43 protein-coding genes (2 of these 43 cut by a window edge) are annotated in these 57671 nt (G+C 70.3%); 23 read left to right on the top strand and 20 right to left on the bottom strand.

Annotated features, from left to right (window positions below; genetic code table 11):
* The 6 genes from IF46_RS0126695 to IF46_RS0126665 form a co-directional block, all read right to left on the bottom strand.
* Positions 1-1154 carry the 5' portion of a hypothetical protein gene (locus tag IF46_RS0126695; protein ID WP_232234175.1) on the bottom strand. 670 nt of this gene lie to the left of the window's left edge, so the window shows 1154 of its 1824 coding nt (coding positions 1-1154); its start codon is at positions 1152-1154; the stop codon falls past the left edge of the window.
* A 54-nt stretch (positions 1155-1208) separates the two neighbouring features.
* Positions 1209-2171: a sulfotransferase domain-containing protein gene (locus IF46_RS0126690; RefSeq protein ID WP_030491137.1), complete on the bottom strand. Its 963-nt coding sequence runs from the start codon at positions 2169-2171 to the stop codon at positions 1209-1211.
* A 26-nt stretch (positions 2172-2197) separates the two neighbouring features.
* Positions 2198-3037, bottom strand: a complete 840-nt coding sequence (locus IF46_RS0126685) for an alpha/beta fold hydrolase (RefSeq protein ID WP_036393393.1) — start codon at positions 3035-3037, stop codon at positions 2198-2200.
* 2 nt (positions 3038-3039) lie between these two features.
* Positions 3040-3384 (bottom strand): acyl carrier protein, encoded by a 345-nt coding sequence (locus IF46_RS0126680; protein WP_051724199.1) that lies wholly within the window; start codon positions 3382-3384, stop codon positions 3040-3042.
* Between the two features lie 38 nt (positions 3385-3422).
* On the bottom strand, positions 3423-8135 hold the full coding sequence (locus IF46_RS0126670; protein ID WP_030491134.1) for a type I polyketide synthase: 4713 nt from the start codon (positions 8133-8135) through the stop codon (positions 3423-3425).
* Between the two features lie 73 nt (positions 8136-8208).
* Positions 8209-15246 carry a type I polyketide synthase gene (locus IF46_RS0126665; RefSeq protein WP_030491133.1) on the bottom strand — a complete coding sequence of 2346 codons (7038 nt, stop codon included), beginning with the start codon at positions 15244-15246 and terminating at the stop codon, positions 8209-8211.
* A 688-nt stretch (positions 15247-15934) separates the two neighbouring features.
* On the opposite strand from IF46_RS0126665, the gene IF46_RS0126660 reads away from it, so the two are divergent.
* Positions 15935-16828 (top strand): sulfite exporter TauE/SafE family protein, encoded by an 894-nt coding sequence (locus tag IF46_RS0126660; RefSeq protein WP_036393359.1) that lies wholly within the window; start codon positions 15935-15937, stop codon positions 16826-16828.
* A gap of 451 nt (positions 16829-17279) precedes the next feature.
* Here the strand turns inward: IF46_RS0126660 and IF46_RS0126655 are convergent, their stop codons facing one another.
* Together IF46_RS0126655 and IF46_RS0126650 are read right to left on the bottom strand one after the other, a co-directional pair.
* Positions 17280-18545: a DUF6357 family protein gene (locus tag IF46_RS0126655; protein WP_030491131.1), complete on the bottom strand. Its 1266-nt coding sequence runs from the start codon at positions 18543-18545 to the stop codon at positions 17280-17282.
* A 38-nt stretch (positions 18546-18583) separates the two neighbouring features.
* On the bottom strand, positions 18584-19237 hold the full coding sequence (locus IF46_RS0126650) for a hypothetical protein (protein WP_030491130.1): 654 nt from the start codon (positions 19235-19237) through the stop codon (positions 18584-18586).
* Positions 19238-19406: 169 nt separating this feature from the next.
* On the opposite strand from IF46_RS0126650, the gene IF46_RS0126645 reads away from it, so the two are divergent.
* On the top strand, positions 19407-19958 hold the full coding sequence (locus IF46_RS0126645; protein WP_198041544.1) for a hypothetical protein: 552 nt from the start codon (positions 19407-19409) through the stop codon (positions 19956-19958).
* 117 nt (positions 19959-20075) lie between these two features.
* Here IF46_RS0126645 and IF46_RS0126640 read toward each other — a convergent pair whose 3' ends face one another.
* Together IF46_RS0126640 and IF46_RS0126635 are read right to left on the bottom strand one after the other, a co-directional pair.
* Complete coding sequence (locus IF46_RS0126640) at positions 20076-20354, bottom strand: hypothetical protein (RefSeq protein WP_030491128.1); 279 nt, start codon at positions 20352-20354, stop codon at positions 20076-20078.
* 194 nt (positions 20355-20548) lie between these two features.
* On the bottom strand, positions 20549-21034 hold the full coding sequence (locus IF46_RS0126635) for a flavin reductase family protein (RefSeq protein WP_232234174.1): 486 nt from the start codon (positions 21032-21034) through the stop codon (positions 20549-20551).
* 595 nt (positions 21035-21629) lie between these two features.
* Between IF46_RS0126635 and IF46_RS0126630 the strand changes: the two genes are divergently transcribed.
* The 13 genes from IF46_RS0126630 to IF46_RS0126570 all read left to right on the top strand — a co-directional run bounded on the left by IF46_RS0126630 (position 21630) and on the right by IF46_RS0126570 (position 39522).
* Complete coding sequence (locus IF46_RS0126630) at positions 21630-23423, top strand: non-ribosomal peptide synthetase (protein ID WP_332261504.1); 1794 nt, start codon at positions 21630-21632, stop codon at positions 23421-23423.
* Between the two features lie 80 nt (positions 23424-23503).
* Positions 23504-26491, top strand: a complete 2988-nt coding sequence (locus IF46_RS0126625; protein WP_051724196.1) for a condensation domain-containing protein — start codon at positions 23504-23506, stop codon at positions 26489-26491.
* Positions 26488-26823 (top strand): acyl carrier protein, encoded by a 336-nt coding sequence (locus IF46_RS32860; RefSeq protein WP_051724195.1) that lies wholly within the window; start codon positions 26488-26490, stop codon positions 26821-26823. The genes IF46_RS0126625 and IF46_RS32860 overlap by 4 nt, the downstream gene beginning before the upstream one ends.
* The gene (locus tag IF46_RS0126615; protein ID WP_030491124.1) at positions 26820-30242 is read left to right on the top strand and encodes a thioester reductase domain-containing protein; all 3423 of its coding nucleotides are present in this window, start codon (positions 26820-26822) and stop codon (positions 30240-30242) included. The genes IF46_RS32860 and IF46_RS0126615 overlap by 4 nt, the downstream gene beginning before the upstream one ends.
* Positions 30239-31087 carry a 3-hydroxyacyl-CoA dehydrogenase family protein gene (locus IF46_RS0126610; RefSeq protein ID WP_030491123.1) on the top strand — a complete coding sequence of 283 codons (849 nt, stop codon included), beginning with the start codon at positions 30239-30241 and terminating at the stop codon, positions 31085-31087. Before IF46_RS0126615 ends, IF46_RS0126610 begins: the two co-directional genes overlap by 4 nt.
* The gene (locus tag IF46_RS0126605; RefSeq protein WP_036393355.1) at positions 31084-31365 is read left to right on the top strand and encodes an acyl carrier protein; all 282 of its coding nucleotides are present in this window, start codon (positions 31084-31086) and stop codon (positions 31363-31365) included. The genes IF46_RS0126610 and IF46_RS0126605 overlap by 4 nt, the downstream gene beginning before the upstream one ends.
* Positions 31358-32467 carry an acyl-CoA dehydrogenase family protein gene (locus IF46_RS0126600; protein ID WP_030491121.1) on the top strand — a complete coding sequence of 370 codons (1110 nt, stop codon included), beginning with the start codon at positions 31358-31360 and terminating at the stop codon, positions 32465-32467. The genes IF46_RS0126605 and IF46_RS0126600 overlap by 8 nt, the downstream gene beginning before the upstream one ends.
* A complete protein-coding gene (locus tag IF46_RS0126595; protein WP_030491120.1) occupies positions 32464-33426 on the top strand; it encodes a 3-oxoacyl-[acyl-carrier-protein] synthase III C-terminal domain-containing protein in 963 nt (320 codons plus the stop codon). The genes IF46_RS0126600 and IF46_RS0126595 overlap by 4 nt, the downstream gene beginning before the upstream one ends.
* A gap of 14 nt (positions 33427-33440) precedes the next feature.
* The gene (locus tag IF46_RS0126590; protein ID WP_232234173.1) at positions 33441-34556 is read left to right on the top strand and encodes an HAD-IIIC family phosphatase; all 1116 of its coding nucleotides are present in this window, start codon (positions 33441-33443) and stop codon (positions 34554-34556) included.
* Positions 34553-36112 (top strand): AMP-binding protein, encoded by a 1560-nt coding sequence (locus IF46_RS0126585; RefSeq protein WP_030491118.1) that lies wholly within the window; start codon positions 34553-34555, stop codon positions 36110-36112. Before IF46_RS0126590 ends, IF46_RS0126585 begins: the two co-directional genes overlap by 4 nt.
* On the top strand, positions 36109-37458 hold the full coding sequence (locus IF46_RS0126580) for an MFS transporter (RefSeq protein ID WP_051724194.1): 1350 nt from the start codon (positions 36109-36111) through the stop codon (positions 37456-37458). The genes IF46_RS0126585 and IF46_RS0126580 overlap by 4 nt, the downstream gene beginning before the upstream one ends.
* 4 nt (positions 37459-37462) lie before the next feature.
* A complete protein-coding gene (locus tag IF46_RS0126575; RefSeq protein WP_030491116.1) occupies positions 37463-38515 on the top strand; it encodes a MupA/Atu3671 family FMN-dependent luciferase-like monooxygenase in 1053 nt (350 codons plus the stop codon).
* 5 nt (positions 38516-38520) lie between these two features.
* Complete coding sequence (locus IF46_RS0126570; RefSeq protein ID WP_051724193.1) at positions 38521-39522, top strand: helix-turn-helix domain-containing protein; 1002 nt, start codon at positions 38521-38523, stop codon at positions 39520-39522.
* Between the two features lie 6 nt (positions 39523-39528).
* On the opposite strand, the gene IF46_RS0126565 is transcribed toward IF46_RS0126570, so the two are convergent.
* Positions 39529-40482 carry a 3-oxoacyl-ACP synthase III family protein gene (locus tag IF46_RS0126565; protein ID WP_030491114.1) on the bottom strand — a complete coding sequence of 318 codons (954 nt, stop codon included), beginning with the start codon at positions 40480-40482 and terminating at the stop codon, positions 39529-39531.
* 47 nt (positions 40483-40529) lie between these two features.
* A complete protein-coding gene (locus tag IF46_RS0126560; RefSeq protein ID WP_051724192.1) occupies positions 40530-41384 on the bottom strand; it encodes an NAD(P)-dependent oxidoreductase in 855 nt (284 codons plus the stop codon).
* Between the two features lie 173 nt (positions 41385-41557).
* Between IF46_RS0126560 and IF46_RS0126555 the strand changes: the two genes are divergently transcribed.
* The 5 genes from IF46_RS0126555 to IF46_RS0126535 all read left to right on the top strand — a co-directional run bounded on the left by IF46_RS0126555 (position 41558) and on the right by IF46_RS0126535 (position 46675).
* The gene (locus tag IF46_RS0126555; protein ID WP_030491112.1) at positions 41558-41965 is read left to right on the top strand and encodes a RidA family protein; all 408 of its coding nucleotides are present in this window, start codon (positions 41558-41560) and stop codon (positions 41963-41965) included.
* 15 nt (positions 41966-41980) lie between these two features.
* A complete protein-coding gene (locus IF46_RS0126550) occupies positions 41981-42799 on the top strand; it encodes a class I SAM-dependent methyltransferase (protein WP_051724191.1) in 819 nt (272 codons plus the stop codon).
* Between the two features lie 39 nt (positions 42800-42838).
* Entirely contained in the window at positions 42839-43597 is a 759-nt protein-coding gene (locus IF46_RS0126545; protein WP_232234172.1) for a HEAT repeat domain-containing protein, read from the top strand.
* Between the two features lie 59 nt (positions 43598-43656).
* Entirely contained in the window at positions 43657-45240 is a 1584-nt protein-coding gene (locus IF46_RS0126540) for a nucleotidyl transferase AbiEii/AbiGii toxin family protein (protein ID WP_030491109.1), read from the top strand.
* A 157-nt stretch (positions 45241-45397) separates the two neighbouring features.
* Positions 45398-46675, top strand: coding sequence for an MFS transporter (locus tag IF46_RS0126535; RefSeq protein ID WP_051724190.1), 1278 nt, complete (start codon positions 45398-45400; stop codon positions 46673-46675).
* Between the two features lie 59 nt (positions 46676-46734).
* Here the strand turns inward: IF46_RS0126535 and IF46_RS0126530 are convergent, their stop codons facing one another.
* Positions 46735-47655: an NAD-dependent epimerase/dehydratase family protein gene (locus tag IF46_RS0126530; RefSeq protein ID WP_030491107.1), complete on the bottom strand. Its 921-nt coding sequence runs from the start codon at positions 47653-47655 to the stop codon at positions 46735-46737.
* A gap of 67 nt (positions 47656-47722) precedes the next feature.
* Positions 47723-48745 (bottom strand): trypsin-like serine peptidase, encoded by a 1023-nt coding sequence (locus IF46_RS0126525; protein ID WP_030491106.1) that lies wholly within the window; start codon positions 48743-48745, stop codon positions 47723-47725.
* Between the two features lie 243 nt (positions 48746-48988).
* On the opposite strand from IF46_RS0126525, the gene IF46_RS0126520 reads away from it, so the two are divergent.
* Positions 48989-49933: an acyltransferase domain-containing protein gene (locus tag IF46_RS0126520; RefSeq protein WP_030491105.1), complete on the top strand. Its 945-nt coding sequence runs from the start codon at positions 48989-48991 to the stop codon at positions 49931-49933.
* Here IF46_RS0126520 and IF46_RS0126515 read toward each other — a convergent pair.
* Positions 49930-50316, bottom strand: a complete 387-nt coding sequence (locus IF46_RS0126515) for a nuclear transport factor 2 family protein (protein ID WP_030491104.1) — start codon at positions 50314-50316, stop codon at positions 49930-49932. The two genes, IF46_RS0126520 and IF46_RS0126515, sit on opposite strands and share 4 nt — an antisense overlap.
* 35 nt (positions 50317-50351) lie before the next feature.
* On the opposite strand from IF46_RS0126515, the gene IF46_RS0126510 reads away from it, so the two are divergent.
* Complete coding sequence (locus tag IF46_RS0126510; RefSeq protein WP_232234171.1) at positions 50352-51164, top strand: helix-turn-helix domain-containing protein; 813 nt, start codon at positions 50352-50354, stop codon at positions 51162-51164.
* Between the two features lie 47 nt (positions 51165-51211).
* Here the strand turns inward: IF46_RS0126510 and IF46_RS0126505 are convergent, their stop codons facing one another.
* A complete protein-coding gene (locus IF46_RS0126505) occupies positions 51212-54040 on the bottom strand; it encodes a PQQ-dependent sugar dehydrogenase (RefSeq protein ID WP_030491102.1) in 2829 nt (942 codons plus the stop codon).
* An 87-nt stretch (positions 54041-54127) separates the two neighbouring features.
* On the bottom strand, positions 54128-55267 hold the full coding sequence (locus IF46_RS32855; RefSeq protein WP_232234181.1) for a ThuA domain-containing protein: 1140 nt from the start codon (positions 55265-55267) through the stop codon (positions 54128-54130).
* A gap of 359 nt (positions 55268-55626) precedes the next feature.
* On the opposite strand from IF46_RS32855, the gene IF46_RS0126495 reads away from it, so the two are divergent.
* Entirely contained in the window at positions 55627-55800 is a 174-nt protein-coding gene (locus IF46_RS0126495; protein ID WP_157563497.1) for a hypothetical protein, read from the top strand.
* Here the strand turns inward: IF46_RS0126495 and IF46_RS0126490 are convergent.
* From IF46_RS0126490 to IF46_RS0126480, 3 genes are all read right to left on the bottom strand, one after another.
* A complete protein-coding gene (locus IF46_RS0126490; RefSeq protein WP_030491099.1) occupies positions 55772-56479 on the bottom strand; it encodes an alpha/beta fold hydrolase in 708 nt (235 codons plus the stop codon). The genes IF46_RS0126495 and IF46_RS0126490 overlap by 29 nt on opposite strands.
* Before the next feature lie 110 nt (positions 56480-56589).
* Positions 56590-57399: a CPBP family intramembrane glutamic endopeptidase gene (locus IF46_RS0126485; protein WP_030491098.1), complete on the bottom strand. Its 810-nt coding sequence runs from the start codon at positions 57397-57399 to the stop codon at positions 56590-56592.
* 37 nt (positions 57400-57436) lie between these two features.
* Positions 57437-57671 carry the end of an SAM-dependent methyltransferase gene (locus IF46_RS0126480; protein ID WP_030491097.1) on the bottom strand. Its footprint extends 509 nt past the window's final position, so only the last 235 of its 744 coding nucleotides appear in the window; the start codon falls outside the window, past its right edge; its stop codon occupies positions 57437-57439.

The raw sequence follows: 57671 nt of genomic DNA, 5'->3' as shown, positions 1-57671 counted from the left end.
ATCGGCACGTGCATCGTGCCCCAGTAGAGGTAGCCGTTGTAGGAGGCGAGCCCACCCAGGGCGTAGGTGCGGGCGACGACCGGATCGGGCTCGTACCCGTCGACCGACCAGACCTGGGTCCAGTTGTCGGCGTCGGCCGGCGTGAGGCCGCGTTCCCCCTGCGACAGCTTCGGGCTCATCCACACTCCGGCGACCCCGGACAGCGGTTCGTCGGTCGTGCCGGGCGCGGCCGCTGCCAGGGCGTCGTCACCGGAACCCGTCCAGGTCGTCACGAAGATCCGCCCGTCGTGCACGGTGAGATCCGCTGCCTGGGCCGGCAGGTTCGCGACCTCGACAAAGCTGAACGGGTTGCTCCGGGAGCCGGTCCAGCGCAGCACATGGCCCCGGTTGCCGCCGTTGGCGCCCACCCCGACACCCGCATAGAGCGCGCCGTCGGCCACCACGAAGTGGCGGATGTTGCCGTACGCCGGCAGGTTGACCGAGCCGAGGAAGGCTCCGCTGACGGTGTCGAAGGCGAACAGGTTGATGCTCTCGCCCAGTGCGGGCCCACCCAGGAACGCCACCCCCTGATGGGTGCCGGCGGCCCGGATTCCGGCGGTCGTGCTCAGCCGGTTGGCGTCGGTGGTGGAGGCGCTCTTCACCGCGTCGGTCTTCTCCGTCAACCGCCGCGAACGTTTGTCGTACGTGTACAACCGAGGCGGGCGATGGTCGCCGAGAGTGGCGGGCAGGGTTGGGTTGCGCTTCGCGATCTGGCTCTCGCCGTACTCGCACACCCAGTCGTCGTTGACGTTCGGTGTCGTGTTGCGCAGGTTGCGCCCGCTGGTCAAGCAGTTGACGTTCGCGCCGGTGCCGAACCACAGGCTCTGCTCGGTCTGGGTCATGCCCCACAGGTAGGACTGGTTCACCTTCGACTGGCCGGTAGCGCACGGAGGACCGGGTGGATAGGCCACACCGACACCGGCGAAGCACTCGTCCGGGGTGCCCTTCCCGATCAGTTTCCGCTCGTACCTCGGCTGATGTCCGGCCGTACCCGGCGCATCCGTCCCGATCGGGGTGGCGGCTGCGGCGGACGCCGGCGCCGCGAGTACATACAGCAGTCCCAGTACGGCGGCCGCGGCGAGCGGTCGCCGGCCCGACATCCGGAATGGTTTCACAAATGGTTCCTCTCGTTCGGCGAAGTCATGACGGTCGGTGGGCACGGTTGCGGGTCAGGCCGCGGCGACCTCGCGGGACCGAGCGGGACTGACCACCCGTCCGGCGACCCGCCGTGCCCAGTCCGCCCCGTCCTCGAACTCCAGGAACCGGGCCAGCAGATCGAGCTGCCCGATCGGGTCGGCGACCAGGTCCTCGTAGCTCATCCGGTGCAGATGTCGCGGAGGCAGGTCGGTGAGCGCCTGCTCGGCCTGGCTGGTCAGGAACGCGCTCAAACCGAGATAGCGGCGCAGGTCCTGGCCCCGATCCCGGAGCAGGTCCGCGGTGAGCCGGTCCGGCAGGTAGCGTTCCAGGTCCTCGGGCACCGACTGGCCGGGCTCGATCCGGAACGGATCCAGCCCGCACCGGCCGAGGAACTCCACCCGCAGCTGGATCAGCTGGAACGATGAGTGCCGGCTCATCGAGCGGGCGGTCGCCTCCCGATCGCGAGTCAGGTACACCACCTTCGCCTCGGGAAATGCCCGCAACAGGTACGGAGCGACGTGGCTCGACCCGCCGGAACGCTCGACCCAGCGCCGCTTGCCGGTCACCACGGCCAGCAGGTCGAGGAACATCCGGTGGTGGTCGCCGACCGACTGCGTCGGGAAGTCCGGCACCCGCTCGGCGAGCTGGTCGAAGAGGCTGTCCGGGTTGGCGGTCAGCTTCGACAGGGTGATGGCCAGGATTCGCGGCAGCTCGGTCATCCGGTCCGCCCACCGGCCGGTCAGCGGATAGCGCACCTCCTTCGGCGGCAACCCGATCCGAAACAGGGTGGCTAGTTCCGCCTTGGGGCTGCTCAGCACCGCCCAGTACGCGGCCCCGGTAAGTACCTCGGAACTGCGCGCCCAGGGTGCGACGGACATGAAGAACTCCTGCGCCGAGAGAGTCTCGGGCTGCTCCGCGATCAGGTCCGAGAGCAGCGTCGAGCCGCACCGGCCGTTGCTGATGATGATCGACCTGCCGGTGACCGGGGTGTCCATCCAAGGACCTCCTGCACGTTGGGTTGTCACGGGGCGGTGGCCACCTCGGCCACCTCAACGGAGCACTCCTCGCGGAGCCAGGCCAGGACGAGCCGGCAGACCGCCTCCGGCCGGTCGACCAGGAGGGTGTGTTTTTCGCCGGGTAGGACCACGGTCCGCGTCTGCGGTAGCAGCCGGACCACGGCCGGTGCCAGCTCGACGACGGCGGAGTTCGCGCCGTAGAGGCAGAGCACTGGTACGCCGATCGCGCTGATCTGCGCGGCACTGGGCAGGGCACTGGCCGGTAGGTCCCTGGCCAGCGTGGTCGTCACGAGCATCTCGCCGGTGGCCCGGGCCCGGCGGGCCACCCGTTCCCCCCGACCGGCGCTGATCTGCGCCAGCGCCTCCGAGCGGGGCAGGAGGTCGGCGGCCCGGTCCAGCCGGCGCGCGACCCGGGCCATCCACGCCTGGGTCGGCGGCGAGGATTCGATCGCCGCGACGGAGGCGACCCGGCCCGGGTGGCGGATCGCGTAGGCGAATGCGATCGTGCCACCGAACGAGTTACCGAGCAGGTGCACCGGACCGGTGACGTCGAGTTTGGTCAGCATTGCCGACAGGTCGTCGACGAAGTCGTCGAGGGTGTAGCCAGTGGGTGGGCGCTCGCTGTGGCCGTGCCCCCGCAGGTCGTACATCAGCACCCGTAGCCCGGCATCGGCCAAGGGCTTGGCAAGGGTGAAATACCAGCTCGCGAGGCTGTCGGAGGCCATCCCGTGGATCATCACGAGGGTGGCCAGCCCCGCCCCCCGGCCAGCGCCGACCTCGCCCGGCCCGCCGGCCGGTGGTTCGAGGTGTTCGACGTGCACGTCGATTCCGTTGGCCCGGATCATCGTCACGAGCGGACCGCCTCGACGACGGTGGGGCTGGCGTCGGCCGGCGTGTCCCGGACGGACTCGGCCGCATCGAGGGAGTGTGCGATGTGCTCGACCAGTTGCCCGACGAGCAGCTCGCCCACGGTTTCCAGATCCAGTTTGGCGACAAAGTGCGCGAAGTTGACCGTGTTGCCGTAGCGGGCCTGCAGCCGGCCGGCGAGAGAGACGACGTCGATGCTCTCCATGCCGAGGTCGTCGCGGAAGGTGGTGTCCATGGTGATGGGTTCATCGGCGGCAAAGTCCCCGAGCACCGCGTGGATGATCTCAGTGAGCTCGGCGAGGATCTCGGCGTGCGAGGCGGCCATGGGATGGACTCCTTCGAATGGTCGGGAGTGGATGCCGGTCACGGCTTATCGGCCCCGGTCTGCGGGCCCCAGGTCCAGGCGACGACGTACCGTCGGGGCGGTAGGTCTTCGGGATTTCCGACCTCGCGGTGCTCCACCGGGTAGATCCGGTCGTCGACGAGGACAGTCAGCACCGTGTCCGTGGCGCTCTTCACGACGAACTGGCGCGGGCGCCCGTCGAGTCCGGTTCCTTCCGCCTTGCCGACGGCCTCCTTGGCGGCCCAGAACCGGGTGAACCACCGCCGCCGGTCCTCGGTGTCGCCGCCGAGCGAGTCCAGCAGGGCGCTCTCTTCGTCGGTCAGGGCGAAGCCCAGGGTGCTCTCCGGATGATCGGTGATCTCGGCGACGTCGATGCCGACGCCCGGCGCGTCGGGTGGCGACGCCGGAGGACGGGGTTTCGCGATCGCGACGCCGATCTCCGCGCAGTGCGCCAGCGAGACGTCGCAGTCGCGCAGGTCACGGCCCGGACGTCCGTACACCCGGGGTCGCCCGTCCGGATCGTTGCCGACCGTCAGCTCGATGGGGTAGATGTCGCTGTGCCCGTCCTCCCACAACCGGAACCGGACGGCGTCCTTCACCGCGATCCGGCCCAACAGCCACTGTTTGCGGGATCTGGCGGGCTGCCGTTCGTAGTCCTCGTAGGCGGCCGAGCCCAGGATGCCGCGGGCGGCCATGCCCTGGGTGACCAGGTCGGTCCAGCAGTCGAAGGCCATCGTCCAGCCCTCGGGTTGGATCAGTGACATCGGATGCCGTTCGGGGAACCGTTCCGCTGGCCGCGCCTGCGGATGGCTGTCGAAGCGCCGGTCGACCGCGCCGTCGATCTGTGCCCACACCCGGTCGTCGACGACCAGTTGGGTGTCCGCGACGAGTTGTGCGTCGTCGATCGAGCGCACCCGGGCGACACACTCGAAGGCCGTACCGGGTGGCGGCGGGGGACCGAAGTACCGGATGTGGCCCAGGCCCACGGGCAACGCCACGGTACGGAACGGCTGGGTGGTGATGAGCCAGTTGCCGATCAGTTGGAGCGCGTTGTCCAGCAGTGCGCCCGGCGGCACGGGTGCGGTGACCACTCCCCGTACATGCATGTCACCGAGGGCGTGTACGGCGGTGACGCCCTGGAACTGGGGGCCGTGGAACATCAGCCGCTCGGCGTACATCTCCTCGGCGCTGATCCGTGGCGGCCGCTCGGTCGCGGGATCGTGGCGCCATACCTCGGGCGGGTCCGCCGGATAGTTCGCGGCGAGTTCCACGGTCGACCGGGCGTACGGGCCGAAGGTAACCGAGACCAGGCCGGGACCGGTCGGCTTCACCGCGATCTCGACGTCCTGACCCGGCTCGGCTATCAGCCAACGGTTGAACCGGGCGTCGCGTACGGCCACCGCCCGCATGCCCGGCATGGCCTGCTCCGCCGCGTCGACCATGTGCTGGACCAGGGTGGTGGCCGGCACCACCGGCCACCGGTCCTCCACGTTCGGCCAGTCCGGTGGCTGGACGAAGAAGCAGTGATCTCTCAGGTACGGCATGCTCTCGACGGAGACCCGCAACGTGATTCGCCGAACCGTACTCGGGCCGCCGTTGCCTGCGCTGCCGATGCCACGGCCGCCGGGGGCGGCGGTTCGGGAGGATCCGGCAGGCACACCCGGCCGCGGCACCACCGGCGGAGCCGGTCGGGCGGCGGCGTCCAGCACGTTGACCGCGTCCCGAGCCGTGTCCTGCAACAGCGCGGCGAGTTCCGCCGCCGCGCTGGACCGTCCGGTCAACCTTTGCAGGGCGGCCAGCGCCGCCGCCGGGTTACTGCCGGTACCCGCCGGCTCCGGCTGGCGTCCCGCCCCACCCGTCTCCGACGCGCCGATCGGAACGGCCGCACCGTGATTCGGCGGACCCGCGGACAGGTGGCTCGGCTGGGTGCCGTCCGCTGACACGCCGAGCAGGCCGGCGGCGCCCGCCCCGAGCCGGACCAGCGGCCCACCGAGGTCCAGCGGGATCGACGGACCGCGGCGTACCGGTTTCCCGGGTGCCTTCGCCAACGGTGGATCGAGCGCGGTCAGGTTCGGGCTGCCGCCCTCCACCCAGATCGCGGTGGCGACCCGGCGGAGCTGGTCCAGCCCGCTGCGGTGCTTCACGTTCACCGGCATCGCGAGATGGTCACGCCCGCGCAGGTTGTCGCTGATCAGCGAGGCGAGCTGTCCCGCACCGACCTGGAGGAAGACCCGTACCCCGGCGTCGTACATCGCCGCCACGGTCTGACGGAACCAGACCGGCTCCATCATGTGTCGGACGAACAGGGCGTTGACCTTTGCCTCGTCGGCGGGGAACGGTGCCGCCAGGGTCGCCGACCAGACCGGTATCCGGGTCGGGTGTACCTCCCAGCGGCGCAGCGCAGCGCCGATCGACTGCAGGCCGTCAACGAACACGGGAGTGTGGAAGGCCGACCGGAACGGCAGCTTCTGACACAGCACGTTCTCCGTACGCAGGGCCTCGACGAGCCGGTCCACCTGGGATTCCGGGCCGTTCACCACCGACTGCGCCGGGGCGTTGTCGTGCGAGAGAAGCACCCCCGGAAAGTCACCCAGCATCGGGGTGACCCGGTCGGCGCCAGCTCCCACAGCCGCGAAGACGTATCCGGAGACCTCGACCGAGTCGGCGTTGAACAGTTCCAGGAATTCATCCATCGCCGCCGTGCTGATCTGCCCGCTGGTCGCCGCGGCGGTCCACTCGCCAATGCTGTGTCCGGCGACCGCGTCCGGTAGCACGCCGATGTGGCGCAGCGCCTCGTCGAGCAGTTTTCCCACCTCGATCAGCCCGGCGCCGTGCCGGCCCAGGTCCGCCGCGGACCACTGTCGGTCCGGCAGTCCGAGGAGCCCGGCGATGTCTGCGGTACGCGGTGCGAACTCCGCCTCCAGGCCAGGGAAGACGAAGGCGAGGCGCCCGGTCCCGGCGGCCAGCAGCGGTGACGGGCTGAACCAGATGTCCCGTCCACCCCGCCATGCCTGTCCGCGGGCCACCGTCTTGCGGGCGACGGCCAGCAGCTTGTCGGTCGGGTTGACGATGCCGATTCGGCACGGCTCAGCCCCGGTCGCGGGCCTGTTGCTCCGGGCCCGTTCGACGCCGAGGGCCCGTACCTCCTGGTCGTCGCGGGACAGCAGGCCGGCCAACCGGACGGGGTCCGGCGCGGCGAGCCAGAGCACCTGGTCTGGCTCGGTCACCTCAACCGCCGAACCGGCCACGGTCGACGACGCGCCTCCCGCGACACCCGCCGTCAGCGGGTTTCCGCCGGTCGGCCGGCGCCCTACACCGGCCGGCTCCGGCGCCTGCTCGATGATGACGTGTGCGTTGATGCCGCCGAAGCCGAAGGCGTTCACCGCGGCGCGACGCGGCCCGTCGCTCTCCCAGGGTTGGGCGGTCGCGATCGGGGCGAACCGGGTCGCCGCCATCTCCGAGCGTGGATCGTCGCAGTGCAGCGTGGGTGGCAGGACTCCCCGGTACACCGCCAGTGTGGCCTTGATCAGGCCGGCGATCCCGGCGGCCGGCATGGTGTGCCCGATCATCGACTTGACGGATCCGATCACCGGGCGCGGGCCGTCGCCCGGATGCGGTCCGAAGACCTCGGCGATCGAGACCAGTTCGGCCGCGTCGCCGGTCGGCGTACCGGTGCCGTGCGCCTCCAGCAACCCCACCGCGTCCGGCGCGGTCGGGTCCAGCCCCGCCGCCTCCCAGGCCCGCCGGATGGCCAGCACCTGTCCGGAGGAGGCCGGGTTGAACATGCTCGCCGAGCGGCCGTCGCTGGAAATCCCGCTGCCCCGGATGACGGCGTATACCCGGTCGCCGTCCCGGATGGCGTCGGACCACCGCTTGAGCACGACCACGCCGGTGCCTTCGCCGATCAGCAAGCCGTCGGACTCCCGGTGGAACGGCCTGCTTTCACCGCGCCTGGACAGCGCCCGCAACTGATTGAAGACCGACCAGAAGCTGATGTCATGCACGTGGTGCACACCACCGGCAAGGACGGCGTCCAACCGTCCGCTGGTCAGCTCGGTGATCGCCTGGTCGACCGCGATCAGCGACGAGGCGCAGGCCGCGTCCAGGGTGTACGCCGGGCCACGCAGGTTGAGTCGGTTGGCCACCCGGGATGCGGCCAGGTTCGGCACCAGACCGATCGTCCCCTCCGGCTGGTACGGGCCGAGCCGCTCGTCGAACTTGTCGCGTACCAGGTCGAGCCGGCTCTGATCCAGCTCCGGTATCAGCTCCCGCAGCACCTGGATGACCTGGCTCGACATCCGCACCCGTTGGGCGTAGCGGGCCTGAGCCGGACTGAGGATGCCGCCCCGCCCGAGGATCACTCCCACCCGGTCGCCGCCGGGCAGCCGGTCTGCGCCGCCGGCATCGTCGATCGCGGCGGCGGCCACGTTCAGGGCGATGAGCTGGTCCGGTTCGATCTCCGCCACCGAGGCCGGCATGATGCCGAACCGCAGCGGCTCGAAGGTCGCGAACTCGTCGACGAACCCGCCTCGCCGGCAGTACATCCGGTCCGGCCGGTGGGCCTGCTCCGGGTCGTAGAACTCCTCGTCCCACCGGTTCGCCGGCACGTCGGTGATCGCGTCCACCCCGTCGACCAGGTTGCGCCAGTAGCTCTCCAGGTTGCCTGCGGCGGGCATCACCGCCGCCATCCCGACAATCGCGATCGGGTCGCTCCGATCGGTGCTTGTCTTCATCTTCGACCTCTCGCTCCACCGTCGACGGGCGTACCGGGTGTACGGCGCGGGTGCCGCCGCACGCGCTGAACGATCACCAGCCGGAGGCGGTGTAGACCACGGAGTTGATCTTTGGGTCGCCCCAGGCCAACTCGCTCAGCAGGCTGAAGGCACCCGCTTCGGGGTCGATCAGCTCGATGCCGCGGCGCGCGTACTCCCGACTCAGCTCGTCGCTGACCATCCCGCCGTGCCCGGCGCCGGGCGCCCACGGGCCCCAGTGCACGGTCAGGCAGCGGTTGCCGGTGCTGGCCGCCCAGCGGGTGCCGATCGAGTCGATCGCGTCGTTCGCCGCGGCGTAGTCGCCCTGCCCCCGATTGCCGTATGCCGCAGCGATGCTGCCGAACAGCACCACGAACCGAGTCGCCGAGCTCAGCTCGTCCAAGCCGGCCAGGACCGAACGGGCGCCATCCACCTTGGTGCCGAACACCCGAGCGAACGAATGTGGGTCCTTCTGCGCGATCAGCTTGTCCTCGATCACGCCGGCCGCGTACACCACGCCGTCGACCCGACCGTGCGTACGCTCGATGTCCAACAGCAGGCTGCGGATCGCCGAGGCGTCCCGCACGTCGAGGGCGTGGTAGCGCACCTCGCTGCCCAGTTCCCGCAATTCGGCCAGGGTCGACTCGACCTCGCGGGCGGCCAGGATCGCCTGCGCGGCGCGTTCGATCTGCGCCGGTGACCGCAGACCCCGGTGGGCGAGCGCGGCACGCAACGACGCCTTGTCCCGGGCCGACACCAGGTCCGGATCCTCCGGCTCGGTCGGCAGCGGTGTGCGACCGACCAACTCGATCCGGCAGCGGCTCGCCATGGCCACCGCGCGGGCGAACCAGGGCGTGATCCCGCGTGCCCCGCCGACCAGCACCACCACCGAATCCCGGTCGAGGCCGATCGCCGCCGCCTCGGAGGCACCGTCACCGGCCGGCCCGGCACCGCTCGTCGCCACCGCTCCCAGCGCCACCGGTGCGAGGTCGACCGCCGTCCGCTCGGTCTCGCGCCGTACGACAACCGGTGTATCCCCGGCGACCATCAGCTCGTCGATCAGGTGTCGGGCGATTTGCTGCGGGTCGGCGGCGTCGACCTGGACGTACCTCGCCGCGACCTGTGGGTATTCCCGGGAAATCGTACGGAACAGGCCGGCCAGGCCGTCGGTACGTTCCGTGCCGCCCACCGGTCCTGCCGCGAGCAGCCAGCGGGGACCGGCCGCGAGCGCCTGCTGGAGAAACGGGAAGATATCGGGCAGCAGGGGAGCTTCGGTGCCGTCCAACCCGTCCAGCAGGATCAGCCCGTCGAAGCCGGCGAGCTGGTCGGCCTTCCTCTCGTCCACCACACCCGTCTGCCCACCCGCGCCTTGCTCCTGAAGTAGTTCGGCGAGGTACGCCAGCGCCGGGCTGGCGCCGGTGATGAGGAAACGTGTTCCGGCGAGCACGTCGACCGGCTGCCCGGCCAGCGGGGCGCCGGTGTCCGCGCCGGGAGGTCCCGCGATCACCGTCGTCAGGGGCAGAAGCCGCTTCGGTGTGATCCCGGCCCGACCGGTGGCGGTGACCTCAGCGGTGACCGACACGGTGTCGGCCACGGTGGGGATTGGCGCGGGTGCGGTGAGGGCGCGTGGTGCGGGCGTCGGGGCCAGTGTGCCGTTACCCGTCGACGGTGCCGCCGCTTGATGGAGTCGATGCTGAGGTCGGCTTCGAGGTCGAGGTCGAGTTCGATCAGGTCCACCGGGTAACCGGTGCGTTCGCTGATCACGTCGAGGATCGCGGTCTGGAAGTCGGGGCGGGTCAAGACGGCAGTGCCGGTCGCGACCAGAGCGTGGGAGGCCGCCATCCCGCTCGCCGGGCCGAGTACGGAGGTCGCGTGGATCACGGTCGTACTCGTCGTCGACCGCATTGATGGAGTCGATGCTGAGGTCGGCTTCGAGGTCGAGGTCGAGTTCGATCAGGTCCACCGGGTAACCGGTGCGTTCGCTGATCACGTCGAGGATCGCGCTCTGAAAATCAGGACCGGACGCGGCGACCGCCACCGCGGCCACATCGACCCCGCCCGCCGGTGCGGCCGGGGCAGCGGCGGCCACCACCGTCGTCGTGGCGACCGCGGCGACCTCACTCCCATGACCCGGCAGCACCACCGGCGGGTACGCCTGCGAGGGCTGCCACACGAGCCGCCCACCCGCGCCGTCGCCGAAGTACGCGAGCATCACGTCCCGCTGCGAGGCGATCATGTCCCGGCTGGTGCGGAGGAACTCGCTCAGCAACTCGTCGCGGCCGTCCCGACCACTGAAGGCGGTCCCGTTCGAAGCAGTCATCGACAACTCCTTGATCCGTCGTGGGGGCGTCATTCCGCCGGGCAGGCTGTTCCCGAACTGATCTCGTACGAGCTGGCCGTCAACGGTCCAGAACGGACGCTGGGTCGTCTTGACCGCCGCGAGGTCCGCCGCGTCGCGGCCCTGGAACAACCAACCGGTTCTCACCGGGACGCCGGCACAGGCCAGTTGAGCGATAGTGACGAGGAAGCCGCGCAGCCCCTCGTCGGGACGGGGCTCGGTGGCGACCGCCAGGTGCGGCCGGTCGCCGAGGACGGCCCGGACCAGCTTGGTGAGGACCTGACCGGGGCCGGCCTCCACGAAGGTCCGAGCGCCGCTGGCGTACATCGCCTCGATCTGTTCGACGAAACGCACGGGTGCGCCGATCTGCGCGGCGAGCCGTTCACGTACCCGGTCGGCGTCACCGCTGTACGGGGCGGCGGTGTGGTTCGACCAGACCTGGATGGCCGGCTCCCGTACTGTGCTGGACGCCAGCGCCTCGGCGAAACGTGCGGTGCCGCCGGCCACCACCGGACTGTGGAACGCGCACGCGACGGGAAGTTGCCGGGCCGACAGCCCGCCCTCGCGCAGCGCCGCCACCGCCGACCCGACCGCAGTAGTCGGCCCGGAGATCACGACCTGCGTCGGCGTGTTCCGGTTGGCCAGGACGACCTCGTCGGCCAGTCCGGATTCGGTGAGCACCAGGCTCACCTGCTCGGCGGTGCCGGTGACCGCCGCCATGGTGCCCGGGTCGTCGCCGGTGGCGGCGAGGATCGCGTCGGCCCGTTGCCGGCTCAGCGCGAGCAGGGTCTCGGGGTCGAACGCGTCGGCGACGCAGAGCGCGACGAGCTCCCCGTAGCTGTGTCCGCCGGTCAGGTCCGGCCGCACGCCCAGCCGACGTAACAGGTGGTCGACCGCGAGTCCGCCGATGCCCAGTACGGGTTGGGCGACCCGGGTGTCGCGTACCCGGTCCTCCTGCTCGCGCGCCGTCTCGGGGTCGAACGCCGACGGCGGGAAGAGGATGTCCGCCCACTCGCCGCCGAGGCGCAGGTAGTGCCGCAACTCGGGGAACGCCACGAACAGTTCGGCGAGCGCACCCGGCCGCTGGCTGCCCTGACCGGGGAAGAGGAAGGCCACCTTGCCGAGCTCCGGGTCGTCCGGTGGTTGGACCAGCCCGCGTGCCGGGTCGTGTTCGCCACCGACGGCCCGGTCCAACAGTTCGGCGAGTTCGCCCCGGTCACGAGCGACGACGGCGATTCGGACCGGGCCCGCCCGGTGATCGGCCTCGTCGGCCAAGGACGCGGCCAGGTCACGCAACGACCACGGTCGGCCCAACTCGTCGCGGTTCGACAGCATCTCCAGCAGCCGCCGTACCCGCAGCTGTGCCGCGGGCCGGTCGGCGCCGCGGAAGCAGAACAGTTCCGCCGGCCAGGACTGCCGGGTGTGCCGTGGCTCCGGGCTGTTCGGGTACGCGCTGAGCACGGTGTGGAAGTTCGTTCCGCCGAAGCCGAACGCGCTCACCCCGGCCAGCCGCTCGGCTGCCGGCGCGATCCACGGGCGGGCGTCGGTGTAGAACGCGAAGGGGCTGCGTTCCGGATTCCACGCCGGGTTGGGGCGGGTCAGGTGGATCGTGGGTGGCTTGACTCCGGTGTAGAGCGCGAGGCTCGCCTTGATCACGCCGGCCAGGCCGGCCGCGCACTTGGTGTGCCCGATCTGCGACTTCACCGAGCCCAGAGCGCAACTACCGGGCTCCGCGCCGGCCTCGTCGAAGAACCGGGTCAGGGTCTCCAATTCGGTACGGTCGCCCACCACGGTGCCGGTGCCGTGCGCCTCGACCAGACCGACCTCCCGGGGTGAGACCCCGGTGCGGTGGTAGGCCCGGTCGAGGGCGCGTCGCTGCCCGCTCGCCCTCGGGGCGGTGAGCCCGAGCGCACGCCCGTCGCTGGAGCTTCCGATGCCCTTGATCACTGCGTAGACCCGGTCGCCGTCGCGCTCGGCGTCGGCCAACCGCTTCAGTACGACGCACGCCACCCCCTCGCCGAGGGCGATGCCGTCGCCGGTGCTGTCGAACGTGCGGCACCGCCCGGTGGGGGAGAGGGCGTGCGCGGAGGTGAACATCAGGTAGTCGTTGATGCCGTTGTGCAGGTCGGCACCGCCACAGATCATCAGGTCGCTGCTGCCTGCGCTGAGTTCCTTGCAGGCGGCGTCCATTGCGGCAAGCGACGAGGCGCAGGCGGCGTCGATGGTGTAGTTGGGACCGCCGAGGTCGAGACGGTTGGCGATCCGACCGGCGATGACATTGGCCAACACGCCGGGGAAGCTGTCCTCGGTGACGGTGGGGAGTTGGTCCTCCAACTCGGCCGGCACGTCCCCGAGGTAGGCCGGGAGCATGGTCCGCAGCGTCTGGGCGTGACCCATGTCGCTGCCGGCCTCGGCCCCGAACACCACCCCGGTCTGACGGTGGTCCGCGCCGGCCGCGTCGTACGGGTACCCGGCGTCGACGAGCGCCCGATGTGCCACCTCGAGCGCGAGCAACTGGGTCGGGTCGATGCTGCTCAGCGCCGCCGGGGGAATCCCGTACCGGATCGCGTCGAACGGGACCGGCTCGATGAACCCACCCCACCGGGAGACGCTGATCCGACCCGCCTGCCCCGGGTCCACCTCGGGTGCGTAGTACGTGTCGACGTCCCACCGGTCGGTCGGCACCTCGGTGACCGCATCGGTGCCGCCGAGTACGGTCTGCCAGAAAGTGTGCAGATCGGGGGAGCCGGGCAGGACGCAGGACATGCCGACGATGGCGATGTCCAGCGGCGCGGCCGGCTCGTCCACCGGCACGGTCGGCGGGATGAGTTCGGCGCGCAGCTCGGCAGCCCGTTCCGCGAGGAACTCCTGTGCCTCGGTGGTGACCTGCGCGTGCAGCTCCGCGACCGTGGTCGGCGCGTGGCGCAGCACCGCGACCTGGCCGGCCATGAACATCCCCTCGACGGCCTGCACCGCCTCGTCGACCTCCACCAGGCCGTCGTCCTCCCGGCGTACGCCCTTGCTGGCGATCCGCAGCCGGCCGACGTTCAACAGCTCCAGTTGCTCCCAGACCTGGCGGTTCTCCACCCCGGCCGATTCCAACTCCTCCCGTACGCCGTGGAAGTCGTCCACGAACGGACTGGGCAGGCAGCGGGTCGCGTGTCCGGGGGCGGTCTCCAGCAGCGACGTGCTGGTGGCGGCGATGGCCTCACGGTGGAACAGGGGCTGAATGGCACCCTCCTGCACCGCTTCGCGGGTGAAGAGGTAGGCGGTCCCCATCAGCAGCCCGATCTGCGCCCCGCGTCCGGTCAGCGGGGCCGCCATCGCGGCGACCATCGCCGCCGATCGGGCGTCGTGGATGCCGCCCGCGAACAGTAGTTGCAGCCGACCGGCGTCGTCCGGCGTGTCCGCCAGGAACTCTTCGAGTACCAGCAGCTGCGCCTCCCACAGGGGAAAACTGGCCCGTGGCCCAACATGCCCGCCGCACTCCGCGCCCTCGAAGACGAACTTGCGCGCGCCGGCCCGCAGGAACTGCCGCAGCAACCCCGGTGACGGTACGTGCAGGAAGGTGTTGATCCCGTCCTGCTCCAACGCCGTGGCCTGGGACGGCCGGCCGCCCGCGATGATCGCGCACTCGGGTCTGATCTCCCGGATCGCCGCGAGTTGCGCCGCGCGCAGCTCGTCGGGCGCGAAGCCGAGCACCCCGACGCCCCAGGGTCGGTCGCCGAGGCGATCGGCGGTCTCCCGGAGCACCCGGCGGGACTGTTCCGCACCGGACAGCGCGAGCGCGATAAAGGGCAGCGCACCGTCGGCGGCAACCGCGGCCGCGAACGGGGCCTCGTCGCTGACCCTGGTCATCGGGCCCTGCACCACGGGTATCCGTACGTTGAGGGCGTCGGCGAGAGCGGCACCCGGCGCCAGGGCGTCCCCGGCAGCCGATTCGGCGATCGCGTCGAGCAGGGTGGCACGGATTCCGCGTACGGCGGCGGCGGTGTCGGGCCAGCGCCGGGCGAAGACAGCGGCGAGCCAGCCGTCCTGGCCGATCGGCAGCAGCTGTGAGGCGCTGTCGTGCGGACCGCCCCGGCGGATCCCGCGTACGCCGTCGACCAGGACCGTCTCGGACCCGTCCAGCCGGCGGATCGCGCTCCGCACGTCCGCCGGCAGCTCAGACTCGGGCATGAGGGTGAGCTGGCTGTCCAGGACGACGCCAGCCGCGCCGCCGATGACACAGGCGACGGCGGTGCGGGGGCCGATGCCGCCGGCGACCCAGATCGGCAGGTCGATGCCCTCGGCCGCGGCCAGTTGCTGGAGCAGGACGAACGAGCTGAGCTCGCCGACCTTGCCGCCACCCTCCATGCCCCGTGCGATGAGCCCGTGCGCGCCGGCGGCGGCGGCGTACCGGGCGTCGTCGAGGCTGGTCACCTCGACGAGCACCCGGTACCTGTCGACCACGTTGGCCAGTGGCCAGGGGGAATCCAGCGGTACGACCACGAGATCGACCCGGCCGTGGCCCGCCCGGTCCACATCAGCTGGCGTGGCGGTGCAGCCGGCTGGCACGCGTACGCCGATCGGCTCGCTCGACCCGGCGGTGGCCTGGGCCAGGGCGGTGAGTGTCCAGCTGTCGCCGGAGGCGAGGTCCAGGACGCCGTGACCGCCGCCGTGGCGGGCGGCGGTGACGATCCCGGGACTGGGTTCGAGGAGGCTACCGGCGCTGATCGCGATTACGAGATCGCGCGTGTTCGGTGCAGGGCTCATCGGACTCCCACTTCATTGGGCGGCGGTTCTCGGACGCGACCGAATGAATCAGATGATCAACCGAGGTGGCCCGTAGATAATTGTCGCCTATCGATCTCGGGCTCCGATTAAGTTAGGGCAGCTTAGTTACGGCTCAGTTAAATCTCTCTAACTGTGGCGCTGGCCTGCGGGTTCTTCCGGTGAGTCTGCTGAAGCGCGCAACATCTTCCGTCTGTCGAGGCATGTCGACCTGACCTGGGCGGATGACCGGCAGCCTCGGTCCAGCCATGGGTCATCGTGTTAACTATCCACTTACTTTGATTTCCGAGATGTTACCCGTCATCCGAAAAGAGTGACGTCGATCACTATGGCCTTGCCGATCTGATTTATAAAAGCACTCTTATCTGGTCGGTTTGGTTCGTCCCGGAACCATTCCTATCTGCTGGGTATGGAATTGGTTCGGTCGGCCTCCGTCGGATGGGCCGAATACCGATCGGAGAGGAGGTGAATCAACCGACAAAATGCCTTGTCACCGCGCGGAGCGGCCGGGTGGCCGTCGTTGAACCGACCACCGCCGGGCGGGCCCGGTCCGCGCCGGTCGTGCTTGGCGAGCCCGCCAGGGCGGAAGCCTCACCCGCCCGCCCGTCGAACCTCAGCGGTCTGTCTGTTCCCCGCTTCCACCTGCCCCCCGACGAACTGGTGGTCCCTCATGCGCAAAATTCTCCTGCTGGCCCTGGTCGGTCTCGGCGCCCAACTGGTCGACGGCAGCCTCGGCATGGCCTACGGCGTGACCTCGACAACCCTGCTGCTCGCCGTCGGCGTCCATGCCGCCGCCGCCTCGGCCACCGTGCACCTCGCCGAGATCGGCACCACCCTCGCCTCGGGTGCCGCCCACTGGCGATTCGGCAACATCGACGCCAAGGTCGTCGCGCGGATCGGCATTCCGGGTGCGGTCGGCGCCTTCGCCGGCGCGACCTTCCTGTCCAGCCTCTCCACTGACGCGGCGGCCCCGATCATGTCGCTGATCCTGCTCACCCTCGGTAGCTACCTCCTGGTCCGCTTCACCACCTTCGGGTTGCCGCAGGGCAACGTGGGCAAGCCGCTGCGCAAGCGGTTCCTCGGTCCACTGGGCCTGCTCGCCGGCTTCGTCGACGCCACCGGTGGCGGTGGTTGGGGACCCATCGGCACTCCGGCGATCCTGGCTAGTGGCAGGCTCGAACCACGCAAGGTCATTGGATCGATCGACACCAGCGAGTTCCTGGTCGCCGTCGCGGCGAGCCTCGGCTTCCTTGTCGGGATCGGTGCGGAGAACGTCAACTTCGGCTGGGTCACCGCGCTGCTCATCGGCGGGGTGGTCGCCGCGCCGGTGGCGGCCTGGCTCGTACGCAAGGTTCCGCCCCGGGTGCTCGGCTCCGCGGTCGGCGGCGTGATCGTGCTGACCAACAGCCGAACCCTGCTACGCAGTGACTGGTTCAATGCCGAGGCAACCGTCCGATATGGCTGTTACGCAGCAATCTGCGCGATCTGGGCGGCCGCCGTGACGTACTCGATCCGTCAACACCAGAGGGAGCAGCAGCAAGCCGTCACGGTCGGTAACGACTGATCGTCTCGAACCAGTTGACCAAAATGCCGGCACCTCTCGGCTCGTCGTCCGAGAGGTGCCGGCAGGCGACAGCTAGTGCGGTGGCCACTAACGTTCGCCGGGTTGGTGGGTGGTGGGGAAGTTGTCGTACCGGTGGTGTTGGCTCTGGTGTGTGCCTCGCCGTCGGGATTCCGCTGCGCCGCGGGTCGTGTGTCGCACGGCTCGGGTGGAGTTGCGGGTGACGTCTGGGCAGCAACGGCTCCAGCGCCGCCCATTGAGCGTCGGTCAGGTCGTGTCGCCTCGTCACCGCTAAGGTGGCCACGAGGTCTCCGGTATGAAAGTTCGTCTTGGTCGATGAACCCCCTACTGGAGACCTCACTGTCTATCGCTCACCGACACGCCAACGCGGGTCCAGTGCTGCCCACCGGCGGCCGCCAGGCGGATTTCATTTTTGAAACAGGGCCTAGTCCCACTACCGGGCGTCGCGCTGGCGACGCGCGCGCTCGAACTCGGCGACATCCGACATCCAGGGACCGTGCTGTTCGAGTGCGGCGCAGCCGCCGCGGACGAAGGCGCTCACCAGGTTCCGGTACCCGCCGATCCCGTCGACCAGGCGGTACTCGACCCGGTACTGCGGATCCGACCCGGCTTCCCCGTGTCGCACCGTCGTGATCCGGGCGATGGAGTCCGCGTAGAAGTGCAGCTGGATTCCCTCTCCCATCTCCTCGTCCTCGATGGTGAACACTTCGTTGTTTGCGGCAGAGCGATCGGCGACGAACTCCCAGAACTCGGCGGAGGCAGTGCGAGGACCGCCCCGTAGCCACTTCTTCTCGCCGCCCTTGTCATCGGTGAACGACAGGGCCGTCTTTCTCGCACTCTCACCGAGGTCGGCATCGTCGTCGGCAGCCGCCTCGTCGTCTTCCGCCGGGGTGTTCCTGGAGCGGTCCACAGCCTCCGAGCACATCAGAAAGCTCACCGTACGCACCGCGTCATCGACGAGTTCGGGGTACGCGCGGCGCACGGCCGCGTCGACCGTCGTCGCCATCCGATCCCAGTCGCGCTTGTCCGTGGCCCGGGTTCCCCGCCGCGGATCGAGGCCGATCCGCATCCCGGCGCACGCCTGCTCCGCGGTAGCGATCACACGCATGACCTGGGGCAGCAGCGCGGGGTCGACGGCATCGGGCATCCGCTTTGGGATCGTGGAGCCATGCAGATACTGGCCCGTGTACCGCAGGATCTCCGCGTCGAGTGGCCCGAGGACCGTTCCGCGCTCGGCGCGCCGGCGGTTCGCGTGATACTCCTGAGCCCGTTCCTCGTTCGACCCCTCCGTTGCCGCGCGCATCGCGGCGCAGACCTGGCCGCGCTCAAGTAGATCGATGTCGGCGCCATGGGCGGCGAGCCTGGTCCTTTCCCACTGGATGCGTCGAAAGAGCGCGTCGACGTCCGCGGGTGCGGAGAGCAGGACCGGGTCCAGGAGCGCGCCGGCAGCGTTCTCGTCGAGCCGGCCCTGGGTTCCGGCGGCGTCGCACAACGGAAGGACCGCACTCCAGAGCAGCAGGTGTCTAGCCAGGTCCTCGCGGATCACCGCGAGATGGGCTTCCCCGATCGGGAACGTGAAGGTGCGAGGCTCATGGTTGGCGTCGGCCCCGGCGGCGAGCATCAGCTTCAGCTCGCCGTCCTCCCGGATCACTTTCGGGATCCAGCCGCTGCCGCTACGGGTGAAAACGATGTCTCTCACAGCTCAGGCTTCCCCAGAACGGCACCGGCTGGACATGTTCAGGACCACCGTGCACATTCGACGTCGAGGCGCGGATCGGTGCGCACCCAGACTTCGCCCCCAGCGGCCCCGGCCGGGGCGTCGACTCGTTCGAGACCGAGGAATTCGATCAACTGAAGCAGTTCGGCTCGTTCGGCTCGGTCATCGTCGATCGCATGCGAGTCGAAGAAGACGTAGTACCTGTCGCTCGGGTCGACGATGCCCGAATTTGCCCAGATCCGAGCGATTTCTTCGATTGCCGCTGCTTCCGTCGTGATCGTGGCGGCGCGGGCGGCACCGCGGGTCTCCGGTGACGCGTCGAGGTCGGAGAGGTCGGAGAACCACTGGCCGAAGTGGTCGAGGCCGGCATATCCGTTCTCGAAGAACAACATCGCGCTCGGCAGGTAGCGGTTGGCCCTGTCGACCCGGAGGTGTTCCGACCGAGGTTGGTCCGCATCCTTGTTCCGGGAGATGACCCCCAGACGAGGCATGAGTACCAAACTCTGCCTCGCCGGTTCATCCTTGATGGTGTAGGTGTCAGACTCTCGGCCCCGGAAGAACGCAGAGAACGCTACGTAGGCCTCCTGAGGGTCGCCCACGGAGACTTGTTGCTCGTTGCCATCACCGGCAGCGAAGACGAACTGCTTCGGTCCGGGGCTGTAGGGGCGGGCCATGTGCGTCCTTCGTTCACGTGTGACAGCTCCAACACCTTAGTGGATCACAGCGGACATGCCCACGGCCCTGAGCACGGGCGTGCTGTGCGCGCTCTGTAACTCGTCTCGTGCGTTGACGACAAGGGCCGCGATCGTCGATGCTCGTGCCCGCTGGTCACGGGGAGGTTTCATGGCATTGCTGGATGTCGTTGTCACGACAGTTGGCGGGGCGCTCTCGGCTACTGTCGGTGTGTTCGTCGGCGGGATGCTCACCCGCCATGCACAGGACCGACACTGGCTACGGGACCGGCAACTCATGGCCTATCAGGACCTGCTGCGGGAGTACGCCACGTTCTCGATGATCTTGCGGCGCGCTCACTTGGGGCGCACGGGCTGGGACTATGACTGGGGGGCGTGGAGCGCGGCATTGATGTCGGCCAGCCTCGTCGCCCCGAGCGTGGTCGCCGCCGAGATCGACAAGTTCGGCCAAGCGGTGCAGCGACTCTTGGACGTCACCACGGCGGTTGACACGACGACCGCACCGCTGTCGCAGGACCAGTTCGAGCAAGCGATGGCGGCGCCGGCCCGAGCGCAACTGGCCTTGGTCAATGCCATGCGCCGGTCCGTAGGACAGAATCAGGGGCCACTGTCGACGTGGGTGGGCGGAGCGAACGGCCGCCCACCGCACTGGAAGACGGCTCAATCCGGACACGACGGCGCTGCCGGCCCGCAGCAGGCTTGATCTGCCCCAACATTCGAGCCTGTCGTGACCGTTTCAATGTCGCCCGTGGTTCTTCGGTGATCTGGGGAGACCATGGCTGCCGTTGTCTTGCACGGTCGGAGACGGGATAGCTTCGGTCTACTCGACGAACGTGCCATCCGGATTCATGATCTGGTCTCGCACGAGCGGCGCGATCGCCGACCAGGTCCCGTCATCCACGGCGACCGACATGCGGATGCGCCCACCGCCGTCGTCAACAGCGCGGCTGACCACGGTGTACCGCTTGCCGTCCTCGCCGATGACCTGGCGTACGTCCTTGTCGTCGAGCATCGCGCGCCACTCGCCGTAGTTGACGCGCTGCCATTGAGCCAGGCGCGCCTCGGCAAGCCGTGCCGCCAACTCCTTCTTCAGTCCCACCGCCTCAACCTTTCACCTGCCTCCGGGCGTTACGTTGCAGGGCGTGGAAGACAGCACTGGCGCGGCCTGACGGGCTGACGTCCGAGCGGCGGGCTCGATCGAGCGTGACCGCGAAGCGCTCGCGCGCTTGGTCGACGAGGACCAGGACCTGGCCGAGATCGGCTACTACGCCCGGGGGTGGGATCTCGTCGCGCTCAGTAGGCGAAGCGGCCGTAACGACCGCGGAGGAACAGCAGGGGCTGCCCGTCCATCCGGGCGTGCAGGTGGTGCACCCGCAGCACGACTATGACGTGGTCGCCGGCGCCATGTTCGGCTTCCACGGCGCCCTCCACCCATGCCACCACGCCGGCCAGTACCGGCGCGCCACCAGGGGACAGCTCCCAGTCGAGGTCCCGGAAGCGGTCCACCCGGGAGGCGGCCATGCGTTCGCAGACGGCCTGCTGTTCGACGCCGAGGATGTTCACGCAGAGCCGGTCGGCGGCGCGCATGATCGGCCAACTCCCGCTGTACTGGCTGACGCAGAAGGAGACCAGCGGCGGGCGTAACGAGACGGACGCGAACGAGTTCACGGTCAGGCCGACCGGCCGGTTGGATGCGGGATCGAGGGCCGTCACCGTCGTGACGCCCGTGGCGAAATGGCCCAGGATGTGGCGGAACTGGTCGGGTTCAACCGTTGACACGGGTGGGTTCACGAGTCTGTCCTCCGTTCTGGTCGCCGCTGGCCCGCGATCGACCGGGGGCGGGCACGGAGCGATCGACCGGTTGACCGAAATGAATGCAATCAACGTAGGCGACATCGGGTTTGACCAGCATGAATGCCGGTACGCGGCGAAGAATTCGAGGATGGTCCGGAATTGTCGGTGCAGGGTTCATTTCATGGTTGAACCATCCGCGATGATAACGGACTTCGGCCCAGGTGCGGGGGGTGGCTACTTTCCGTCATGGGGGGCGGCGGATTGTTCTCAGGCGTCCGGGCGGGGGTGTCGCGTTGTCGGGAAATTGCAGGTCGTGGCTGTGGTGGGGCGCTTTGTGGCCCGCCAGCGCCCGAGGCTGCCTCGATGCGCAGCGGCTCCACTCTTTCACTCTAGGTGATCGAAAATGGTGCTATATCGCCATCTTTTTCCTCCACAGTGGCGACCGATCCTTCCAATCAATGTGACATGTATCACTATTTCGCTCGGTGTCGTCTTGGTAATGTGGCGCGGGACTACTGCGGGGAAGCATTGTCATCCGTGATGCCCTTGCTCATTGTCGCTAGCGCATTCAGGGGGGAATGTGTTGCCAGCAGAATGTTCGCGAGCGGTGCCGTCACTCGTGGAGCACTGGGTCCAGAGCCGACCGGATAGCCCGGCTATTTTCGACCCGGCCTGTGAAGAAGCGATGAGCTACGCACAATTGTGGCGATCCTCCGGCGCGTTGGCCGCCTACCTTCGCCGGTTGGGTGTGGGTCGGGGCGAGGTGGTCGCCCTTTCCCTGCCGCGCGGACGATCGTTGATCGTGGCGATGCTCGCGGTGGCGCGTGCCGGCGCGGCGTACCTGCCGGTCGACCCTGCGGCACCGGTGGACCGGGTGCGCCGGACGCTTGACGCTGCGGGCGTCTCCGTCGTGATCGCCGATCAGGACGAGCCGTGGCTCGGTACCGCCCGGCGGGTCGACCCGGCGGCAGCCGACGATCCGACTGCACCCTGCCCGGTTCCGGACCCGATCGACGCGGACGACCCGATCTACGTCATGTTCACGTCCGGCTCGACCGGGGAGCCGAAGGGGGTCGTGGTTCCGCACCGGGCGGTGGGTCGGCTGGTGGTCGAGCCGCTGTTCTGCACCGTCGCGCCCGGTGATCGCGTGGCCCACACCTCGAATCCGGCATTCGACGCCAGCACCTTCGAGGTCTGGGGCGCGCTCGCCGCCGGCGGCTGTGTGGTGCCCCTGCCCGCGGTGACCGACCTGCCCCTCGACGAGTGGACGACGCGTCTGGACGGCCTGTCGGTCGATGTGCTGTTCCTGACCACCTCGTTGTTCCACATGATCGCCCGGGAACGTCCGGCCGCACTGCGGACCGTCGGCACCGTTCTCGTCGGCGGTGAGCAGCTCGACCTGTCCGCCGTACGGCGGTTGCTCGCCGGCTCGCCGCCCGCGCGGCTGGTCAACGGGTATGGCCCGACCGAGACCACCACCTTCGCCGCATTCCACGACTGCACCCTGGAGAGCCTGGCCGGCCGGGACCGGGTCCCGGTGGGTCGTCCCCTCCAGCGCACCAGCCTGCATGTGCTCGGCCCGGACCTCACCGAGGTCACGCCGGGCGAGGTCGGAGAACTGTACATAGGTGGTCCCGGCGTCGCCTTGGGCTACCTGGGCCGTCCCGACCTGACCGCCGAGCGGTTCATCACCCGGCCGGGCACCGACGAGCGGCTCTACCGCTCCGGCGACCTGGCCCGCCGGCTTCCCGGTGGTGTCTTCGAGGTGCTGGGCCGGCGTGATCGGCAGGTAAAGGTGCGCGGCTTCCGAATCGAGCTGGACGAGATCGAGCTGGCCGTCACCGCGACCGGCCTGGCCGACGCGGCGTACGCCGAGAAACTCGGCGACGGGCCGCAGGCGCTGCTTGCCGTGGCTGTCGTGCCGGCGGCCGAGGAGCTGGATCTCACCGAGTTGGCCCGGCGGTTGGCCGAGCAGGTCCCCGACTACATGGTGCCCTCCCGGTGGGTTCCGCTCGATCGACCGCCGATCGGCCCGACCGGCAAGGTGGACCGTGCCGCGATCGCCCGGCTATTGGCGGAGTCCGGCCCGGACGCCGCAGCCTCCGGTCCGGCCGGGCCGGAGGCCGCCGTCGGGCCGGAGACCGATCCGGTGACCGCCGCCCTGCGGGTGATCTGGCGGGACGTGGTCGGCAGCGAGCCCACCGCGACCCGCAACTTCCTAGAGATGGGCGGCAATTCCATCATGGCGGTCCAGCTCGCGGGGCGGGTCCAGGACCGCCTCGGCGTCCGATCCGAGCCGCACGACGTGCTGTTGGCCGAGTCGTTCGCCCACCTCGCCAACCAGATCAGGGTCGCGCTCGAGCGCGCTCACTGATCGACCATCCGGAGCACGCGGACGTGCGGAGCCGGTCGCTGTAGCGACCTCGGCGAGCGCAGGTAACGGGAGGAACACGAATGGACACTCGAGCGCCCCGGTCGGTGCCCGAGACCGATATCCCACAGGTCAGCGGCCCGCAGACTGACCGCCCGGAGTGTGGTCCGCTGTCCTTCGCGCAGGAGCGGTTGTGGCTGATCGACGCCGCCGCCCCCGACGCGGCCACCTACCTCGTTCCTGTGCTGCTGCGCTGGCAGGGCCGGGTCGACCTGGCGGTGCTCGGTGCCGCGCTGACCGCAGTGGTGGGCCGGCACGAACCCCTGCGGACCGGCTACCGGCTGCGCGGCGACGAGCCGGAGCAGTTCGTCGGCCCGGCGGCCGACGTTGCGGTCCGAGTCGTTCGGGCCCCTGGCAGGTCCTGGGCCGACGTCGAGGACGAGGTACGCCAACTCTGCGCCACGCCGCTCGACCTGTCCACCGGCCAGGTGCTGCGCTGCGCCGCGTTCACCGGCCTCACCGGCGGCGACGCGGTGCTGCTGGTCCTGCACCACATCGCCTTCGACGGCTGGTCGATGGGGCGGCTCTGCGCCGACCTCGCGACGGCGTACGCGGCCGGCGTCGACGGCCGGCGGCCTGACCTGCCGGCCGTTCCGGCCCGCTTCGTCGAGCTGGCGCGGCGCGACCGGGAGGCCGGGCACCGGCCCGACGCGCGCGCCGCGGTGGCGGAGCGGGCGGTGGAACTCCTCGCCGCCGGGCCCGGGCTCACCCTGGCCGGCGCGCTGCCCGGCGGATCAGGGCGCGCGGTGGTGCGGGCGGGCGACGAGGTGGTCACCGCCCTACCCGCAGGGCTGTGGGACCGCGCCACCGAACTTGCCGCCGAACACCGCCTCACGCCGTTCGTGCTGTTCGGCACCGGGTTCCAGGTGTTGCTGAGCCTCTGGTCCGGGCGTGACAGCTTCCGGTACGGGGTGATCGCCGCCAACCGGCCCGGTCCCGAGGCCGACGACGTGGTCGGCTTCTTCGTCAACACCGTGCCGCTGCGGGCCCGGTTGGGCGAGGCGGACGACTTCGCGCAGTTGTGCGCCCAGGCGCGGGGCGAGGCGTTCCGCACCCTGCTCTACCAACGTCTGCCGTTTCACCAGCTCACCGCTGCGGCGCGTACCGAGCTGGTCGAGGTCGCCTTCGCCCTGCAGAACTTCCCCGTGCCCGGCCCGGAGGTGCCGGTGCGCTGGGTGCTGCCCGAGGTGCTGCCCAACGGCACCGCCAAGTTCGACCTGATGCTCACCGTCGAGGAGCGGGCCGACGGCTGGTACGCCCGCTGGGAGTACGACCTGGCCCGCTATCCCCGGACGGTGGTGGCGGCGCTGGCCGAGGCGTACCTCGGGTTGCTCGGGGCCGTGACGGAGCGGTTTTCCGTACCCCTGGCGGAGCTGGTCCGGTTCGGTCCGGATCCGGCCTGGACGACGACGACGGTGGCACCGGCACCGGCACCCGCGACGGCCACGGTGTTCCCGGTGCCGGAAGCGGCGGTGCGCCGGGCCGCCGAGTGTTTCGCCGTGGCGTTGACCGACCTCGTCGAGGAGCCCGCGGAGGTGATCGTGGCCGGGTTGACCCCGGCGACCGACTTCTTCACCGTCGGCGGCCACTCCTTGCTGGTCGTCACCATGCTGCGCCGGATCGAACGACAGGACGGCATTGTCCTGTCGGCGCGAGAGTTCCTGGCCGACCCGACGGTGGCCGGGCTGGCCCGGCTGCTCGTGGCTCCGCCCCGGGTGGCCGTCGCGACGCCGGCGGGAAGCGACGGCAGGCAGGTCACCAGCCCGGCGCAGCAACGCTTCTGGTCCATCGATCGCCTGCCGTGGCTGCGGCAGGCGTACCTGGTCCCCACCGTGGTGGACTTCGCCGGTGAGGTCGACGTCGAGCGGCTGCGCGCCGCCGTCGAGACCGTGTTCGCCCGGCATCCGGCGCTGCGGGCCCGCTTCGAGCTCGACCGTCGGCAGCGGCGGGTCTACTACCGCACCGACGGCCCCGCCGGTGAGGTCACCGTGGTGGACGCCGCCGGTTGGACCGGCGAGCAGGTGCGCGAGGCCGTGGCGGAGTGGAGCTGGGCCGGCTTCGACCTGGCGCGCGCCGCCCCCGCTCGGGCGCATCTGCTGGACCGGGGCGGGCGGGACGTCATCCTCGTCGTCGTCGTCCACCACATCGTCTTCGACGGCTGGTCAAGGCATCTGCTGATGCGACAGATCGCAGCGGCGTATCGGAGCGAAGGGCTGCCCGAGCCGGTGGCCGGGACCGGCCACACCGACCCCGACGACATCGCGCAGGCCGATACGCGGGCTGTGGTGCAGGCGCTCGCCGGTGCGCCGGTGGACGTGATCCTGCCGTACGACAGGGGCCGGAGCGACACCCAGGAGACCCGGGCGGGCCGGCTGACGTACGACCTCGACCCGACCCGCGCCGATCGGCTGCGCAAGGTCGCGGCCGACGCCGGCTGCACCATGTTCATGGTCTCGGCCGCGCTGCTGGCGGTGGCGCTGGCCCGCGTCGGTGGCCAGCGGGACTTCCTGTTCGCCTTCCCCTGGTCGCAGCGGACGGGGGCGCGTAGCGCCGACGCGGTGGGTCTGTTCATCGACACGCTCGTGCTGCGCGCCGACGTCAGTGGCGAGCCGACCTGGCAGGAGCTGCTGGCTCGGGTGCGGGACGCGGCCAACCTCAGCTTCCGGCACTCCGCGGCGCCGTTCGACGCAGTCGCTGCGGCGTTGCATCCCGACCGCGACCTCGGTCGACCGCCGGTGACGCCGGTCTACCTCAGCGCCGAGGACGGCGAGCTGTCGGCCCCGGACCTTGGGCCGGACGTCACCGCCACGATCCGCCCGCTCGACCCACTGCACCTCAAGTACGAGATCGAACTTTCCGTCGTCGATCGGCGGCAGGACCTGCGGTGGGAGTTGCTGTACTCCGCCGCCCTGTTCGACCCGGTCACCGCACAAGCCGTTCTGCACGCGGTCATCACCGCAGCGGACGACGTCATCCGGCAGCCCACCGCTCGACCACTGGAGGGACATTGACCACCCTGACGGAGGACCAACTGTTCGATCGGGTCAGGGCCGCCTGGGCCGAGGTACTCGACGTCGACGACCCGGAGCGCCTCGACCCGGACCAGAACTTCCTGGAGGCCGGCGGCAGTTCGCTGCTGCTCATCATGCTCTGGGAGGACCTGCACCAGCTCACCGAGCGGTCGTTGCGGGTGTCCGACCTGTTCCAGCACGCCACGATCCGGGCGCAGGCCAGGCTGCTGGCCGGCGTCGGCGAGGAGGTGCGGCCACAGGTGACCGGCGCCAGCCAGCGCCGCGCCCTGCTCGGCCGGGCCCGTACTGCGGAGGTTCCTCGCCCGTCATGACCGAGATATCCGACACCGACATCGCCGTCGTGGGGACGGCCTGCCGCTTCCCCGACGCATGGAACCCCGAGCAGTACTGGCGCAACATCGACACCGGCGTGGTGTCCATGCGGGAACTGACCGACGAGCAACTGCGCGCGGCCGGCCACAGCGAGGAGGAGATGCGCCAGCCGGGCTTCGTCCGGGTCGGCGCGACCCTGCCGGGGGTGGCCGACTTCGCCGCCGACTTCTTCGGGTACGCCCCCCGGGAGGTCGACGCCATCGACCCGCAGCAGCGCATCTTCCTGGAGTCCTGCTGGGAGGCGCTGGAGTCGGCGGGGCTGGCACCAGGCGCGGACCGCCTGGTGACCGGCGTCTTCGCCAGCAGCGCCGCCGGCAACTACTCCGCGGCGGTCTTCGCCGCCAAGGTCCGTGACCACGGGCTGGCGGCCGCGATCGGGGACCTCGACCTCACCGTCGGGGGGCAGGCCGACTTCATGACCTCGCGGACGGCCTACAAGCTCGGTCTGCGTGGGCCATCGGTCAGTGTCCAGACGGGATGCTCCTCGTCGTTGTACGCGGTGCACTACGGCATCCTGAGTCTGCTCGCCGGGGAGTGCGACGTGGTGCTCGCCGGTGGCGCGACCGTCGTGGAGCCGCTGCTCGGATACCAGCCGATCCCCGGGGCCTGGGTCTCCGAGGACGGCTACATCCGGTCCTTCGACGCGAGCAGCAGCGGCACCACGTACGGCTCCGGGGTCGGGGTGGTGGCCCTGCGCCGGCTCGCCGACGCACTCGCCGACGGCAACCCCGTGCTGGCCGTGCTGCGCGGCTCGGCGGTCGGCAACGACGGTGGCGCGCGACTCGGCTACGCCGCCCCGAACCTCGACGGGGTGGCCGACGTGATCGCGGCGGCGCTGTCGGTCGCGGGCGTCTCCGCCGATGCGGTCCGGTACGTCGAGGCCCACGGCACCGGTACGCCGCTGGGCGACCACATCGAGCTGCTGGCTCTGACCGACGCGTTCCGGCGCAGCACCGACGAGGTGGGCTACTGCGGCCTCGGCTCGGTGATGTCCAACATCGGGCACCTCGGTCCGGCCGCCGGCATCGCCGGGTTGATCAAGGCGGTCCATGTGGCCGGCACCGGCTCGCTGCCCCCGCACCCGACGTTCGACGTGGCCCGCGATCCGGCGGAGCTGGAGAAGAGCCCGTTCTTCATCACCACCACCCGCCGCGAGTGTCCCGACCCGGAGCGCCTGGTGCTGGTCAACTCGATGGGCGTGGGTGGCACCAACGCCACCATGGTGGTGGCCGCCCCGCCCGTGCTGAGCCGGCCGTCCGCGCCGTCCGCACCCGTCGTCCGGTTGAACGTCTCCGCCCGCAATCGGGTGGAGCTGGATCAGCTGTGCCGGGCGCTGGCCGATCGGCTGGACAGCGACCCCGCGCAGGCGGCGGACGTCGCGTACACCCTGCGGGTCGGGCGGGCGGTCTTCGACGAGCGGCGGGTGGTGACCGCCCCGGCCGACCGGCTCGCGGCGGCGCTGCGGTTGCCCCGCCCTCCGGCCGTCCGTACGGTCCGGGCCGTCCGCCGCACCGCCGTCATCGTGGCGGGGGAGCAGGCGGTGTCCACGAGGCTGGACGCGCTGCGGGCCGCGCTGCCCGGCTCGGCCGTGGTCGACAGGCTCGACCTCGCCGGAGACCGGTACGCGGTGGTGCTGGAGGAAGCCGGTGGCGAACCAGACCTGGCCGACTCGCGGGGGGTCCTGGTGCCCGCCGGGGACGACGGCTGGGACAGCGCGTTGAGCACCGCCTGGCTGCACGGGGTGACGGTCGACTGGGAGGCGGTCAGCGGTAACCGGGGGCGGCGGCTTCGCCTGTCGACGTACCCGTTCCAGCGCAAGCGGTACTGGCCACTGGACCACCTCGACGTGTTCCGCCGGCAACCGGCACCCGCGCCTGTCGGTGCGGAGCGGGCGACGGCGGGGGACTCGATCGAGGAGAGCGTCGCCGGCATCTGGCGGGAGCTGTTCGACCGGGGGGACGTCGGGCTGGACGACGAGTTCGGCGCGCTGGGCGGCACGTCGCTGCTGTCGGTGCAGATGGTGTTGCGGATCCAGCAGCAGTACGGCGTACTGATCAACCTGCACCGCGCCGGCGGCAGCCGGGCCACGGTGCGCCGGCTCGCCGAGATCGTCCGGGCCGGCGTCACCCCCGACCGGCAGAGCGCGGCCGACCGGGACGGCGAGCTGATCGACGCGGACCTGGCGTTGTCGATCGGACCGATGGCGCAGCGCCGCGCCCCGGGCCGGGACGTGCTGCTCACCGGGGCCGCAGGCTATCTCGGTGCCTTCCTCCTGCACGAGTTGCAGCGCGCCGGCCGACGCGTCCACTGCGTGGTGCGGGCGTCGGACGAGCGGGAGGGTATGCGGCGGTTGCGCGAGACTGCCGCACGGTTGGCCCTGCCGGAGCCGGACCCCGACCTGGTCCGGGTCGTCCCGGCGGACCTGCGGGCCTTCGCCGGCACGGGTGCCGTGGACCTCGACGGCGAGCTTGCCGACCAGGTCGGGCACGTGCTGCACTGCGCGGCCCGGGTGGTCTTCACCGAGCCGTACCGGACGCTGCGGGAGGACAACGTCCTGCCGATGGCGGGCTTGCTGAACTGGATGTGCCGGCACGGCATCCGCGACTTCAGCTACGTGTCGACGTTGGCCGCGACCGGCGCGGGGTCGGGCACGGCGGGCACCCGGCTGGAGACCCGCAAGCAGCCCCTGCACCCCGACCTCGGCGGCTACGGGGTCAGCAAGTGGGTCGGCGAGCGGCTGTTGGAGAAGGCCGAGGAGATCGGCGTACGCGGCCGGGTGTTCCGGCCCGGTCTGATCATGGCGGCCGGGGACACCGGTGCCTGCAACAACAAGGACCTGGTCTGGCGGATGCTCGCCAGCGGCCTCGCCGTCGGCGCCCATCCCACCGACGAGCGCGCCGAACCGGTCTCCCCGGTCGACGTGATCGCCCGGGCGGTCGTGTCCCTGGCGCTGTCGCCGTCCTCGGTCGGCAGGGTCTACCACTTGGCCGACGAGCGTGCGATCAGCACCCGGGAGCTGTTCGACATGCTCGGCCGGGCCGGCCTGACGACCGAGCCGCTGCCGCTGCCGCAGTGGCAACGGCGGGTGGCCGAACGGGCGCTGGACGGCGGCAGCGAGGTCATGTCGGCCGTGGCCCTCTACGAGCTGGAGGGGCACGAGCTGGCCGAGGACGACGTGCAGGTCCGGGGCTGGCAGCCCTGGCTGCGCAAGCAGGGCCTCTCCGCCGCCATCACCCCCGAGCAGCTGCGCCGGGGCCTGGTCTTCTTGGCCGAACGACACGAGGAGTTCGCCGCGCTCCTGCCCAAGCTCGCCGGGCGGCGGGGCGATGACGTCAACGCGATCGAGGAGCGGGTATGAAGCAGCGACATGTCACCGTGCTGGGCGCGGGAGTGATGGGCACCTCCATCGCCGCCCTCGCCGTCGGGCACGGCCTGCCGGTGACCCTGGTCGACGTCGATCGGGCCGTGCTGGAGCGGGCCCGGGACGAGGTCACCCGCCACCTGAGGCTGGCCCGGCTGATGGGGGTGCAGACCGGGACTGACGTGGCCGAGCTGCGTACCACCGTGGAACTCGCCGACGTCGCCGACGCCGACGTGGTCGTCGAGGCCGTCACCGAACTCGCCGACGTCAAGGCCAAGGTGCTCGCCGAGATCTCCGCGCTCATCGGCCCGGAGGCGCTGGTGCTCACCAACACCTCCGCCATCCCAGTGGACGAGCTGGCCGGGGCGGTCGCCCACCCCGAGCGCACCGTCGGTGCCCACTTCATGAACCCGCCGTACCTGATCAAGACGGTGGAGGTGATTCGCGGGCCACGCAGTTCCGCCGCCGCGCTGGCCGTGGCCCGGGACTTCCTGGCCAGCATGGGCCGGGAGGTCGTGGTGGTCGGAGACGGGCCGGGATTCGTGATCAACCGGGTGCTGCAGCGGATGATCAACGAGGCGGCCCGCATCGCCGACGAGGGGCTCGCCACGCCCGAGGAGATCGACCTGCTCTTCACTGGCTGCCTCGGGCACCGCACCGGGCCGCTGGCCACGGCCGACCTGATCGGCCTGGACAACGTCGTCGACTCGCTGCGGGTGCTCCGCGATCGCACGGGCGACCAGGGTTACGAGCCATCCGCGCTGCTGCTGGCCAAGGTCGCCGACGGCGACTTCGGTCGCAAGACCGGGCGTGGCTTCTACGAGCACAGGGGGACCAAGTGAGCTCATCCACCACCAACCAGCACATCCTCAGCCCGGGATCGATCTGCGGCAAGCTCACCGCCTTCCTGGAGCGCCAGACCAAGCGGGACATCGAGCCGGACCTCGACATCTTCGCCGCCGGCCTGGTCTCGTCGCTGTTCGCGCTGGAGCTGGTGGTGCACATCGAGTCGACGTTCGACGTCGCCATCGGCGGCCCCGACCTCCGGCTCGACAACTTCCGGACGGTCGACCGGATGACCGAGCTGGTCCTGCGGCTGCGTGGGGAGTCCGATGACTGAGCGGTGGTCCGAGGCTGCGGAGCTGGTCGCCATCGCCGTCGGCGATCGCGCGGAGACCTGGGACCGCACCGGCCGGATTCCGCTGGAGACCCTGCGCGAGCTGGGCACCAAGGGGGTGCTCTGCGCGCAGATCCCCCAGGAGTACGGCGGCCTCGGCCTGTCCAGCCTGGACAACGGCGAGCTGACCGCCGCCACCGGGGCCCGGTGCAGCTCGCTGCGGAGCGTCCTCACCTCCCAGGGCATGGCGGCGTGGACCATCATGCGCCTCGGCTCGGCCGCCCAACGGCGTACCCACCTGGCCGCGTTGACCGGTGGCAGCCTCGCCGGGGTCGCCTTCAGCGAGCCCCAGGCGGGCAGCGACCTCTCCGCGATGAGCACCCGGATCAGCGAGGACGGCTCCGGCCTCAGGATCGACGGGCGGAAGGTGTGGATCACCGTTGGCGCCTACGCCGACCTGCTGGTGGTCTTCGGCCGGTTCGGCGACGATGCGGCGGCGGTGCTGGTGCCGACGGACGCGCCGGGCGTGCGCATCGAGCGGGTGGCCGACCCGCTCGGCTGCCGGGCCGCCGGCCACGCCGACGTCCACCTCGACGGGGTACGCCTGCCGAGGGACGCGGTGCTTGGCGGGGCGGCCATGCCACTGGGCCTGATCGCCACCACGGCACTGACGTACGGCCGGGTCTCGGTGGCCTGGGGTTGTGTGGGGATCCTCCGCAGTTGCCTGGCCGAAGCCGCCCGGCACGCCAGCTCCCGGGCCCAGGGCGGGGCCATGCTCTCGTCCCACCAACTCGTGCGGCGTCACCTGGCGGAGTTGACGGTCGCCGAGCAGGCCGCGACCAGGCTGTGCGAACACGTCAGCCGGTGTTGGGACGCCCGCACGTCCGACCTGGTCATGGCCGCCGTGCTGGCCAAGCACTTCGCCGCGACCCGGGCCGCCGAGGGGGCGAGCGCGGCGGTGCAGGTCCTCGCGTCCGCCGGCAGCCGCGACGGGCACCCGGTGGCCCGCGCGTACCGGGACGCCAAGCTCATGGAGCTCATCGAGGGGAGCAACGAGATGTCCCAGCTGATGCTGGCCGACCACGCGCTGGCGGCCTGGTCATGACCGTGGGCATCGGTGCGATCCGCTGCGTCCTGCCAGCGGATTCCACCCCCGTCACCGCGCTGCCCGAGGTCGACTCGCTGCGGACCGAGGAGCGCGAGTTCGTCACCACCTGCGGGATCGACCGCGTCGGCGTGTTCCCGGACGCTCCGACCACGGACTTCGCCGTCCAGGCATGTCAGGAGCTGGGCAAGGCGACGCCGCTGGACCCGGACTTGCTGATCATGGTGGGGTCGCGCGCCCCGGACGTCCTGCTCGGCTCCGACTCGGGGCGGTTGCAGCTGCACGGCGGCTTCGACCGCGCCTTCGCCTTCACACTCGACGGTCTCGGCTGCACCGGCTCCAGCGCCGCCTGGGCGTTGGCCCGGGATCTCCTGGTCGCTGACCCGACCCGGCAGAGCGTGCTGATCGCGCATGCCAGCCGCCCCACCGGGGTGGACCGGGTGCGCTTCCCGGTGACGGTTATCGGCGACGGCGCGTACGCGATGACCATCGTCCGGGACGGCCGACCGGCCCTGGTGGCGCACCGGCAGGAGAGCGACGGCACGTTCCACGACCTGTTCCAGGTGGACTACAAGCAATCCCCCTGGTACGAGTGGCGCGAGGAGTGCAAGTCACCCGACCAGTACCGGTTCGAGCTGGCGCTGCACAGCCGGCAGCGGCTCGGCCGGATGGTCGAAACCGTCCTCGCCGACGCCGGGATCACCAAGGCCGAAGTCGCCGCGACGCTGATGCAGAACGTGACCGCGAGCGCCTACGGCTTCTACCAGTCCCTGCTCGGGCTGCCCATCCACCCGGTCTGCCAGCGGCAGCTGACCGAGTACGGCCACCTCGGCGCGATGGATGTCGTGCTCAACCTGGACCGGCTGCTCGCCGACGGCGACGTCGGCCCCGGCGACCACGTCCTAGTCCTCAACAACAGCCCCGTGGCGGCCTGGGCGGCCACGGTCTGGCACATCTGATGAAGGGAACGACCGTGAGCCAGACACCGCCGACGGTGAAGTGTCTCGTCTGGGACCTGGACAACACCCTGTGGCGCGGCACTCTGCTGGAGGACGGCGAGGTGACCATGCCGGACGAGGTGCGGGAAACCATCGTCGCCCTGGACGCCCGCGGGATCCTGCTGTCGGTCGCCAGCCGCAACGACCACGAGCACGCGTGGGCCAGGCTGGTGGAACTCGGCGTGGCCGACTACTTCGTGGTCCCGCAGATCGGGTGGGGACGCAAGCCCGACTCGATCCGGGCGATCGCCGACGAGTTGCAGTTCGCCCTGGACACGATCGCCTTCATCGACGACCAGCCGAGCGAGCTCGCCGAGATCAACCACCAGCTGCCCGAGGTCCGGTGCTACCGGGCCGACCAGGCCGGGGCGCTGACCGGCCTGCCCGAGTTCAGCCTGGTGGCCGTCACGGTGGACTCCCGCCGACGCCGGCAGATGTACCAGGCGAAGTTCCGCCGGGACACTGCGAGGGAGGGCTTCCAGGGCCCAGACGAGGAGTTCCTGCGCAGCCTGGAGCTGGAGATGGTCATCGACCGGGCACGGGACGAGGACATCTCCCGCCTGGAGGAACTCACCCTGCGCACCAGCCAGATGAACGCTACCGGCGTTCACTACTCCGACGTCACCCTGCGTGGCCTGCTCGACGATCCGCACCACGAGGTGCTGGTGGTCAGCATGACCGACAGGTTCGGCCCGCACGGCGCGGTCGGGGTGGTGCTGCTGGCACGCCACCCCGGGGTCTGGCACCTGAAGTTGCTCGCCACCTCCTGCCGGGTGGTGTCCTTCGGGGCCGGCGCGATCATCCTGCGCTGGATCAGTGACCAGGCCGCGCGGGCCGGCGCACACCTCGCCGCGGACTTCCGGCCGACGAACCGCAACCGGATCATGGAGGTCGCCTACCGATTCGCCGGCTTCGCCGACGACGGGTGCGCGTGCCTCGCCGACCTGGGCCTGGCGACAGAGGACGAAGTGCAGCTGCTGCACCTGCGTCCCGAGCGCACCTGCGGACCGACCTCGCTGCGGTTGCGCGCCCCGGCGCTGAACGAGCCCGACACCCGGCTGCGGGACTGGTCGGAGGTGGTGCCGGCATGACCGGTGAGACCCTCTACGAGCTGTTTGCCGCCTCCGCCACCCGTGATCCGGACGCGGTCGCCGTGGAGCTGGAGAGCGGCACGCTCTCCTACGCGGACCTGCACCGCTGCGCCCTCGGGCTGGCCGAGAGCATCGTCGCCCGGCACGGCGGCGTGCCGGCCCGGGTGGCGCTGCTCGCCCAGCGCAGCGTCACCGCCTTCGCCGGCTACCTTGCCGCGCAGCGCCTCGGCGCGGCGGTGACCCCCCTGAACCCGGGCTACCCGGTGTTGCGCAACCGGCGGGTGTGCGAACTCGCCCGCGTGGACGTGCTGGTCGTCGACGAATCCGGCGTGCCGCAGCTCGACGGCGGTCTCGGCGACGCCGCCCCGACGGTGCTAGCGCTCGACGACGACCGGGTGCGTGCGCTCGCCGGCACCGGTGCCGGTCTCGCCGATCACCACGGGGTCCCGGACGACGTGGCCTACGTCCTGTTCACCTCCGGGTCGACCGGGCGGCCCAAGGGGGTGCCGATCCCGCAGCGCGCGGCGGTGGCGTACGTCCGCCACAACGTCGCCCGCTTCGCCGTCGGCCCGGGGGCGCGGGTGTCGCACACCTTCGATCTCACCTTCGACCCGTCGGTGTTCGACCTCTTCGTGACCTGGGCCGGTGGCGCGACCCTGGCCGTACCCCGCCGGACGGAGCTGCTCAACCCGGTGGACTACCTACGGGACCGGCGGATCACGCACTGGTTCTCCGTGCCGTCGGTGGTCTCGGTCGGCGACGAACTGGGCACCCTGCCCACCGGGCAGGTCACCGACCTGCGATACGGCATCTTCATCGGTGAGCCGCTGACCTACCGCCAGGCCGAGCGGTGGCAGGAGATCGCCCCGGGGGCCGTTGTCACCAATGTGTACGGCCCGACCGAGCTGACCGTGGCCTGCACCGAGTTCCGGCTGGACCTCGACCCGCTGCGATGGCCGGAGACCTCCAACGACACCGTGCCGATCGGACCGGTCTACGACTTCCTCGACCACGTGATCGTCGGTACGGACGGCCGCGCCGCCGACGAGGGCGAGCTGTGTGTACGGGGGGTGCAGAGGTTCGTCGGATATCTGGACTCCGACGATGATGTCGGCCGATTCCTGACGTATGGTCTCGACGGCGCCGAACCGTACGAGGGCGGTGGCCTCACCGATGAGCACTACTACCGGACCGGGGACCGGGTCCGGATCGAGGACGGCAATCTTGTTCACCTCGGCCGGTTGGACAACCAGGTGAAGGTTCGCGGGTACCGGATCGAACTCGGTGAGATCGAGGCGGCGCTGCGCCGACACGACGGCGTGACCCAGGCCGTCGTCGTCGCGGTCAACCGAACAGGAGAGACGGAATTGATCGGCTTCTACACGGGTGAAGAGGTGCCGCAGCTGCGTCGCTGGCTACGCCGGCAGGTGCCGCTGCACATGGTGCCCCGGGTGCTGAACCACCTGACCGCCTTGCCGTTGAACGCCAACGGCAAGATCGACCGGGGGGCGCTGCGGGATTCCGTGGCAGAACTGGCGACGGCGGGCCCGGCGTGACGGCGCTTGCCCGGCTGCGTGCCGCCACGGCGGAACTCGTCCCACCCGCCGGCGTGGTGCGCGTGGTGTCGCTGAGCAATCTGGCCAAGACCGCCGCGCACGGAATCATCATGTCGGTCAGCGTGCTGTACTTCACCACGTCGATCGGCATCTCGGCCACCAAGGTCGGCCTGGCGCTGACCATCGGGGCGGCGGTCGGCATGCTGGTCGCGGTGCCGGCCGGTCACGCCGCCGATATCTTCGGGCCCCGCAACGCCACCGTGCTCGCCATGCTGGCCCTCGGGCTGGTCACCTGCGGATACGCCTTCGTCACCAACTTCTGGTGGCTGACGGCCGTCGCCTGCCTGGTGCTGGCCGGCGAGTCAGCCACCGACGCGTCCCGGGGGGCGCTGGTCGCCGGCGTGGTGCCGCCGGAGGAACGGGTCCGGGCTTGGTCGTACTTCCGCGCCGTGGCCAACCTCGGCGTCAGCTTCGGCGCGGTAATCGGTGGGATCGGGCTCTACTTCGACTCCCAGGCGGGCTACCGGACGCTGCTGCTCCTCGCGGGGCTGCTGTTCGCGGTCGCCGGCCTGGCCTACCTGCGGGTGCCGGTCGTGCCGCCGACCCGCAACACCGAGGTGCGGCCCAGCCTGGTCGTGCTGCGGGACCGGCCCTACGCGGCGTTCGTCGTGCTCAACGCGCTGCTGGTGATGAACGGGCCGCTGCTGACGGTGGCGCTGCCCATCTGGATCGCGCAACGCACCGAGGCCCCCACCGCGCTCTATCCCGTCATTCTCGTGATCAACACGATCTGCGTGGTGCTGCTACAGGTGCGGGTCAGTCGGGGAGCGGAGCGCCTGGACGGTGGTGCCCGGGCCTGGCAGCGGGCCGGCCTGGTGCTCGCCGCCTGCTGCGTGCTCTTCGCCCTCGCCGGTGGCCTGCCCGTCTGGGCTGCGGCGGCGGCCCTGCTCGCCGGCGCCCTCGTGCACGTGCTCGGCGAGATGTTGCACAGCTCGGGAGCGTGGTCGTTGGCGTACGGGCTGGCTCCCGAGGGCAGCCACGGCCAGTACCAGGGGCTGTTCGGCATGTCGACCCAACTCGGCTCCACCATCACCCCGTTCGCCGCGACCGTGCTCATCATCGGTCTCGGCTGGCCCGGTTGGCTCATCTTCGGCGCGGTCATGTGCCTCGCCGGCCTGTTCGCTCCCGCCGTGGTACGCGCGGCGGGTAAGGACGCGACCCGCAGCGGCGTTTCCGCCGCGGCCGAGCCGCCGACGGTGTCCGACACCAGGTCTGCGGAGGACCAGCCGGCGACAATGTCCGACGACGAGTCGGCCGGCGATCCCCTCTCATCTGACAGGAGCTGACCGGATGGACTTCAGCCTCTTCTACTTTGCCAACGACAGCCGCCTCGGGCAGAACGACCGGTACCGCGTTCTGTTGGAGGGCGCGCGGTTCGCCGACGCCAACGACTTCGCCGCGGTCTGGACGCCGGAACGTCACTTCCACCCGTTCGGCGGCCTGTACCCGAACCCCGCTGTCACCAGCGCGGCGGTCGCGGCGGTGACCAGCCGGGTGGCGATCCGCGCGGGCAGCGTGGTCGCGCCACTGCACCACCCGCTGCGCATCGCCGAGGAGTGGGCCATGGTGGACAACCTCTCCAACGGCCGGGTCGGCGTCTCCCTCGCCTCGGGTTGGCACGCGGCCGACTTCGTGCTCCGGCCGGAGACGTACGCCGACCGCCGCGCCCTCCTCGCGGAGTACGCCGAGCAGGTCCGGGCGCTGTGGCGGGGCGAGTCGATCACCGCCACCGACGGCGTCGGGGAGACCCGGCAGGTACGCGTCTTTCCGCCGCCGGTGCAGGCGGAGCTGCCGATCTGGCTGACCAGCGGCGGCGCGGTGGAGACCTTCCGCACCGCCGGTCAGCTCGGCGCGGGCCTGCTGACCCACCTGCTCGGCCAGGACCTCGACGAGCTGGCCGGAAAGATCGCCGTGTACCGGGAGGCCGTCGCGGCCCGGCCCGGCGACTGGCCCGGTCACGTGGCCCTCATGGTCCACACCCACCTCGGCGACGACGAGGACGAGACGCGGGACCTCGTACGGCCCGCGTTGAGTGACTACATCCGCAGTTCGCTGCACCTGATCCTCGGGTCCCGGCTGGACGGCAAGCGCAGCATCGACCCGGCCCGCCTGCCCCCGGACGAGCTGGACTTCCTGGTTGAGCGGTCGTTCCAGCGATACTTCGACGAGGGGGGTCTGCTGGGCACCGTGGACAAGGCGTACGGGGTGGCGAGCCGGCTGCGGGAGATCGGGGTGGACGAGGTGGCCTGCCTGATCGACTTCGGGCTGCCGGACAAAGCGGTGTTGGCCGGGCTGGACCAGCTCAACGAGCTCCGGTTGCGGTTCGCCCCTGCCGCGAGCTGACCGACATGGCCGCACGGGGGCGACCGAAGGCCGAGCTGATCCTCTCCGAGCGCGAGCGCCGGACGCTGGAGGAGTGGGCGGCATGGACGAGCGGAGATCGCCTCGCCCTGCGCGCACGGATCGTGCTGGCCAGCGCGGAAGGGCTGTCCAACAAGGATGTCGCCACGAAGTTGGAGGTGGGGCTGCACACGGCGGGCAAGTGGCGGGCCCGCTTCGTCGACAAGCGGCTCGCCGGTCTGCTCGACGGGCCGCGGCCAGGAGCCAGCCGGCGGATTACCGCGGCGCAGATCGACGCGGTGGTGGCCTGGACGCTCCAGACGGCACCGCCGGCCGGGGCCGGGTTCTGGTCGACACGAGCCATGGCGGCGGTGGCGGGGCTCAACCAGACCGCTGTCTCCCGGCTCTGGCGGGCGGCGGGCCTGCGGCCCCACCAGGTGGCCACCTGGCGGCTCTTCCAGGATCCATGCTTCGCGGAGGCGGTCCGTTCGGTGGCCGGGCTGCGGATCGCGGCTGGTGACCGGATTCTGGCGTTGGCGGCGGAGCGAGGCCAGCCTGGGCCGGGCCCCGGCCTCCGCTCCTTCGCCACCCGGGCCGCCTGCGACCCCCGGCACCAGCGCCTGCTCGACGTGATCCGCGCGATGCCCCTGACTCCGGCCGCCCTGACCCCCGGCTCGGCCCCTGAGAAGGTTCTCGACTTCTTCTCCGCACTCGACGCGCGGGTGCCGCCCGAATGGGATGTGCACGTCGCCTGCGCCGGGCAGAGCGCGCGCGAACACCCGGCCGTCCGTGCCTGGCTGAGCGCCCGCCCTCGGTTCCAGCTGCATCCGGTGCCGGCGGTGCAGAGCTGGCACCGGCTGTTGGAACGGTGGGCGGGGCGGCTCGAACGGCCTCGTGACCTGATCGGGTTGGCGACCGTGGGGGGCGCCTGGTCCGGCGAGCCGCTCGTCTGGTTCCCGTCGTTTCCGGGGGCAGGAGGCGTCAGGCCGCCAGTGCCGGTCGGGTGCTGAGCCGGCTCAGCTGCGGCGCAGCGCGGTCACGCCCCAGGAGAAGCCCATCCCGCTGCTCGCCACCAGCACCACGTCACCGGGCGAGAGCCGTCCCTCGTCCATGAGTTGGCCGAGGGCGATGAACGGGTCCGAGCCGCCCATGTGCCCGTAGCGGTGGTAGTTGAACACCGATCGTTGCGCGGCTATGCCCAACGCCTCGAGGACCCGTTCGTGCATGTTGCGGTCGCCCTGGTTGATGAGGAAGTAACGCACGTCGGCCGGGGCCAGATCCAGTGTGAACAGTGTGTCGTTGGTCAGCTCCACGAAGTTGCGCAGGTATGCGTCGCCAAGCCCTCTGCGGTGGCCCCGCCGACGCATGACGACGCGGTCGTCCTCGATGTCGCCGGAGTAGTAGTCGGCCCACTCCGGCTCCGTGCGCATCTGCGAGTGCAGCAGTTCGAGCGGCCCATCACGGCCGACGAGGACGGCGGCGGGTGCGTCGCCGAAGTTGAACAGCGCCTTCGACTCGGGGTCCTGGTAGTCGACCAGTTGACTCAGCCGGTCCCCGATGAGGACTAGGGCGTGTCTGGCTCGCCCGAGGCTGACCTTGTCGGCCGCGAGCTGCACGGCCGTCATCGCCGCGTTGCAGAAGTTGGACACCTCGAAGCAGTGTGCCCGTTCGATGCCCAGTTCGGCGGCGACCCTCGCGGCCGGTGACCAGAACGGCCGGTCCCACTCGCCGGAACCGGCGTAGAGCACCAGGTCGACGTCGGCCGGCGGGACGCCGCTGCGCTTGAGCACCGTGCCGGCGGCCTCCGCGGCGAGCTCCCAGGCGGTCTCGTACTCGTCCAGGACAGGGAACTGCTCGGCGTGGGTGATCTCCAGGATCTCGGCCAGGGCCAACCCGGAAGCCTGCTGCATGTCCCGTACGTCGGCGTGCCCGGAGGGCAGCCGCACCTCGAAGTCGACGATTGCCGCCACGCCACACTCCTCCCGCTCAACCCGCCTGACGGGTGGCGCCTCCGGCCTCAACCCGCCGGGCGGGTGGACCCTTCGGCGAGGGTCCTGATGATCGCGCTCACGTCCTCGTCACCCAGGCCGGCGTCGCGGCCCTCGGCCAGGGCCCGCCGAGCCGCCGCGATCACGCCGTCGGGGCGGGCACCGGCCTCCAAGGCCAGACGCAGGTCCTTCTCGGCGTGCCCCAACGCGAAAAGCGTCGGCTGGTGGGAGGCGGCCAGTCTGGGACGCATCACCCCGGTGATCGGGGCCAGCGTGGTGCGGCTGAGCGCGTCGAAGGCGGTCTCTCGGGCGATGCCCAGCCGGGTGGCCAGGCTCAGTGCCTCGCCGAGGAGCACGGCCGAGTTGATGGTGGCGACGTTGACCACGAGCTTGACGGCGGCCCCATCGCCCAGGGCGCCAACGTGTTCCACGGTGCCCAGCTCGGACAGCACCGGCGCGCAGCGGGCCACGTCCTCCGCCGACCCGCCGGCGAAGATGTGCAACGCGCCGCTCTGCGCCTGGGGGACGCTGCCCAGCACCGGCGCGTCGACCAGCGGCACCTCTGCGGGCAGCCGCTTGCGCAGCTCGGCCACCGCGTCCGGCCCGATGGTGGACATCTCGACCAGGGCGGTGCCCGGGTCGAGGGTGAGCCCGTCGAGGAGGCCGAGCACCGCGCCGGGGTCGCTGAGCATCGTGATCACGAGCTGCCGGCCGGCGACCGCCTCCTGGGCGCTGGCGGCACCGTGGGCGCCTGCGGCGACGGCCTCCGCCGCCCGGTCGGCGGTTCGGTTCCAGACGGCGAGGTCGTGACCCGCGCGGGCCAGCCGGATCGCCATGGGCAGACCCATCCGGCCGAGCCCGAGGAATGCGATTCGGAGCTGCATTGAAGAAGTGTAACCGTCGAGCTGACGATGGGACAACGCTGCAATTATTACAACTACTTGTGACTCACCGATTCTGGCAGGGGAATGGCGTTCACCACTGATTGTGGTAACGTCCCCGGCGTCCGTAGGTTGACGAAGGTATTTCTCCGGATCCCGGTGCGAGGTAGCAGACAATGCAGATGAGACTGGTGAACCCGAGCGGAGCACCCGCCCCGGCGGGGCCCTACTCCCAGGTCGCCGAGGTGCGCCTCGGCGACACCACGCTGCTCGTTCTTTCCGGTCAGGTCGCCCTCGACGACGACAACCGCGAGATCATCGGGCCGGGCGACATGACGGCGCAGGCCGAGCGGACCCTGGAGATCATCGGTCAGCTCCTCGCCGCGCACGGCGCGACCTTCGCCGATGTGATCAACATCCGGACCTACCTCACCGACATGGCCCACCGCGCCGAGTACGCGGCGGTGCGCGGGAAGTACTTCACCGGTGATCTTCCGACCAGCACGACCGTCGAGGTGTCGAAGCTGTTCCGCGACGATGCGCTGATCGAGATCGAGGTCACCGCCGTCGTCGGCGCCGACTGAGCGGTGGAGCCTCGAATGCGCGTGGATCGCACCGTCAGCCCGGAGTTCCAGCGCGTCGTCGCCGGCATTCGGGTGCCGGAGATGGGCACCGACGTGGTGGCCCCGCTGCTGGTCAACCTGGTCCACCTGCTGCGGCCGGCCCGGGTGCTCGAGGTGGGCATGGGTTACACCACCCCGTTCCTCGTTGCGGCGCTCGCCGACGTGCGCGAGCAGGTCGCCGCCGAGGCCCGCGGGCTCGCGGCGAAGACCGGGCGGCACCTCGCCCGTGGCCTGCACGACGAGTGGCTCAACGAGGAACCGGCGCTGGCCGCGCCGACCTTCCACCTCCGCCCGTACGATCCCCGCTTGGTCGCCGTCGATGATCTGTCCAACCCGTTCTCCTCCGCGAGTCGGGTGCTCGAGGTGCTTCGGGAGTTGTCCGTCGACGAATTGGTCACCGTGGTCAACTCCGACGTTCGGGAGTGCGGTGACAAACTGCCGGCCGACTACGACGTCATCGACCTCGCCTGGGTCGACGCCTGGGAGTGCCTCTATTTCTTCGAGCACTTCTGGGAGCGCATCAACCCTGACGGCGGCGTGTTGTTGATGCATTACCTCATGACCTATCCCGAAGGTGAGGCAATTCTGCGCTACCTGCGTCGTTTCCAGCAGGCGAATCCAGGAGAACTGGAGATGGTCAATCTGCTGGAGTCGCACAAGCTGACGCAGAACAGCGTCACGATGCTCCGCCGGACGAGCGAGGTCCGCCGCCTCGACTACGGCACCTCCGGCGGCACCGTGAAGTACTCGGCGGCGCTTCGAGAGGCCGCAGAAGGACAGGCCCGGCTCTTCTGACCGGCCTCAGGTCTGGGACGTGAGCGACGGATTCTGCTGGTGGACGCCGAGCTTCGTGCGGCAGACTTCGCGGCTGTGGTGAACGCGATCGCGCGGCTTATCGGTCTGCTGGACGACGACTCGACCGAGGTCGCCGAGGCGGCGAAGGCTGAGCTGATCTCGATCGGGGGCGAGGTGGTTCAGCCGCTGTCGGCCGCTGTGGGATCGCTGGACCCATTTGGCCAGCTGTGCGCGATCGAGGTCTTCGAGCACCTCGGCGACGCCGCCGCGGGACCGGTGCTCATCGACCTGCTCGGCAGTGCGGACGAGACGGTGCGGGAGTGGTCGGCGCGGGCGGTCGCCGAACTCGGCGTTCGGGAGGCGGTGCCGCAACTGCGGGCCGCGTATCGGCAGCAGCGGCTCAGCGGTGGCGAGTTGGACTGGTCCGAGGCGGTGGCGATCCGTGCCGCGTTGACGGCGCTGGGAGCACGCCACGAAGTCCTGCCGCCGTTGACGGCGGCGTTGCGGACGACAGCCGCCAGCATCCAGTCGGCGTGGCCGTCTGCCCGGCTTGTGGACGTCGTCAACGACCTGGCCGACCACGATCAGGCGGTGCTGTACTTCATGCTGTGGGCGGTGATCGACGGTCGCGCGTTCTGGAACGGCCACGAGTCGGTCGATGAGCCGCTTGACGTGGGCAAGCCGTGGCGGCAGGTGGTCGAGGATGCGCGGGAGTCCGCGTTGCTCGAGGCGGCCCTCGTGGTGCCCCGGCCGAACCTGTTCGCGACCGTGGAGTGGATCGATCGCGCGGACGTCTGAGCCACGAGTCGCCGAGATATAGGACGGTTCGGGCCAGGCCCGTGCCATAGACTCCGCCGGTGCGTGAGGTGTCGGGGGACTTCGAGATCCACATTACGGCGTACGCTTCTCAAGCCGAGAAGCTGCGGGCGTTCGCCAGCGAGCATGGCGTGAAGTTCGTCCATATCGTGCTTGACCGTGGCGCGCACGTTTCTCAACCAATGCTCACCCTGAGCGGGCGAGGAACGCTGACCGAGCAGCAGGACGCGGTGCGGCGTTGGCAACGCGAACTGCGCGAGGTGGGGATCTACCCGTGCCGGGCAAAGATCGAGGCGGCGCCATGGTGTGTCGGCGTACCGCAGTCGGATGAGCAGGCGGCCGCCGAGCCGGGTGGCCGGTACTTCGAGCATCACGTCAAACTGCTGCTACCCAGTACGGCGGTGGCGGATCTGGTGGCCCTCACCGATCTGGTCGCGCCGCACGGGGCGAGGCTGTCCCGCAACGCCCGCCGGGAGTTTGCCGACGGTGCGCAGGAGCGGTTCGTCAACCAGCGCTGTCACGGCGTGGGGCTCGCCACGGCCAGGCAGCGGCTAGACGACCTCGTCGAGACCCTCCGGGCCGCGGGCCACGAGCCCACAACGATGGAGCAGGAGTACGTCGTCTCCGACAGCGACCTGCACCACGACCGCGGCTGGCTGGACTCGCCCACGTCAGGCGCGAGCGGTTGGGCGCTGGAGCGCGAGAACAAGTTGAGGTCTGCGCCGGCCGAATCCCCGGGCTACCCGCCGACCTACCAACCACTACCCGCCGGCTCGACCGTGCGCCAGCGTGCGGCGTTCGACCCAGCCCTGAAGCAGTACTCGAACGCCTACCGCGCCGGCGAGCCCGAATTCCTTGTGACGGCCACCGGCCAGCTGTGGACAAACGCCCGACGCGCCGCCATGAATCACGTCTTGGCGGCTATCGCCGCAACCACCTGGGGTCAGCATCTGGTGCTGCGCGGCAGCGTCACCATGGCGGCCTGGGTCGGTGCCGCCGCCCGCGAGCCGGGCGACCTCGACTTCGTCGTCACCCCGCACACAATTACCAGCGACAGCACCGACGCCCGCACGATGCTCGATGACATCAAGACCGCCATCCGAGCGGTAACGGGCGCCGGCGTGCGACCAGACCGGATCACCGAGTCCGCCATCTGGACCTACGAACGCGCTGACGGACGCCGCCTAATCGTCCCGTTCAGCACCCCGGAGGCACCGGACGGCCACGTACAGATCGACATCGTCTTCGGCGAACGACTTCCTCTCCCCCCAGAGGCGCTGAGCCTGCCCGATATCGACACGCCGATGCTCGCCGCGCCCGCTCCGCTGGCGCTGGCGTGGAAGCTGTTGTGGTTGGCCACCGACAGGTACCCGCAAGGCAAGGACCTCTACGACGCGGTCCTGCTCGCCGAACACACCACCGTCGACCAATCCCTCGTCCGCCAGCTCATGCGACCGGAACTCGGCGCTGACGCCGATACCTTCAGGGCCGAGACCGTGCTGTCCTGGGCGGTCGACTGGTCCAACTTCACCGACGAGTACTTGGGCATGACGGGCACCGCCGAGCAGTGGGCCAGGCGGCTGGCACTGGCCCTCGACCACGCCTGGACCTTTCCCCTGGGGTAAGGCCCAGGATCGTCGGTGCCGGCCACAACCAGGCATCGGCCGATCGGGGGCATGGGGGATGAGAACGCCGACGAGGGCAGCTGCGACCAGCAGCACCGGTAGCGGAATCGGCGGCGGGGGAGGGGCCGACGGGGGACGCAAGCTAGGTGCGTACCTGGTGGATCGGCGTCCACTGGCGATTCCCGCCTTCCGGCGGTTGTGGGTTGCGTCGCTGATCGCCGCAGTGGGTGGTTCGTTCGGCGTGCTTGCCATTCCCACCCAACTGTTTACGTTGACCGGATCGTCCGCGGCTGTTGGTGTCTCGGCGGGGGTCTCGCTGGTCGCGCTGGTGGTCTCGGCGTTGTGGGGTGGTGCTCTCGCCGATGCCATGGACCGGCGTCGGCTGCTCCTGGTCGCACACGGTTGCCTGGCGCTGACGTACGCGGGGCTGTGGGCGCAGGCGGCGCTGGGCCTGCGGTCGGTACTGGTGTTGCTGGCACTTGTCGCTTGCCAGGGCCTCAGCTATGGGGCGGTCATGGCGGTGATGGGGGCGGCGGTGCCCCGCGTGGTGCCGGCCGATCTGCTGGCCGCCGCGAATGGATTGAGCTCGCTGGTCCGGTATAACGGGTCGATCGTGGGTCCGCTGCTGGCCGGGGTGTTGATCCCGGTCGTGGGCCTCGCCGCGCTGTACCTGTTGGACACGCTGGCGCTGCTTCTCGTCCTGTGGTCGGTGTTTCGGCTGCCCCGGCTCCCGCCGCAACCGTCGGGGCCTGCTTCCGCCGGCCAGAGCGCGGCGGCGCGTCGTTCGATCGTCGGCCAGATGCTGGACGGTTTCCGGTACCTCTTCTCCCGTCCGCTGCTGGTCGGGCTGATCGGGGTGGACCTGGCGGCAATGGTGTTCGGGGCGCCGTGGGCGCTCTATCCGGAGCTTGCCGAGCGGGAGTTCGGTGGCGCGGCCGGGGGTGGTTTCGAGCTCGGCGTGCTCTACGCCAGCTACCCGGCCGGAGTGTTCGTGGTCGGGATGGTGTCGGGCGTGTTCACCCGTGCGCGGCGGCACGGCGCGCTGATGGCGTCCGCCGCGGTCGCCTGGGGCGTGGCGGTCGTTCTGCTGGGGCTGGCACCCCAGCTGTGGCTCGCCGCCGCAGCGCTTCTCGTCGGTGGCGGCGTGAACTTCGTGCTGAGCATGTTTCGTCGGGCCATCAGCCAGGCGAGCACTGACGACACGCTACGCGGCAAGATCGAGGGCTCGATGGTCGTCGTCACGGTGGGCGGCCCACAGATCGGCAACTTCCTCCATGGCGTAACGGGCGCGGCGTGGGGGCTGCGCTGGGCGATCTCAGTGGGCGGAGGGCTGACCATCCTCGCTGTGGCAGGCATCATCCGGGCGGTGCCGCAGCTGTGGCAGTACGACGCATCGCGGGGCCCCGAGCAGGGGACCGCAACTTCCGAAACTTAGGGGCCTCGCGAGCGATGGAGACCACAAAGCCCGGAAGTTATGCGGATCTCGGGGGCGGGCTAGGCCGCCGCGTTCTCCGGGAAGGTTTCGCGCAGGGCCGCATCCAAAGAGCGGCCGGTCGTCGGCTCGATGAACAGGTCGGCGAGCAGGAGGTCGGCGACGTAGCTCGGGTTGACGCCCGACTCCTTGCGGCCGAGGGCCTGCATCGCGCCGCCGAGTCGCAGCGCGGCCCGCGCCACGCCGGCCGGCAGGCGACTGACCCGGCGAGGTCGGCCCACCGCCTCGGCGATGCGCGCGATCATGTCGTGCCAGCTGAGGTTCTCGTCGGCGACCGGGATGTCCGCACCGCTGGCCTGCTCCAGGGCCTCGACCGCGACTTCGGCCACGTTGCGCGCCGAGGTCGCGGCGCTGCCGCCGGTCGGGGCGACCAGAGGGGTACGCGAGCGCGCCCACCGGTCCAGCGGCCCGGCCCAGTTGGGCAGTCGGCCGCCGCCCCGACCGAAGACGAAGGGCAGTTCGAGTACGGCGACCGGCAGGCCCGCCCCGGCGGCGGCCCGCCCCTCCCGGGCCTGCTCCAGCCGGCACCGGATGTACGTGTGCCGTTCGGGGAGGCGCCACTGCGGATGGAGGCGGTCGAAGTAGGTGTAGTAGGAGCCCATCACGACGCCCCGGGTGAGACCTTCGAGGCGGGCGGCGGTGAACAGGCGTACCACCGGATCGACGTTGTCGCGGCGAAACTCGGGGTAGATCGGCTTGGGCAGCGGCCGCTGCTCGTCGGTGCGGGTGGCGTACACGACGCCGTCGTGACCGGCGAGCAACGGCCGCAGGTCGTCGATCGAGGCGGACCCGACATCGAGCAGGTGATCGACACCTGGTTGGGCGGTACGCGCCACCGTGGTCGCGGCGTGACCGCGTTCCCGGAGCACGTCCACCACGTGCGCGCCGATCAGGCCGCTGCCACCCACCACGAGAATTCGCACGCTGCATCGTCCACTCTGGAGGTGGTGTCTTGTCAACCCGTGATAGTCGTGACCGTCTGGACGCCGGTCACTGCTTGTTCTTCGCGACGTTGTAGATGTCCAGGACGTCGTCGTCGAAGTAGGGGCCGTACATGTTGCCGGAGAACTTATACGACATCACCGAGTTGACGTACCCGAAGCGCAGAGCGTTGTCCCAGGCGCGCAGGAACGGCCCCCCGCTGGCGCCCCGGTTGAGTGGGCAGTCCTTCAGCTTGACCCGCTGCGTCCCGGCGGCCTTGATGTTGCCCTGGGCGTAGTACTGCGACAGGCCGTCGTACGGGGCCTCGGCCGGGTAGCCGAGCAGCATCGCCGAGAGCGTCTTGGACTTGTTGACGCTGAGCCCCTGCCCGCCGGTGACGTGCACGAGCCGGTCGCCGTTGCGGGGGTGCATGGTGACGAAGGCGAAGTCCCACCAGAGGTAGCCCCAGTCGACCCAGCCCTCGACCGAGGTGAACTCCTTGGCCGACCAGAGGCCGTGCAGTGCGACACCCTCGGTGAACTCCGGCGCGTACACCCAGTTGTCGAACCAGACCGATCCGCCGTTGCCCGGGTGTACGCAGTGACCAGCGGTGGACACCATGTTCGCCTGCGGGTTGTTGATGGTGCCACCGGAGCAGAAGAAGTCCTCGTCGTTGTGGGTGAAGAAGACCCGACCGACGCCGGGTGAGGCGTTCACCGACTGAGTTCCCATGCCGCTGCCGGCCGGTGCCGCGCTCAGCGTGGCGGTCGACGATCGTGGGGCCGCCGGCTCGGCCACGTCGCGGGGTGCGCCGATGCGGCCGGGGCGGTCGGACGCCTCTCCGTCCGGTGCGTCGACACCATCCGGCATCGGAGCGGGCCTCGCCGCGCGCATTCGTTCCGGTGTCCAGTAGGCGGTGACCAACCTCGCCGCGGTGTCGGCGTCGGTGGACGGCCGCCCGTGGATGGTGGCGCGTGCTTCGGCCACGGTCGCGGACTCGCTGGTGGAACTCGCCTGAGCCGGTGTCGGAGCGAGAGCGGGGCCGGCCAGCACCATGATGCCCACCGAGATGAATCCGAGTTGCCTACGCACGAGACCTCCTGGGGTTGGTGGTCGGAGTCGATACGCTCCGACGTCTCTGCGCCAACGCTAGGTGTGGGCCGGGTGTCTACAGTGGGCGAGTCGTATACGGTCAGTGACGGTTGCCTGACTGCGGGATGCGCTGCCATGTGTACGAGAACTTTTCACAAAAGAGGGTCGTGGGTGGCGCGTCGGGCCGCGGTGGCGTCGGCCGTGGGCCCCTGAAACGCCCCGATGGCCGGTAGGGTCGTCGGCGTGGATCTGGACGACATCGCGGCCCGGCTCGGGGTGCCCGTCGAGGACGTCGACCGCGTGCATCGGCTCGCCGGGGACGGGCCGTCGGCTCCGCTGCCGGCCAAGGCCGACGCGCGCGCCATCCTCGACCGGCTCGCGGTGCGGCCCGACGACGCCGCCGAGATCATGGCTGGCTGGCCTGACCCCGACTCCCCGTTGTGGACCCCGGAGCTGCGGTGGCTGCTCGACCGGTCGATCGCTCTGGTCCGCGCCGATCTCGCGGGCTACGACTGGCTGTCGCCCGGCCCGGAGCTGCCGCGAGACCGAGGGCCCGCCTGGCGACACCTCTACGTGTATGCGTACCTGGCCCTGGTCGACGTCGTGCGGGCGTACCACCGTGACCACGGCATCCCCGATGCCGTGACCTGGGTGACCCTCGCCGACCTGGGCCGCAACCTCGCCATCGACCGACGGATGCGCGGCGAGGGCTGGCCGATCATGCAGAGCTGGCTGACGCTGCACGCGCGCGGCAGCGTCTACGAGCTGGGCCGGCTCCAGCACCAGCGCGGCGACGGCGCGATCGGCCTGCACGTCCCCGAGTCGGGGCCGCTGGCCCCGGAGGTGATCGCTGCGTCGCTCGACGAGGCCCGCGCGTTCTTCCCCCGGCACTTTCCCGACGAGCGTTACACCGCGTTCTCCTGCGGCTCCTGGCTGCTCGACCCGCAGCTACGGGAGTACCTCCCCGAGGACTCCAACATCGTGCGGTTCCAGCGCAGGTTCGCGCTGGAGCCCTACGACGAGTCGGCGGGGCCGGACGCCGACGTCGAGGTGCTGCGCTTCGGGTTCCGCACCCTGAGCACGCCCCTCGACGAGCTGCCGCGCCACACCGTGCTGCAACGCGCGATCATCGACCACCTGAAGGCCGGCGGGCACTGGCACTGGCGGCACGGCCGCTTCCCGATCTAGTCACGCGAGTTCCACCATGTCCCGTTGGTGGCTGCCTGGGCCGCCGGTTCGATGATCTCCCACACCTGCGCGATGAGCCCGTCGGCGATCCGTAGGACGTCGACGACCACGATCTCCGGCCCCGCACGGGGGAGCCGGCGTCGCGAGTGCACCACGACGTGGTCACCGTCGGTCAGTAGGTGAATGATCTCGACCTGCATGCCGGCGGTCGGGCCCAGCGCGGTGCGGACCGCGGCGAGCCACTGCGCCTTGGTCGAGGTCGTCGAATCCGATCGATGGTGGACGAAGTCCTCGCTGAGCAACGAGGCGAGCGTCTCGACGTCACCGGTGTCGACGAGCCCCGCCAGCGCACGCCCGACGATGCTCTTGTTCTCAGTGGTCATGGGCGCAAGTGTGTCGTCGGCCCGGGTGCCTGTCGATGAAGTCGCACTTCATGGCGTCCGGCGCGACGATGGGTACGCTCATGATCGTGCATACGGTCGGGGAACTCCTGCGGCAGTGGCGCAAGCGCCGGGGGCTCAGCCAACTCGACCTGGCGATCGCCGCGGACGTCTCGGCCCGGCACGTCAGCCTGGTGGAGACCGGCAAGTCCACGCCGAGCGTCGACATGATCCTCCGGCTCGCCGATCAGCTGCACGTGCCGCTGCGTGAGCGCAATCAGCTGTTGCTCGCCGCCGGCTTCGCACCCCGCTACGCACAGCGTCCGCTCGACGACACCGCCCTGTCCGGTGCCCTCGACGCGGTCCGCAGGGTGCTCCAGGCGCACGAGCCGTACCCGGCGCTGGTCTTCGACCGGCGGTGGAACATCGTCATGACCAACCGTGCGGTCGACCCGTTCTTCGCGCACGTCGCGCCCGAGCTGTTGCGGCCACCGGTGAACCTGGTTCGGCTGGGCCTGGACCCGCGCGGGCTCGCCCCGCTGGTCGTCAACCTGGCGGACGTGCGGGCGGTGTTCCGCAGCCGGATCTCGCGGCAACTCGCCGCCGCCCCCGACGCGGAGCTGGCCGCCCTCTACGAAGAGCTGCTGCACCCGTTGCCTGCAGACCCGACTGGCCAGCGGGTCGACGCCGACGTGGTGCTCCCGATGATCCTGCGGATCGGTGGACGCGAGCTGCGGCTGTTCTCGACCATCACCACGTTCGGTACCCCGATGGACATCACCATCGACGAGATCGCGGTGGAGTCCTACTACCCGGCAGACCCGGAGAGCGCCGCCTACTTCATGCGGTAGGGCCCGACCTGGTCACCGTCCAGGCCGGGCCCACCACCCACCACCCGTTATCCAGTGGTCAGGATGAACCTCTCCCAGGAACCGACCGACGTGCGGTTGGCGATCAGCGACCCCGCCCCGGCGTTCTCGGCAGCCACGATCTGGCTGTTGACCGTTGCCCGCAGGCTCACCGTCCCATCCGAGTTGGTGATGAGCTGGAAGGTCTCCCACGATCCGATCGTCGTGGCATTGGCGACCAACGGTGCGGTGCCCGCGTTCGTGGCGGAGACGTAGAGCCCGTTGGCGCGCGAGCGCAGGGCGATGTTGCCGTTGCCGGCGTCGACCCGGTCGAACTGCTCGGTCGTGCCGACGCTGGCCTTGTTGGCGATCAACGCGGTGGTGCCGACCGCCGACACGTACTGGCTGTTGACCTGCGCCCGCAGGGTGCTCACCGGGTTGCTGCTGGTGCCGGTGGTGAAGGTGAACGCGTCGACATCGAACAGGTAGCCCGACCCACCCTTGAAGACCAGGTACAGCGTGGTCGACGCGGAGGGCGGGTTGCTGATCGTGGCGGACGCGTCGACGAAGGTCTCCCAGTTGCCGGTCACCGGTACCGTGACGGTGCCGAGCAGGGTGCCGGTGGCGGACCCGGCGCGGACCTCGATGGTGCCACCGGCGCCGGCCGAGGAGACCCGCGCGGTGAACCGGTTCGCGTTGGACAGGTTGTACGGCTGGTACGAGATCCAGTCGTTGTTCTCGATGAACCCGGCCGTGCGGCCGCCCTCGGCGTTGGTGTGGTCGGTGGCCTGGACTCCGGACTGGGCGCCGAAGTGCTCACCCTGGCGGTGCTTCGGTTGCAGCGTCCTGATGCTGTGCGTGGTGAGCGCGCCGTTGTCGGTGTACGCGGCGTCGAAGACGCCGTAGATGTTGGCCGCAGCGTCGTGCTCGCCGTCGGTCGGCACGGTGATCGTGCCGCTGCACCCGGTCTTCGAGGTGATCTGGTGAGCGTGACTGTCGTGGCCCAGCGCGTAGGTGAGACTCACCCGAGCGCAGTCGATTGTGCCGTCCTGCGGGTCACTCACCGAGATCTGGTACGGCACCGTGTCGCCGAAGTTGAACAGCTGCCCGTCGGTGGGCAGGGTGAGCGTCACCGTCGGCGCGGTATTGCCCACGGTGACGATCAGGCTCGCCGTGCCGGACAGCCCGGCCGGGTCGGTGACCTTCAGCGTGGGGGAGTACGTGCCGTTGGTGGTGTACGTCTTCGTGGGGTTGGCCGCCGTCGACGTGGTGCCGTCGCCGAAGGTCCACAGGTAGCTCAGCGCCCCACCCTCGGGGTCGGAGCTGCCGGCCGACGAGAAGTTGACCGTCAGCGGGTTGGCCCCCGAGGTCGGGTTCGCCGAGGCCACCGCGATGGGGCTGCGGTTGCCGCCGCCGATGTACTCGATCCGGAAGAGCGCCTGGTTGTTCGAGCCGGTGCCGTAGTCCAGCACGTAGAGCGCGCCGTCCGGGCCGAAGGCCATGTCCATGACCTGGGTTCCGGTCCACGGGAAGTTGGAGATCTCCCCGCGGGAGCCGTCCGAGTTGACCGCGATCGCCTTGATCCAGCGGCGGCCGTACTCACCGGCGAAGAACTGGCCGTTGAGCGACTGCGGAAACTTGATGCTGGAGTTGAGCGAGGCGTCGTAGCGGTAGACCGGCCCGCCCATCGGTGATTCCGAGCCGCTGCCGAACTCCGACGGTGACCCGGAGTCGCCGGCGTACTTGATCCAGGCCGGCTTCGCCGCGGGCAGCGTGCCGAGCCCGGTGTTGCGGAACGAGTTGTTGGTCGGCCCGCCCGTGCAGTTGTACTTGGACTGCGACGGCCCGGACGGGAAGGTGTATTCGTTGTATGTTTCGGTGCTCGTGTTGGTGCCGGTGCAGTACGGCCAGCCGTAGTTGCCGGGCGCCGCGATGCGGTTGAACTCCACCTGACCCTGCGGGCCCCGGCTGGAGTTCGTGCTCCCGGCGTCGGGGCCGTAGTCGCCGAGGTAGACGACCCCGGTCGCCTTGTCGACGCTCATCCGGAACGGGTTGCGCAGACCCATCGCGTAGATCTCCGGACGGGTGTTGGCCGTGCCGGGGGCGAACAGGTTGCCCGACGGGATGGTGTACGTACCGTCCGCCTGCGGCTTGATCCGCAGCACCTTGCCCCGCAGGTCGTTGGTGTTACCCGCCGAGCGCTGGGCGTCGAACTGCGGGTTGCGGTTGGTCCGTTCGTCAAGTGGCGCGTAGCCGGACGACTCGAACGGGTTGGTGTCGTCGCCGGTGGTCAGGTACAGGTTGCCGGCGGCGTCGAAGTCCAGATCACCGCCGACGTGGCAGCACTGCCCACGGTCGTTGGCGACCTGGAGCACGATCTTCTCGGTGCCCAGGTTGAGCGTGTCGTCGCTGTTGAGGGTGAACCGGGACAGCCGCAGGTGCCCCTTCCAGCGGTCCCAGTCGGTCTGGGAGCCGGTGGTGGGTGCGTCCCCGGACGGGGTGCTCAACGTGGGGGAGTAGTACAGGTAGATCCACCGGTTGGTGGCGAAGTTGGGGTCGACGGCGACGCCCTGCAACCCCTCCTCGTCGTGGGTGTAGACGGACAGGGTGCCGGAGACCTTGGTGTTGCCCGCCACGTCGGTGACCCGTAGGACGCCGTTGCGGGCGGTGTGCAGCACCGAGCGGTTGGGCAGGACGGCCAGGGACATCGCCTCACCCAGCTCGCCGGAGCCGGTGGCGAGCTTGACCTGCTGATAGTCGGAGGCGGGAATGACCGCCGCCTGCGCGGTGGACGGTGCGGCCACAGCCAGGGCAACGCTCGCGACGGTGGTGACCGCCGCGACGAGGGCCCGGGGCCAGCGCCGGGGGTACGAGAGCATGATCGTCCTTTCTCGACGACCGGGGCCGGGCGTGCGGGGGCGCACCACGGCCGGGAGGGGGTGGTGAAACGGCGCGTCGAGGCGCGGTCAGCTGGTGGTGACGAGGTCGAACTTCTCCCACTGGCCGATGGAGGTCCGGTTGGCGATCAGCGGGGAGGCGCCTCCGTTGTCGGCGGCGACGTAACGGTTGTTCACCGTGGCCCGCAGGCTCACCGTGCCGTCGGAGTTGCGGACCAGCTGGAACGTCTCCCACGCGCCGGCAGTGGCCCGGTTGGCGATCAGCGCGGCGGCCCCGGCGTTCTCAGCCGCGACGAACTGACCGTTGCCCTTGGCGCGCAGCGCCACGTTGCCGTTGGCGAGGTTGACCAGGTCGAAGCGCTCGGTGGTGCCGACGCTGGCCTTGTTGGCGATCAGCGCGGTGGTGGCGTTGAGCGAGCTGACGTACTGGTTGTTGGCCCGGGCCCGCAGGGTGGAGCCGCTGGTGGTGGGCGGCGGGGTCGTGGTGCGCGGCGAGCAGTCGGCAGTCACGGAGCCCGCAGCGACCTGGAGACCGCCGAGCAGCATCCGGGTGAAGTTCGGGTCGGTGTACGACGCCTCGGTGTGGCCGAGGCCCGTGTACCAGGCACGCCCGCCGCCGTACGCCTTGCACCAGGTGATCGGGTGGTCGCCGCTCATGTTGCCGCCGCTGTAGGACGACTCGTCGAGGTTGGCGAGGACCCGCGCGCCCGAGCGGGGGTTGGTGCGGTAGTTGTACCACTCGTCGGAGCGGACCCAGGTGGTGCCGAGGTGCGCGGTGGACGGGTTGGTCTGGTCCTCGATCCGCACGGTGGCGTTCTGGATCGCCGGGTGCGAGTCGAACCACGCCCCGACCAGCCCGCCGTACCACGCCCAGCTGTACTCGGTGTCGGCGGCGGCGTGCACGCCGACGTACCCGCCGCCGGCGGCGATGTACGACTCGAACGCGGTCTGCTGGCTGGCGTTGAGGACGTCGCCGGTCGTCGACAGGAAGACCACCGCCTGGTACTGGGCCAGGTTGGAGGTGGTGAACTGCGCGGCGTCCTCGGTCGAGGTCACGGTGAAGCCGTTGGCCGAGCCGAGCTGCTGGATCGCGGCGATGCCGTTGGGGATGGACGAGTGGCGGAAGCCGGCGGTCTTGCTGAACACCAGGACCTTGGTCAGTGGTGCCGCGGCGGCGGGGGTCGGCAGGGCGACCAGGCTGGCCAGCATGACGGCCAATCCGGTGACGAGTGCCAACAGGCGGGGACGGGAACGCATGGTCTTGCTCCTCTGCTGAGCGTCGACCTCAGGGCGTGCGCATGGGCAGGCCAGGGGTCAGGGTGGCGGTGGTGCGGAAGCCGGGCCGCCGATGCTCGGCTGAGGTGCTGCGCGATGGTGGGGTGGTGGGGTGGTGTGCTGGGCCAGCCGACGATCCCTACTAGACACTGTGAGCGATAACAATTCATCGATTGGCGTCGCTGACGCAGTAAACCTCTGATCTATACGCCTCGTCAAGCCCAGGCGTTCCGACCCGAGCACGCCCGCGCACGGCCGGCGTCAAAGTGGAGTCGGGACGTATGGTCGGTGACATGTCCACCGAGGAGGCGTACGACATGCGCACGGCGCTGACTCTGGCTAGGGTCACCTACTACGCCGACGACGTCGATCCGGGACTCAACGTCGAACTGGTCGCCTGGCCGGATCGCGACTACCCGACACGGCCGGACGTCGCGGTTAGCCTCGGCTGCCCCGGGTCGCCATGAGGATCAGGTCGGCGATCGTCTCCGGGTGGGTGACCATGGCGAGGTGTGAGGACTCGACCTCGATGGTCGTCGCGTTCATCCGCTCGGCCAGGAACCGTTCCAGCTCCGGAGCGGTCGTCCGGTCCTGCGTGGAGATCGAGTAGTAGCAGGGCTTGTCCCGCCAGGCGGCCGTCGTCGTGCGGCCCTTGAAGAGGTCGTCGGCGATCGGCCCCTGCACCGCGTACAGGGCACGGGCGCGGGCCTCGTCGACGCCACCGGCGAAGTCGCTCAGGAAGGCGCTCTCGGTCAGCTGCGCGTACCCGCCGTGGTGCACGAGACCAGCGTTCGCCGGCGGCGTGGGGAACTTCGCGGCGAGCGCGGCGTAGTCCTCCCCGGCGTCCGGCGCGCGGGCCGCGACGTACACCAGGGCGCTAACCATCGGATGGTTGCCGGCCTCGCTGATGACCGTGCCGGCCCAGGAGTGGCCCGCCAGCACCGTCGGCCCGTCCTGGCGGTCGAGGGCACGGTTGGTGGCGGCGACGTCGTCGGCCAGGGTGGTCAGCGGGTTCTGCACCGCGGTGACCGTCAGCCCGGCTCGCTGCAGGAGGGGGATGACGTCGGACCAGGAGGAGCCGTCGGCGTACGCGCCGTGGACCAGTACGACATTGCGGGCAGACGTGGCCGGGGACGTGTCGCTCATCTGAAAACCTCCGTACGCGGCCGACGCCGTGCTGTCGCTCGCACAGCTCTCGCCTGTCACTCTTCCCCACGCCGGTCGGGCGGGTGGGCCAAACGCCGAGGCTTCAGCTCTCAGCGCGCCGGGTCTGGTGCGAGGGCACGCCAGTTCAGGCGGCCCCGATAAAGGTGCCGCAGCACGAGCCAGCTGACCGAGAAGGGGATGGCACCCATGGCCACGACCCCCAGGACGCCCGCGCCGGCCACCTCGAAGACCGCCCCGACGTCCCCGAAGAGCTGAGCGACCGTCTGGAAGGCGACATGCAGGCCGATGCCGGCCCAGATGTCGCCGGTGACGGTGCGGAAGGCCCCCAGTAGCAGCGCGAAGACGAAGAAGAGGGCGAGCCGGTCGACGGATCGGGCCGCCCCGATGAGGAACCCGAAGAGGGTGAAGAGCACGGCCTGCCCGATGACCGCCTGCCCGGCCGGCAGCCGGGTGGCGAGGTTGCGCTGAAGGTACCCACGGAAGACCAGCTCCTCCGGCAGCGCCTCCTTCAGGAAGACCAGCACGATCAGCAGCGCCGCCACCCGCAGCACATCCCCGACGGACGTCCGGACGCTGATCTCGACCCAGCCGAGGCCGAGGCAGAGCGCGAACCCCGCCGCGGCGGGGACGAGCCAGCAGGCCGCGCCGAGCAGCAGCCGTCGCCAGCCGGCGCGCAGCGATGGCAACCCGAGGCCGGCCCACGGGCGTCGGTCCAGGAAACGACGGGCGACAACCACCAGGGGTACGACGACAGCGGTGGTGAGGATCGCCCCGACCGCGTGGGTGGGTCGGTCGTAGTCGCGATCGAGTAGGGCACCCAGGACGAGCCACACCAGCACGGCGCCGACGACCACGACGAGGATCCGCCAGGGCAGGGCGAGACGAGGTCCGGCGCTCACCACGCGCAGCGTAGCCAGCGGCGTCAAGGGCGAGCCGTCAGCGGCCGAGCACGAGGTAGGCGAGGCCGAGGACGCCTCGGTAACCGCCGACGTACTGACGCAGCCGGTCGTCGAGCTCCGCGCGGACGTCGGCCGCGCGGGGATCCTCCGGGTACGCCAGCAGCCACTCCTGCCGCCCGGCCAGCCAGGTGGACTCGAAGTCGTCCCACTCCCGCTGGTCGGCGGTGCTCAGGTGCAACAACCGCCAGCCGCGCTCACGGGCGGCCTCGATC

The sequence above is a fragment of the Micromonospora chokoriensis genome (assembly GCF_000718555.1).
GTDB classification, from domain to species: domain Bacteria; phylum Actinomycetota; class Actinomycetes; order Mycobacteriales; family Micromonosporaceae; genus Micromonospora; species Micromonospora chokoriensis_B.
This window is presented reverse-complemented; position numbering and strand designations above follow the sequence as displayed.

Bases quoted from the DNA above. Each gene is read 5' to 3' on its own strand.
- IF46_RS0126550 (WP_051724191.1), top strand. From the start codon at position 41,981: ATGCGCGTGGATCGCACCGTCAGCCCGGAGTTCCAGCGCGTCGTCGCC.
- IF46_RS0126570 (WP_051724193.1), top strand. From the start codon at position 38,521: ATGGCCGCACGGGGGCGACCGAAGGCCGAGCTGATCCTCTCCGAGCGC.
- IF46_RS0126495 (WP_157563497.1), top strand. From the start codon at position 55,627: ATGTCCACCGAGGAGGCGTACGACATGCGCACGGCGCTGACTCTGGCT.
- IF46_RS0126660 (WP_036393359.1), top strand. From the start codon at position 15,935: ATGCGCAAAATTCTCCTGCTGGCCCTGGTCGGTCTCGGCGCCCAACTG.
- IF46_RS0126515 (WP_030491104.1), bottom strand. From the start codon at position 50,316: ATGACCACTGAGAACAAGAGCATCGTCGGGCGTGCGCTGGCGGGGCTC.
- IF46_RS0126510 (WP_232234171.1), top strand. From the start codon at position 50,352: ATGAAGTCGCACTTCATGGCGTCCGGCGCGACGATGGGTACGCTCATG.
- IF46_RS0126595 (WP_030491120.1), top strand. From the start codon at position 32,464: ATGACCGTGGGCATCGGTGCGATCCGCTGCGTCCTGCCAGCGGATTCC.
- IF46_RS0126560 (WP_051724192.1), bottom strand. From the start codon at position 41,384: ATGCAGCTCCGAATCGCATTCCTCGGGCTCGGCCGGATGGGTCTGCCC.
- IF46_RS0126585 (WP_030491118.1), top strand. From the start codon at position 34,553: ATGACCGGTGAGACCCTCTACGAGCTGTTTGCCGCCTCCGCCACCCGT.
- IF46_RS0126645 (WP_198041544.1), top strand. From the start codon at position 19,407: ATGGCATTGCTGGATGTCGTTGTCACGACAGTTGGCGGGGCGCTCTCG.
- IF46_RS0126575 (WP_030491116.1), top strand. From the start codon at position 37,463: ATGGACTTCAGCCTCTTCTACTTTGCCAACGACAGCCGCCTCGGGCAG.
- IF46_RS0126665 (WP_030491133.1), bottom strand. From the start codon at position 15,246: ATGAGCCCTGCACCGAACACGCGCGATCTCGTAATCGCGATCAGCGCC.
- IF46_RS0126670 (WP_030491134.1), bottom strand. From the start codon at position 8,135: ATGAAGACAAGCACCGATCGGAGCGACCCGATCGCGATTGTCGGGATG.
- IF46_RS0126625 (WP_051724196.1), top strand. From the start codon at position 23,504: ATGGACACTCGAGCGCCCCGGTCGGTGCCCGAGACCGATATCCCACAG.
- IF46_RS0126680 (WP_051724199.1), bottom strand. From the start codon at position 3,384: ATGGCCGCCTCGCACGCCGAGATCCTCGCCGAGCTCACTGAGATCATC.
- IF46_RS0126685 (WP_036393393.1), bottom strand. From the start codon at position 3,037: ATGATCCGGGCCAACGGAATCGACGTGCACGTCGAACACCTCGAACCA.
- IF46_RS32855 (WP_232234181.1), bottom strand. From the start codon at position 55,267: ATGCTGGCCAGCCTGGTCGCCCTGCCGACCCCCGCCGCCGCGGCACCA.
- IF46_RS0126650 (WP_030491130.1), bottom strand. From the start codon at position 19,237: ATGGCCCGCCCCTACAGCCCCGGACCGAAGCAGTTCGTCTTCGCTGCC.
- IF46_RS0126615 (WP_030491124.1), top strand. From the start codon at position 26,820: ATGACCGAGATATCCGACACCGACATCGCCGTCGTGGGGACGGCCTGC.
- IF46_RS0126505 (WP_030491102.1), bottom strand. From the start codon at position 54,040: ATGCTCTCGTACCCCCGGCGCTGGCCCCGGGCCCTCGTCGCGGCGGTC.
- IF46_RS0126600 (WP_030491121.1), top strand. From the start codon at position 31,358: ATGACTGAGCGGTGGTCCGAGGCTGCGGAGCTGGTCGCCATCGCCGTC.
- IF46_RS0126610 (WP_030491123.1), top strand. From the start codon at position 30,239: ATGAAGCAGCGACATGTCACCGTGCTGGGCGCGGGAGTGATGGGCACC.
- IF46_RS0126490 (WP_030491099.1), bottom strand. From the start codon at position 56,479: ATGAGCGACACGTCCCCGGCCACGTCTGCCCGCAATGTCGTACTGGTC.
- IF46_RS0126690 (WP_030491137.1), bottom strand. From the start codon at position 2,171: ATGGACACCCCGGTCACCGGCAGGTCGATCATCATCAGCAACGGCCGG.
- IF46_RS0126555 (WP_030491112.1), top strand. From the start codon at position 41,558: ATGCAGATGAGACTGGTGAACCCGAGCGGAGCACCCGCCCCGGCGGGG.